The sequence below is a fragment of the Ensifer sp. Root558 genome, assembly GCF_001427045.1.
GTDB classification, from domain to species: Bacteria; Pseudomonadota; Alphaproteobacteria; order Rhizobiales; family Rhizobiaceae; genus Ensifer; species Ensifer adhaerens.
On the sequence record NZ_LMGC01000007.1, the window covers coordinates 1 to 57671 of the forward strand.

The following is a 57671-nucleotide window of genomic DNA, read 5'->3' on the forward strand; positions in this document are numbered from 1 at the left end:
ATGCCTGTCCGCGACTTAGTGAAATCGCTGTCCCGTACTTACTGAAATCGGTGTCCGCGACTTACTGAAATCCTTGTCCCGTACTTTGTGAAACCCGCAACACTCCGCTCTCCCGAAATCGATGCTGACGCGCCCGTCAGTACATCGGCATTTGTTTCGTACTTCAAGTCAGCGGATGGACTGCGGGTGAGAAGAAATGCGTTGCCGCAGCCGTCCGCTGCTGGATGAGGACGATGACCCGGCGGTGAGGTGCCTTCCGGCATGCCGGCCTGGAAGTTCGAGCAGCTGGTTTTGCCGGCTGGGCTGCGAGGTTCTGTCGCAAGCGCCGACGACACGAGGCGTGATGCGCAGCGGACGTGGGCATTCAGCGAGCCCATTGGGTTCAACACGGAACGCTTCGGAGGAGACGGTTGATCCGCGGCAACAATCGCTCGGTCATAAAGATCGAACCTGTTCATGAATGGCTCCGGTGTCGGGCGGATCATTGCCTATAAGCCTTCGCTGCCTCTCCGGCAGGCTAAGGAATCTCCTTCCTGCGACAAAGAGATCGTAAATTCGGTTCTATGGTTCAAAGCGGATCGCGCGATTGTGTCCCACTGAGCGAGTATGTTCTCGGCTGAATATTTTCTTGCACTGGCTTCCGCATTCGCGCCAAGTCGAGCCCTGAGAGCGTCGTTCTCGAGAACATTGGACAGCGCTTCGGCAAGTGCATCGACGTCGCCATTGGAAACGAGGATCCCGTTTTCCCCGTCGCGCACCATGTCCGTCGGCCCCCATTCGCATGCGAAGGAAACCACGGGTACGCCGGAGGCCATAGCTTCAAGCAACGCTATGCCCCATCCTTCGTAGCGTGATGATAGGACGAAGACGTCGGCAGTCTCCACCCAGAGCCCTGGGCGCGCTGTGACGCCGGGCAACTCCACTCTCTCAGTCAATCCAAGTTGATCGCGCAAGTCTTCCAGCTCTTTTCTGGCTTCGCCCTCCCCCCAAATGACTAGCTTCCAGTCAGGGTGTTTAGGGGCGACTTTTGCGAAGGCTTGCAACAACAAATCGAAACCTTTTTGCCACGTCAAGCGTCCGACCGCGGTCAAAGTATTATTGCCACGCCGTTTTTTCCACCCGCTGGGTAGATTGACGGCATTGGCGATCACCCAACCCTTCCGACGAACCTCCCATGGGAAGTAGTCGAGGGCGCCACTTGTCATCGTGACGAGCCCGAACGCACGCGGATACAATCGCGCCTGAAGCCACTTCCAAAGCGGGCCGAACGGCTGCAACTCCGGATTATTGCGCTCGGATACGACAACGGGATATGGCAGGCCGGTGGTGGCCAACAATGCCAACACGTTCGTCCGGGTAAGAAAGCTAAGCACAAAGTCGGGACGTGAGCGCCTTATGGCGGCGCGCAACCGCTGGATTCTCCTCGTCACCAACCACGCGGCCTGCAGCTTCGATGCCTTTTGCGGCGGCAAACCGATTCGCTCGATGGAGACGCTGGGATCAAACTCGTAATAGGGCTTGGCTGCCGGCGCTTCCTGGGTAATTAGTGTTACGACACAGCCAATGCGAACCCAATGGTTTGCAACAAGGCTTACCACATGTTCGGTTCCACCTGCACCGAGTGCTGGAACGATAATAGATATCCTTGCACCGGACACGGGCAGGCCACTAACAGCCTCGACATTCGCCCCGGAACTCAATTTTTACAGCCCTCCATCATCTCAACGTACTCAACATTATCGAACCCGGAAACGCAATATAGCATCCGATATAGATCGCTACGCACCTATCGGGTCACTTGGTTGGTAATCCCCCGCCGAATAACGGACTTCAAAAGTAGAATTTTCTCGGGCTTTATGATCGAGGAGATTTTGATGAAGACGAGCAGATTCAGCGAACCGCAAATCCTTGCAATCCTGCGCCAGGCGGAGGGCGGCGTTGCCGTTCCTGATCTATGCCGGGAGCACGGGATGAGCACGGCGTCGTTTTACAAATGGCGAGCCAAATACGGCGACATGGACGCGTCGATGATCAGCCAGATGAAGGCTCTTGAAGACGAAAACCGTCGGCTGAAGAAGATGTATGCGGAGATGAGCATGCAGGCGGAACTGCTCAAAGAGGCGCTTGGAAAAAAGTGACGCGGCCATCTCAACGCCGGGAGCCTTTCGGCAAATGCGAGCATTTGCCTGTCGGCCAAGGGATGGCCGGGAAAGCGGTGGCGTTGCGCGGGGTGAGCATCGCACTCGCCTGCCGCACCTTTGGTGTCAGCGAGACCTGCTATCGTTACAGCGCCAAGCTGAACGACGAGAACGAGCAGATCGCCGATCTCCTGATCGGGTTGACGCGGGCGAAGAAGAGCTGGGGCTTCGGCCTGTGCTTTCTCTACCTGCGCAATGTCCGGGGGCATCGCTGGAACCATAAGCGGGTATACCGCATCTATCGCGAGCTGGAACTGAACCTCAGGATCAAACCACGCAAGCGGTTGAGGCGCGAGAAGCCGGATGCTCTGGCCGTACCGGAGAAACCGAACCTGGTCTGGTCTATGGACTTCATGGCGGATCGTCTTGAGGATGGCAGGCAATTCCGCCTGTTGAACGTTCTGGACGACTTCAACCGCGAGGTGCTGGGCATCGAGGTGGATTTCTCGCTACCTGCCGAGCGTGTCATCCGCAGCCTGAACCAGATCATCGAATGGCGCGGCAAGCCGATGGCAATACGGGTCGACAACGGACCTGAATACGTCAGCGGCAAGCTGATGGAATGGGCAGAGAAACAGGGCATCGCCTTGAGCCACATCCAGCCGGGAAAGCCGCAGCAGAATGCTTATGTCGAACGCTATAACCGGACCGTCCGACATGAATGGCTCGACCAGCACATCATCGAAAGCATTGAGGAGGCACAGGAATTTGCCACGCAGTGGCTATGGACCTACAACAACGAACGTCCCAATATGGGCATCGGCGGCATCACGCCCGCACAGAAACTGAAAATGGCCGCGTGAATTCTACCGCGGAGCCCCGTTGAAAACGGGGGAATTACCGGTTGATAGTTCCAAGCATGATGATGTGTTCATGCTTTGGTGACGATTTTTCAACTGCGATGAGCGTTGCTTTGCGATTTCTATCGGCCATCAATCAGAGCGAGCGGTTGAAGGCAAGGCGGAGTTTCGCGTGGCAGGTTGAGGAAAAGGATGATCCGTCTCGATCTAAGAAAGCCGCAAAAGACTTAGAAAGACTTAAGTCAGCATGAAGCCGCCACCTTACTTTTGGGCTGAAGATGAGCGCGCTCTGACATTGGGCGCCGGGCGGGTTTGGAGACGTCCACCGGAAGCGGGAAAGAAACATCCCGTTGACAATTGAACAGATACTTGTGAGAATTCGCATATACTTAAATAAATTTCGAAGCCCGGGTGCAGCCGCGGGACGGAGTTGCTTATGTCGAGCCTGGATTGCGGTCGCAAGGCGGAAATTGAGCCCACCGCCCTGCCAAACAATATAATCAGGAACCTGGTCCGCTCGCTCGGGGACTGGTTGCTCGGCGCGGAGCCCGAACGCTTGATTAACATTGGCAGGCTGGTGACTGCGGTTTTCGCAATCTTCGCCATCTACCTTGATCCCACCCAGCCGACATCCCTGCTCTATGAATCGAGGGTTCTGCTGGGCTTCTACATTCTCCTCTCAGTTCTGTTGGTCCTGCGCCCGTTGCGCAAGCCGCTCGACAGCGTGGTTCATCTCCTATTCCACGTCGTCGACGTCGTGGTCCTTGCCTGGTTGACGCTGCTGACGAATGAGCTCACCAGTCCGTTCTTCGCCGTCTTGCCTTTCGTTCTTCTGGCAATGACGATGCGGTGGGGTCTGAAAGGGGCAGCATTCGGCGCATTTGTTTTGTTGTTGGTCCAGTTGGTTGTTGGTTTACCGGACCTGAGCGATGGCGACTCGGAGCTCAACCTGTTCATTATGCGGTCCACCTATTTCGTCCTTTCCGCCGTGATCCTTGGCTATTTCGGCGCTTACCGTGAGCGCAGCCGCCAGCACTTGGCTCAGCTCGCCGAGTGGCCATTTGAAGCCGTTGCCAATGACCGTACGTCTTGGCTGGGGCTGCTGTTTAGGCATGGATCCCGTGTCCTCGGGGGGTCTCGGTTGTTCGTCGTTTGGCGCGACCAGGAAGACGAAACTGGTTGCGTCGCCTACTGGGCGAACGACCATTTGAAGCTGGTAGATGTCGGGCGTTCGGATTTCTGGCGGCGCCACGATCTTCAACCCCCGCGACGAGGGGATGGTCTGGCCGCGCTATCGAGAACCGAGGCGGATTTGCTCCTTCTCATCGCGGATTTGCCAGAATTTTCGGCAGTCGCAGGCGAGCGTATCAGACGCATCTCAGCGGCATATTTTTCCAGCGTGCGTTATCGCGGACGCGTATTCGTTATCAATTCGCCTCGCCGCCCGGACGAGGGAAGTGCGATGACGGAGATCATCGCGACCCGCCTTGGCTCGGAGCTCGAGCGGCTCGCGTTGACACAGCGGTTAACGGAAGCCGCCTGCTCCGAGGAACGCGTGCGGCTGGCCTGTGACTTGCACGACAGTGTCTTGCAGAATCTCTCAGCCGCACGATTGAAACTGAAGCTCGTCGGCGAGGCTGCCGGTAGCTACTCGAAGCTCCCGCTCGAAGAAGTGGGGTCGCTCATCCTGGAACAACAGCAACGTATCCGCCACTTTGTGGAGGACAATCGCACCGCCGAAGTACCTGTCACAAACCTGCTCGAGCAAAGCCTATCGGGCTTCGCGAACTTGCTGGCAGACCAATGGAACTGCCAAATCGCCATCGCCATTACCCCACCCGGACTGACCCTACAGTATTGGATGGTGCACGAGATCAAGCAACTGATCTCGGAAACGGTCGCAAACGCCGTGCGTCACGGGCGCGCCACGCTATTGCGAATCTCAATTCGTCAAAGCGACTGCGGTCTGCAAATCGAGTTGAACGACAACGGGACGGGAATGCAGGCCCCGGCGAAATCGCCGAGGCCCTCATCGCTTTCGGCACGGGTGGACAAGCTCGGAGGCGCGCTCACGGTTTTCCGAACCGCGCCTGGCTTCGGCATCAGTATCAGTCTACCGAGGTTGGCGGGGAGGCTCTAATGCATTCAGTGGTTCTCGCTGACGACCATCCTCTGCTGCTCAGCGGTCTTCAACAAAATCTGATGGCCGCACCTGATTTTGATGTGGTGGGAGTTGCCGCCAACGGAAAAGACGCGCTCTACCTCGTTCGTGACCTTATGCCCGATATCGCCGTCCTCGACGTGACGATGCCGAGGATGACCGGGCTCGAAGTGCTGCATGCGCTGAACGACGAACAACTGTGTCTGAAGGTGGTCTTCCTCACCGCAACGATAAGTGGTGCGCAGATTGCTAATGCGATATCCAGCGGGGCGCGGGGAATATTGCTGAAGGAATATGCGCCAGAGGCGCTGCTCGATTGCCTCCGTCATGTTGCTAAGGGCGAGAAATGGCTGCCGGCCGAGATCGCGGCCAAGGCAAGTGAACCGGCTCATGCAGCCTCGAAGAAGATCGAACTGCTTACTGCCCGCGAACGGGAGATAACCGCGCTCATATGTGGCGGCTTGTCGAACCGGACGATCGCCCAGAAATTGGGCGCCTCGGAAGGAACGATTGGGATCCATCTCCACAACATTTACCGCAAACTGGAGATTACCAATCGAACGAGCTTAGCGGCACTGCACGTGCAATATATGGCAGCGCGCAATGGATGAGGCCAGTCAATGTTCCAAGAGCCGATTCGGAGCGATCATCCGCGCTTGCCCTAGTCTTGCCGCGAGTTTCGCATTCATCGTTCACGTCGCGACGTTGATTTCGGGGAAGCCTACGCCTATTGCAGAATGTGGCCGTTGCTCCCCAGGTGGTCGCCACCCTCACCTTTCGCAGATTTCCTCCTACGAGCTGTACGGCGCGACCTGACGCACGCTCCAACCGTGGTACCCGTTCATCGCCGGTTGATAATCGACGCTTGCTTGGCGATGGTTCTCGGGTGGTAGGGTCCAGCCGTCAGTTCCGCATCTCCCGCGGGGACGGTGATCGGGAAGGTTATCGTCGAACGCATTCTTAATCTAGTTACGTTCGTGACCGGAGAGCAATCGTTATGGTCTGCTCGACCTTTTGGCCGACCCTCACTGGTGTGGTATTTGAAGCTGGTTCTCGTCGTCGCCCTCGTCGGAGGAGTTGCGATGTTGTTCGCGAACCGGATACTTCTGGCGCTGTGGGATAAAACGGCGACTGCGTCGGCAACCAAGCAACGTCTCGGCCAATCTCCTGTGACCTTCTGCACTTTGGTGTCGATCCCACTGCGACGAACCCGCACGAGCGGGTCGCGCGCACGGTTGCCCGCCTCCGGTATTCTCCAACAGGCGGGATGTCAGAGCGCCCTCCCAAAATCAGAGCTAGCATCGGTGCTGCTGATAGAGCCACCCGTCCCGAAAATGAGGCTCGAAATCCTTGATCTGGTGGACAAGATCGACTTTGGCCGGGTCGTTCACCTCGTCTTCAATCTCCTGGGACCACCTTCAGCATCGGGGTAAGCGAAGGGAGTTGCTAATGTCAATTCTCAAGCCGCTGCACCGCAAAAAGCGCGGGCGTCTGAACGGCGTCGCACGCAAAGACCTTATCGGTGGTGTCTCAATCGGCTGGGCCACGCCGTCCGGCGAGTTTTTTCTACCAGTCGCGATTTATTGGCACTTCGCGGGAGACGGCGAACTGTCGTATCGCGACCAGCCTCCCGCCTGCGTCGAGACAGCGCCGCACGAAGGTCTTCGACATGGACTACTTTCAACCGCCGCGGCAGGCATCGACGCTTCGGACCTAAATATTCGAACCTGCACAATTTTCTCGCAGGCAGCAGTTCGTCGAGCGAAAGATGACGCGTATCAAACTCGTCGCGCCAATTATCAAGGACGTAGGAGGAAGTGCGGTTGTAAAGCCCGCGCTTGATTTCAGATCCCCGACGCAGCGTCCTATCCGGATAGGCCATGAGTGTCGCGTCCAAGGCGACGTTAACGCAGGCGTTTCGATATTTGTGAAGAACTTCTCGCGGGAGAAATGCGCAGGCCGGTGCAGATACAAGTTCGGTCCTGTTTCCACCAAGAGAACGGACTTGCCAGCTTTAGCTCAGAGCATTCCGGTTACCGCGCCTCCGGAGCCTGAGACAGTGACCGCGATCTCTGCGGCCAACTGCTACAGAACGCGGTCAGTCTTGTTTCGTTGGGATGTAATAATAAACAAGCAAAGCTCCGGACAAATGCCGTGGATTGTAAGATGAGCTCTTGCCGTGGCACAATTTGGGAACGGTTCCAGCGCTCGACCTAGGCATGAAGGGGCTTTACACGCAGGATAGGGTATTTGACCTGAGACCCTGAACTTCCTCCAAATTTTGGTAGAGTCCGTCGCATTGAGGAGACGGACGGAATGAAGCGTACACGGCTCACGGAAGAGCAGATCATCGGGATGCTGAAGGAGCAGGAGAGCGGCCAGTAGACGGCCGATATCTGCCGCAAGCATGGCATATCGGAAGCGACCTTTTACAAATACTAAGCGAAGTATGGCGGCATGGATGTCTCCGATGCCAGGAAGCTGAAGGCTTTGGAGGATGAGAACGCCAAGCTGAAGAAGCTGCTTTGCCGAGGCAATGCTGGACAACGCGATCCTGAAAAGACGTCGCGTCAAAAAATGTATGGTCCGCCCTGTCCGTGCAAGGGGTCGCGACGTCGCAAATGACGATTCCAGTTGCGTAAATGCCTCTCGCGAGTGGACTGCTGTTGCAGCCAGGCCATGATGAGATCCGCGCACGCCGTTCCCAATAATGGTTCGGGCACGAAGCCCGCTTTTTTGCACAGGGTTTACGGCATGCTGATCCACTGTTTCGTCATCACTCGTCCCGAGCCTTGCAATCGAGCTCTGAGCGTCAAGCGAAAGCAGGTCCCTGCGTTCATAGAGTGCGCCCGGTTGGCTTAGAACGGCCCAGACAATGCGTGCCATCTTGGCCGCAAGTGCAACGACGGCTTTGTTGGGATGCATCCGCGTTACAAGGCCGTTGAGCCAGTTGCCCAACCGATCGCGCGTCCGGTCGAGATGTCGGAAGCACGACCTTGCGCCATGCACCAGAAGCTTGCGGACATATCGATTGCCGCGCTTGCTGATCCCTAGCAGCGTTTGCTTTCCCCCGGTCGAATATTGTCTCGGCACCAATCCCAGCCACGCCTCCAGATCTCGGGCTTTGCGGAACTGCAGCCCATCGCCGACGGCGGCCAGCAATGCGGTTGCGCCCAACGCGCCGATCCCAGGGATTGTCATCAGGCGGCGCGTAACGTCTTCCCGATCGGCTATCGCCTCAATCTCCTTGGTGACTTGGCGGATGCGCTCTTCGAGGCGCAGGAGATCGGCGTGTAAATCACCCAGCAGCCAACGCATTGCCCGTGACATATCATTCTCTGGGTCATCCAGAGCCTGGGGCTCCCTGCCGCAAAGCGACGCCGTATTCCAGGCAGAAGGCGCGCATCTGATTGATCAAGCGCGTCCTCGAGCCGACCATCTGATCGCGGATCCGGTGCAGAGCCTGGAGGTCGACCTGATCGGTTGCCTTTGCCGTGACGAAGCGCATTGTCGGCCGCGTCGTCGCCTCGGCAATCGCTTCAGCGTCGATGATGTCGTTTTTGTTCGACTTGACGTACGGCTTGACATATTGCGCGGGGATCAGCGGAATCTTGTGCCCGAGCGCCTGTATCCTGCGGGCAAGCCACTCCGACCCCGCACAGGATACCATGCCAACAATGCTCGGGTCTGCCCGGGCAAAGAACTGGAGAAGGGTGTCGCGCCGAAAGCGCACCCTCTGAACGGGTGTACCATCGGCGCTCAGTCCAACGACGTGGAAGACATTTTTGCCGATATCAATGCCATCGACCGCGGCCGGCCGCGGCAGATTGCGATGAGCCATTGCTTCCTCTATTGGTTTGGCCGCCTCATGATGAGGCGGGAGGACGAGGCGGACCATCCCATTATTGGTGACGCCCGATGTGAAGCGAGTGCGGTGGCTCATGTCTGCAAGGAGCATGGTGTGAGCCAGCGTCGGGCGTGCGAGGTTTTGTCCGTTGATATCGGCGCATCCACGTGAGTTGGACCGGCAGGGTATCGTCATGACCGGTCGTGCATGCGATATCCCAAGTATTCGACCTGATGACGCCCATATCCGGGATGCCATGCGGAAGGTGGCGTCAGAGCGCCGCCGTTTCGGCTGAAGAAGCTCTTCCGGCTCTATCGGGAGGAGAAGCTGACGGTGCGCAAGCGTGGCGGCCTTAAGCGAGCGATCGGCACCCGAGCACCGATGCTGATCCCGATGGCAGCCAATGACCGTTGGTCGCTGGATTTCGTGTCGGATCAACTCATTGATGGCCGCAGGTTCCGGATTCTGACGGTCGTCGACGATTGCACCAGGGAATGCCTGGCTCTCGTCGCCGACACTTCGCTCTCCGGCCTGCGGGTCGCCCGTGAGCTGGATCGGATCATCGAGGAACGTGGCAAGCCCAGGATGATCGTCAGCGACAACGGCAGCGAATTCACCAGCAACGCGATTTTGCAATGGACGGATCGGAGCAAGGTGGATTGGCACTACATCGCGCCGGGCGCATCGTTCGCACGCTCATCAATGAAGTGGTTGCGGATCTCGATGATGGAACCTCGGAGATCGTCCTCGTCATTCATTGGGTTGGTGGCGTCCATACCGAGCTGCGCCTGCCGAAGCGGCGCCGCGGGCAAAGAAACGCGACGCTGCGAAGGTTTCCCGCAAGTGCGGTTGCCTGTGATGCGGACATGGGCAACGGCTGCGGCGTAACTGTCCAATGTTTGGCAATCTTGGCCTCGATCTCGCCGACGCGAGCAAGCGCCTTGTTCCAGCGCGCTTCGAGCTCCGACGTCACCAGCCCGTTCTCCGGATCAGCCGCCTCGAGGTCGCGTAGTAGGGCATCCTGAAGCTGGTCGCGTTGGCTGGCCATATCACGTTCCGCCTCGATGGCGGCGGCAATGGCTCCTGGTTCGACAACGCCGGGCAGTGCCTCTTCGATCGCGTCATCGACCCGCAGACCGCCGAAGGCATGAAGACGAGTGCAATGGCTTCCTGGATGCGTCGGTCGGGATCCTTCTCGATACTGTCACCGGCCTTTACGAAGCCGACCGGAACAGTGACGACGAGTTCACCGCGGTGAGCCTTCTCATAGCGGGCGGAAAGGGAACGCTGACGCAAGAGATCGAGCTCATACTCGTTGAGGCTGCCTCGTTTCGTGAGAGACCAATGCTGCGCCCATTACCGCTGTTTGCGATGAGGCATCGGCGTCTTCCAGTAACTTTGCCAAAGCATGCAGGGTTGCGAGATCGACGTGCGGAACTGGCAGGCTGAGCCAATATCCGCTCACGGAGCGGTCGAACATCCATGCTGGGACTTCAAGAAGTCGATCAGAAGAAGAACCAGAAAGGCTGCAGCGGAAAATATGCGTCCCTTTGGACAGCGCCTCATGGACGTGAACAAATCGCCCGGACCAGGGCTGCCACGGATACAAAAGTTCGCGAACCTCGGTCCCGTGGGTGTTCTGTCGTCGTGTTGTACAACCGAAACAGACCCCACTCATCGCTCGGAAATATCACGCCCAGCGAATTCGCAAAGAAAATGGCTATGGAAAAACAGGCCGCATGAGGCCAAGACTGCAAACCAAAGACTCTCCCGAAATCTGGAAGGAAATTGGGTCTCAGGTCATATTCCCTCGCGCTCGAAACCGGACCGCGGCATCGCCGTCGTCATCAGTCAGACGATCAACCAGCGCAACGAGGTCGTGCAGATCCTCAAGGCGAAGCTCGTGATCGCGCGCAAGCCGGGCTGAAACGGCCGGCCGTGCTTGGCGATCGTTCGGGGTAGCGACGCGCTCTGGATTTTCTGTCGTCGGGACCGTATTTTCCCGGCAGGCGCCCCGCGCAGCCAGACAGCAGCAATGGAAGGCTGTGCAAGAAAGCCTGCAAATGACAAGAATGATCAATGTTACCGAACAACCGTCCGTTTCTTGAGCGGCCCCTCTTCCTTGCTGCCCTTTGGTGTCTCCTCCTGCTTGTCGGGGCCGTGGCTCTCGGCGCTCGTGAGCGACAGTCCCTCGTTGCCGAACTGGAGCAGGAAAGTACCGTGCTCCATGGGCTGGCCTCCCAGCGCGCCGATCAGCACGATGCCCATTTGACGGCGCTTTCGGCCGTGGCGGTTGCGTCCGAAGGGCGCCGGCACGATCTCTTCCTGGATGTCGCGCGCACGATTACCCGCTTCTATCCGCGCATTGATGAAGTCCAGCTGGTCCCCATCGAGCCGGGAGCAGAGACGATTGGGACCGCGACGCTCGATGCGGCGACAGCCGAGGGAATACGCGCGGCGGCCAAAGCCTCCGATGGCCGGATCACGCTTCTGCCGCATCCGCGGCGCCCCGATCATTACATGATGGTCAAGCGCAGCCCCAACACGAACGAGGCGCGGTACGGGTTGATGCTCGCCATCGATGCCGGCAAGCTGATCGGCGATGGCGGGCCTTTCTGGTCCCGACCGAGCACGGCCGTCCGGCTTTCATTGCCCGATGGGCACAGTCTGCTTCAGCCGGCCACGCTGCCCAATGCCATCCGCTTCTCCAGGCCGCTCAGCAGCGCGTCACAACCTCTCTTGCTCGAAACCGGTATGGATATCGGTCTCTCCGATATGTTTCCGCCCCTACATACTGGCCTGACGTTCGTCGCCCTGACGCTCGCCTATCTCGCAGGCTTGGCGGCCTTGCGCCAACGGGCGCGAACCCGCGCGGCGGAACAGCAGGCACGGCTGAGCGCGCTCGATTCGCGGCTTAGCCATGCCTCACGGGTCAATGCGCTTGGAGAGATGGCAAGCGGCATGGCCCACGAGTTGACCCAACCCTTGACCGCAATCCTCGCGCAGGCTCAAGCCGGGCGCCGCCTGCTCAACCAGGGGAACCACGCTGCCCTCGCCTCCGTGCTCGACGATACCGTCAGTCAGGCGCGCCGGGCTTCCGGTATTCTGGAGCGGTTCCGCAACTGGTCGCAGCCAAATACGGTACCTGTGAGCGCCTTTGACCTCCGCCGAGCGCTCGGCAATGTCGAGGCGCTGCTGGAGCAGGACGCCCGGTCCCGCAGCATCCTGCTGGAGTTCCACCTGCCGGAAACGCCGGTGATGGTGACAGGCGACCCGGTCGAAATCGAGCAGGTAGCCTTCAATCTGGTGCGTAATGCGATGGAAGCACTTGACGGTCACGCAGGCGAAGCGCCCGGCGTGGTCGTGACCTTGAGGCAAGAAGACTCCATGGTGGTTTTCGATGTCGTCGACAATGGCCCAGGTATTCCCGAAGCCTTGCGCCCGCGCCTTTTCACCCCGTTCATGACGACGCGGGCGGGGGGCACGGGACTTGGCCTCGCCCTCAGCCAACGCCTGGTGGAACGCGTCGGCGGCGAGATTACATTGGTGGCCGGCGACGAGGGCGCCACCTTCCGGGTGACACTGCCCAAGGCGCGAGCCCGTCTGGAAGAGACACAATGACCGTTCCCGTCTATCTCGTCGACGACGACGATGCGGTCCGCCGCGCGCTCGGCCTGCTGCTCTCGACGGTCGGCATCAAGGTCATCCCCTTCGCCGATCCGCAGGCTTTTCTCGGGCAATTGTCGCGCCTTGAGCCGGGTTGCCTGATCCTCGACATCCGCATGCCGGCGATCTCCGGGCTGAAGCTGCAGGAAAAGCTCCGCGAAAATGGCGTGGACTGGCCGACAATCGTCATTTCCGGCCATGGCGATATCGAAGCTTGCCGGCGCGCCTTCCGCAACGGCGCCATCGACTTTCTCTCCAAGCCCATAGACGAAGAGGACCTGATCGACGCGATCCACAAGGGGCAGGAAATACTGGTGCGTACGATGCAGGCACGGGCGGAAAAGGCGGAAACTCTTGCTCTGTTGGCAGCGCTCACGCAGCGTGAGCGCGAGGTTCTCGATCGCATCGCTGCAGGTTTCACCACCCGCCAGATCGCCGAGGGGCTCGGCCTCTCGCCGCGAACGGTGGAAAGCCATCGCGCGGCGATCGGCGCCAAGCTCGGCAGCACCTCGCAGGCGGAGTTGACCCGCATCTGGCTCGAAGGGACGCAAACTCCGTAGAACTACGGATGGTGATGGAAGAGCTACGAATATCGATGGGCGGCGTCCCGCAATAACCTTTCCATATCAACAGGAAAGGAACCCATTGATGATCCGCAATATCGTGCTTGCAGCAGCTCTTCTCGCTCCCGTTGCCGCCACCGCCCAGGAGCTTCCGACCGCCGCCTACCTGCCGCTCGACATGGCCGTCAAGGCGGCCGACGCAGCGCTGAAGGCATGCGCCGCCGAAGGCCACAATGTCAGCGTCGCGGTCGTTGCACGGGACGGTTCGACCAAGGTGCTGCTGAAGGCCGACAATTCCGGTCCGCACACCGGAAACAGCGCCCAGGGCAAGGCCTTCACCTCGGCGGCCATGGGGCGCGACACGGCTGGCCTCGGCGAATTCATCGCTTCCAAGCCCGCTAATGAAGGTCTCCGCGACATGGACGCACGCATGGTCATCCAGGCCGGCGGCGTGCCGATCAAGTTCGGCAAGGCGCTCGTCGGCGGCATCGGTGTCGGCGGTGCGCCGTCGGGCGACGTTGACGCAAACTGCGCGACCGCAGGCCTTGCTGCAATCGGCGCGAAGTAATTCGCTCCAAGGGAGGCTCTCGCCCTTGAAAAGGCGGCGGGCCTCTCCATTTAAAGTCCACTACCCGTTTCGAGAGCTCTCAGCCGTCGGCGCCTTTGGCGTGCGATAGCGGCACTCCGGGTTAAAAACAGGGCGCTCCCCGGCACGGGTCGAGCGCCCTGTTTGCTTTAGCAGGTCATCGATCAGCCGAACGATCTCACCAGGTCTTGCTGAGCTTCAACGTGACCGTGCGCGCATCGCCATATCCGCAAACAAGCAGGCCATTGCAGCCGCTGACATAGTGCTTGTCGAACAGGTTGGTGACATTGAGGGCAGCGCCCCAGCCGTCCTTCTCGTAGCGCAGGGCTGCGTCGAAGACGGTCGACGCCGGCACCTTCGCGGTATTTTCCTTGTCCGCCCAGCTCTCGCCGCGATAGCGCACGCCGGCGCCGAGGCTGAGGCCTTCCAGCGCGCCCTGCTGCACCGTGTAGTCGAGCCATAGCGAAGCCTGCGTATCGGGGACGAGATAGGGCGATTTGCCGATCAGCGCGCGGTTTGCGTCCTCGGTCACCTCGATATCCATGAAATCGAGGCCCGCAATCAGCTTCCAGCTTTCGTCGAGATTGACCTTGCCCTCGAACTCGATGCCGCGGGAACGCACTTCGCCGGTCTGGGTCGAGATGCTGGTCAGCGGATCGGTGACGAGAGCGTTGCGCTTGGTCAGCTGGTAAATGGACGCCGTCAGCACGCCATCAAAAAAGGTCGGTTCGTACTTGATCCCGGCCTCGAACTGCTCACCCTCTTCCGGCTTGGTGTTGCCGGTCGCCGTTACCGCCACGACCGGATTGAAGAAGGTCGCGGCGCTGACGTAAGGGGTGAGGCCGTTGTCGAATTCATAGGCAAGGCCGGCGCGGCCGCTAAGCGCGCCTTCGCTGTAGTCGAAACTCGAATTCTGGGTCGGCGCCCAGAAGGTCGGCCCGTTGTCGGTCTTGGTGTCGACATAGTCGTAACGGCCGTTGAGCGTGACGAGCCAGCCGTCGCCAAGGCGGATCTGGTCCTGCGCGTAGACGCCGATCTGCTGCTGTGTGATCACCTGGTTGATGTAGATGGCGTTCGCGGGTTGCGGCGCGCCATAGACCGGATCAGTAGCGCTGATCGGCGTTCCCGCCGACGACGCCTGGACGTGGTCCAGCCGGAAGAACTTGTAGTCGAGGCCGACGAGCAGCGTATGCTCGAGCGCTCCCGTCTCGAACTCGCCTTCGAGCCGGTTGTCGGCGGCGAACGTATCGACCTTCGACGTCGCCTCGAAGCCCAGGCGATAAAGCAGGTTGTCCGGGGTCGCCGGCGTGTTCGAAACCGGAAAAGGAAGGCTCGGATCGTAGTAGCCGTAGGTGTAAGGCCCGTTCTCGTGCTTGTAGAGATGGCCGTAGTGAAGGTTCTGACTGAACTGCCAGCCGCTGTCGAACTCGTGCTTGAATTCGTAGCCGAGCTTCTGCTGCGCATAAGTTCCGGTATCGATGTCCGGCTCGCCAAAGAAGGCCTTGCGGTCGATCTTGCCGAAGGGCGCATCGACGACCGAGCCGACATAGGGCAGGAAGCCGCCACCGGTATGAACCTGGTCGAGGCCCTGCAGCAGGCCGTAGACGGTCAAGCTGGTCGCGTCGTCGGGCTGATAGGTGATCTGCGGCAGGATGAAGCCGCGCAGATCCTCCGAATGGTCCACATAGTTGTCGCCACCTGAGATCTTGCCGGTGACGCGATAGTTGATTGCGTCGTCCAGCTGCCGGTTCACGTCAATCCCAAGGAAGGCATTGCCGTTGTTGTTGATGCCGGTCTCGACATAGGCGGAGGTTTCCCCCGTCGGCCGCTTGCTGATGAGGCTGACGATCCCGCCCGGATTGGCGCCGCCATAAAGCACCGAAGCCGGACCTTTCAGCACCTCGACACGTTCCAGCATGAAGGGATCGATCTGGAACCCGCCAAAGCCGTAGGAGAAGAGGTTGAGGCCGTCGAGGAACACGCCGGTTTGCGTCGCGTCGAAGCCGCGGATGTAGAACCAGTCGGTATCCGGATCGACGCCGAAGGGCTCGGCCATCACGCCCGGCGTGTAGCGCAGCGCTTCGTCGACCTTGTTGACGACGCCGCGGTCGTCAAGCTCCTCGCGTCCGACGACGGAAACGCTCTGCGGGATCTCAGCGATCGGAGTTGCGGATTTCGAGCCGGTCGTCGTCGCCTTGGCGACATAGCCGTCGACCGGACCTGTGGCGTCGTTCTCCGTCCTCGCGCCGGTCGCCTCGATCGTTTTCAGCCTTGTCGCCGTCGCATCCTGCGCCATTGCCGCGCCGGTGGCCAGAACCGCAATGGCGGCGACCCCGCTTGCCAGCCACTCCGTCAGCCGTACTGCCTTGCCTCTTACCATCATCTGTCTGCCATCTCACCCGAACCACCGCAGTGCCTTACAGGCGGCGCGGCTTACACCCTCTAATAAGGTGAGTGTTTATATCAACTATTGCGGTGACTCTTGTCGCGATCAGCGGAAATTGAACGTTTCTGGGCTATTTGATGCGAACAACCGCCCTTCAAGATGGAACTTGCTCAGCTCAATCGGCTGCGTTTCCAAGACGCAGGCGTCGCGCCCACGACCTTGCGGAAGACCCGGGTGAAGTGCGCCTGGTCGGAGAAGCCGGTCTCGGCCGCAACCGTCGTCAGCGACGCCTCGTTCTTCAGCAACAGTTGCTTGGCTCTTTCAACCCGCGCATTGGTCTGCCACTGGTGCGGTGCCATGCCGGTCGACGCCTTGAAGGCGTGGCTGAAGTGCGACTGCGACAGTCCGGCAAGGGACGCCAGCTCCTCCAGGCGGATGTTGCGCCCCCAGTTCTCGTCGATGTATTCGACCGCCCGGCGGAGTTGCCAGGTGGCAAGCGCGCTGCGTTTGCGGGCATCGCTGCGATTAAGCTTCATCAGGTCGATGAACAATGCGACCGTCAGGCCATCGCCGTAGAGATCGTGCAAGGGCTGCGGATTGAGGCACTCGGCGGCGATCAGTTGTGCAAGCTGCAGGAAGCGTTCGTCGTAAAACATCAGCCGTGGCGTGTCGCATCGCCCCGCATCGAGCTCCTCCTCCAGCCGTCGGCCGAGAACCTCGAGATTGAAATGCAGGTCGAGGTGGCGGATACGCCTGACATCGACCATGTCCGCCCAGATTTCCATGCCCGCCGGGATATAGGAAAGCGCCTGCTGGCGCTCGTTCTCGACCGCGCCGCGCCCATCGGGCGAAAGTCTGACGTTGCAACGGCTACCGCCTTCAGCGTCGAGCACGATGAACATGCGCGGATCATCCGAGAGATAGTGGCCACCTGCCCTCGCCTCGCATTCGACGTCCCAGACGTCGGCGATGATCCCGTTCCATTCCCGCCGGTGGAGCCCGCCGATCACCTTGAACCCGGAAATTTTGTTCTGCATCCGCGGTTGAAACGACATCTAGGCGTATCCAATGCTCTAGGACGAGGCGACGCCTCCGGCTAATTCCTTCCTCTATTACTCATCTTTAATGTTTGACGGAAGCCCGTAATCTTTCCAACGCGATTTAAACGGTCAAAACGCACATGGACCGGTGCATATCCGGGAGCGGAAAGGCAGCGGTGGAGCGCCGATTCGGGCAGCCTGCCTGCCCGAACCGGTTGCGCGCGATCAGAACCGGACGCGGGCGCCGACCTTGGCACCGGCCGACTTCGAACCGTCGCCCTCGATGTTGAAGAGCAGCGAGAAGTCGAGGTCCCAGTTGTCGTTGTTGCTGAGCGCAAGCCCGGCCGACACCCGCCCGAACAGACCCTCGCCGTCAAGCGAGGCAAAGCCGACATCGGCGCCGACTGTCGGCGACAGGATCACCCCGTTTTCTAGCTCCAGGGTGCGTTCGACGTCGAAGCCGATGCTGAGACGGGCCTGTTCCTCGATGAAGCCCTTGAGATCGATCACCTCGCCGAGCGCGTTCTTGACGGTGTAGTCCTCGGTCTCTTCATTGAAGTAGACGGCTCTCAGCTTCGGCATCAGCACCGTCGCCTCATCCAGTTGCCATTCGCCGGTCAGCTTGACGTCCGCCATCCAGCGGGTGGTGTCGAACGTGCCGGTGAAGATGCCGGTGTCGATGTCGTTGGACGAACCGCCATAGAGCAGGTTGGCGTCGAGGAAGACGCCCTGGCCGATCTCGAACGAGGCATAAGGACCGGCCAGCCAGCCGTTGCCTTTAAGCTCGGCATCCGCGTCGGTCGGATCGGTCATGTAGTCGTAGTGGAACGACAGGCCGATGAGCGCCCGATCGCTTAAGAGATAATCGGCGCCGAGCGAGAACAATGCGAAATTGCCCCACTTGTCGTTTCTGTCGTCTTCATCCTTGTGGAACAGGAAACTGCCGTTCACCCAGATGTCGAACGGCCGGTCGGTCGCCACGAAGGTTTGACCGGTCGCTGCCGCATCGGCGGCATCGCGCGCCGCCTGGATCTGCGACAGGCTGGAGGAGAAGCCGAGGCGGGCACCCTTTTCCGACGGCGTCACCGCCGTCGTCACCGGATCGGTGCTCATCGCCGCCCGCCGCCGTTCGATCAGGCCGGGCACCTTGACCGTCGACGACAACAGGTTCTGGCGATTGCGCACAAAATCGCGCACCAGCCCGTCGATCTCTTCGCCGGCAGCCACCCGATCGAGCGCGATCTTGTAGGTGACGGAGCCAATATTGGACGAGCCCAGCGCGCTCCTGAGCGTATAACTGACCACCGCCGAGCCGGAATAGGACGGGTTCGGCGTGAACTTCAGATAGAAGCCGACCGGCGTGAAGCTGGTGGCAGCGGCAAGCTCGCCTTCGATGATTTCGGCCGTGCCGGCAAAGGGCGGCGAGACCGAGGCAACCGATGCGTCGGTGAACGGACCGCCGGTGGCGCCACCGTTGAGATAGACATCCTTCGGCGTCGAACCGGCCGGAACCTCGACGACGACATTGGGCACCGTCACCGCACGAGCGTTCAGTTTCAGCGTATAGGCGGCCGAACCGCTGGCGCCACGGCTGTCAGTCACAGCAATGGTGAATTGATAGCTGTCGGGCACCGCATCGGCCGCGAGCGGTCCGGTCAATTCGCCAGTGGAGATATTCAGCACCATGCCATTCGGCAGGGCGCCGCTCTTGAGGCTGTAGACCAGCGCGCCGGTGCCACCGGTCGCCGAGACGCGTTGGGAATAGGCTTCGCCGACCATCGCGTCGGGAAGCCCGCCGGCCGACGGGGTAAAGACGAAACTGGCGGAGGCAACGGCGATCTGATAGCTGGCCTGGCCTGTCGCGCCATTGGCATCGGTCGCCGTCACGGTGAAGCCGAAATCGCCGTTGGCCGAAGGTCGTCCCGAGATCGTCCCGCTTGAGGCATCGAGCGACAGACCGCCCGGCAGAGCACCCGACGAGACTGCGTAGTTGTAGGGGGCCGTGCCGGCGCTGGCTGAGACGTTCTGGCTGTAGGAAACGCCGGGCACACCGTTGGCAAGCGCCCCGCCTGCCGGCGACAACACCAGCATCGGCGGCTTGACCGTGACCGAAACGGTTGAAGGCGCCGACGTGCCGGTCGCGTTCGTTGCCGTATAGGTGAAGCTGTCAGCGCCCGAATAGCCGGCATCAGGCGTGTAGAGGATCGTTGTCCCCGCCGCCGTAGCTGTGCCATGCGCGGGCGCGGTGGCGATCGCCACAGATGTTGCCGCCCCGCCCGTCAGACTGAGGCTGATAGCATTTGGGCTGGAGTTCGCAGCAACAGTCGCTGCAACCGGACCGGCCGATGGCGCTTCGACGGCGACCGCGAGACTATAGTTCGCGGTGCCCGTCGCATTGTTCGCGTCGGTCGCCGTCACCGTGAACGTTGCCGCTCCATCGGCGGTCGGCGTTCCGGACAGGCGACCGTCGGCAGCAAGCGTCAAGCCGGCCGGCAGTGTACCACCGGTGACCGCATAGGTGTAGGGAGCCGTTCCGTTGGCGGCGATGATCGTCAGGTCATAGGCGTCTGCAACGGTTACGCCGGCAAGCGCACCCGCAGCCGGCGTGAAGGCGAATGTCGGCGGAGACACCGTCACCGTAACCGTCGCTGCAGCGGACGTTCCGGTCGTATTCGCCGCCGTGTAGGTAAAGCTGTCGGCGCCGGAGAAGCCGGCCGCTGGCGTATAGCTGAATGTGTTACCCGCGACCGTGGCCGTACCGTGCGATGGGGGCGCTGCGATAGCGACCGAAGCGGCCGTGCCGCCCGTAAGGTTCGGCGTAATCCCGTTGGCCGACGAGTTGGCGGCAACGGTTGCCGTCGTGGCGTTGGCGATCGGCGCCTGGATGCGAACCTCCAGGCTATAGCTGCCGCTGGTTGCGGTCGCGCCATGGGTATCGGTCGCCTGAACCGTAAAGGTGAAGCTGCCGTCCGCCGTTGGCGTGCCGGACAGCGTACCGCCAGCGTCGAGCGAAAGTCCGGCCGGAAACGCGCCGCTGGCCAAGGCGTAGCTGTAGGCCGCCGTGCCGCCATTGGCCGTGAAGCTCTGGCTGTAGGTCGTTGCCACGGTTGCGGTCGGCAAAGCGCCGGCCGCCGGCGTGAAGGCGAATATCGGCGCGGAGACGAGGAAGGACTGGCTCACATTGGACGCGGCCAGGTAAGCGCTGTCACCGGCTTGCGAGACTTCGATGGTGCAGGTGCCGCCATTGCGGAATGTGACATCGCCGGTTGACGTGACGACGCAGACGGGCGTCGTCAGAGACTGGAACGTGACCGGCAGAGCGGAACTGGCGCTCGCCGAAAGGGTCACCGGCGTTGCATAGTCCTGCGGGCCGGGATTGGCGAAGGTGATCGTCTGTGGCGCCTTGGGCGTCACCGTGTTCGACGCACTGGAGGCCGGTCCCGTGCCGACAGCGTTGGTCGCCGTCACCGTGAACGTGTAGCTGGTGCCGTTGCTGAGACTGCCGACCGTGACCGGGCTCGACGTGCCCGTTCCAACAAAACCACCGGGATTGGACGTGACCGTGTAGCCGGTGATCGATGCGCCGCCGGCGCTTACCGGCGCGGTAAAATTGACGGACACCTCGCCATCGCCAGCGATAGCTGTGCCCACCGTCGGGGCGTCCGGAACAACCGCGTTGACGGTAAAGCTCTGGGTGACCGTCGTCGCAGGCAGATAGGTGCCGTCACCGCCCTGGTCGGCAGCAATCGCGCAGGTCCCCACGCTGTGGAAGGTCATGCTACCACCCGGCGTGATCGTGCACACGGCTGCGGTCGAGGATGTGAAGGCAACGGGCAAACTCGCGTCCGACGATGCCGTCAATGTCGGCGTGGTCCCGAACGTCTGCGCGCCCGGATTGGCAAAGGTGATCGTCTGGGTTGCGCGCGGCGTGACGTCGTTCGAGGCCGCCGACGCAGGCCCCGTGCCGGCACTGTTGGTTGCCGTCACCGTAAATGTATAGCTGGACCCATTGCTGAGACCCGTCACCACGACCGGGCTTGACGACCCCGTCCCGGTGAAGCCACCCGGGTTCGACGTCACGGTGTAGCTAGAGATCGACGCTCCACCCGTGCTCGCCGGCGCTGTGAAGGCGACGGACGCCGAAGCGACATCGGCGGTTGCCGCTCCGATCGTCGGTGCGCCGGGCACGACGGCATCGACCATGAACGTCTGCGAGACCGTCGGTGCCGCCAGATACGTTCCGTTGCCCACCTGATCGGCTGCGATGGTGCAACTGCCGGCCTGATGGAAGTTCAGATCGCCCTCGGGCGTCACCGTGCACACGCCGGCAGTCGACGAGGTGAAGGCAACAGCCAGGCTGGAGCTTGCCGTCGCTGTCAATGTCGGCGACGTGCCGAACGCCTTCGTGCCCGGATTGGCGAACGTGATCGTCTGTGCGGATCGCGGCGTAACCGCATTGGAGGCGGCCGACGCGGTGCTTGTCCCGGCGCTGTTGGTGGCGGTCACGGTGAACGTATAGCTCGTGCCGTTGGTCAGGCCAGTCACCCTGATCGGGCTCGTCGTATCCGTGGCCGTCATGCCGCCGGGGTTCGACGTCACGGTATAGCCCGTGATCGTCGCGCCGCCGTTCGACGCCGGGGCGGTGAACGACACGTCTGCGTAGGCGTCCCCCTCCACGGCCGCACCGATGGTGGGCGCGTCGGGCACGGTCGGCGCGACGTCGACAGTGAAGACTTGGCTGCCGGTCGCGCCATAGGCATCCGTTGCCGTAACGGTAAAGGTGACGGCGCCACCGATCGATGCAGTGCCCGACAACACCCCGTTGTTCGCCAGCGTCATGCCAGCGGGCAAGGCATTCTGCGTGACGGCGAATGTGTAGGGGCTTGCGCCGCCTGATGCCGCCAGGGTTTGTGAATAGGCGGTGCCAGCGGTCGGATCAGGAAGCGTCGCCGGCGAGAGCGCGATCGTCGGCGCAGCGATGGTGATGGAGAATGCGCGCGAGGCGGTCGAGCCTTCGGGATCGGTCGCTGTCACTGTGAAATTGAACGGACCGCTTGCCGTTGGGGTGCCGGAGACGCCGCCGCCGCTCGAGATCGCCATGCCGGCGGGCAGTGCACCGGAGGTCGTTGCATAACTCAAGGTGCCCGATCCGCCGGTGGCACTTAGCGTTTGCGCCGCATAGGCCTGGTTGTAGACCGGGTTCGGCAGCGTTGTAGTCGAAAACGCGATCGGTGCGTAGGCAACCGAATTGTCGGTGCTGGTGGATAGGTCGTTGGTAAAGCCGGCCGCGCTCGTGGCCTTGCCGGCGGGTATGGACGCCACGACCGTGCCTGCCTGCGTCATTCCGCTGACCGAAACGGTGTAATTGGCGCCCGATCCCGAAACACTCGCCGTCGTCGCGCCGGCCGTGCCTGAAATCTGGACGTCGCCAGCGGAAAAGCCGGTGACGGACTTGCTGAACACCACATCGAACGCAACGGATGTCTTGGCGCTGGGATCGGATTGCGAGCCTGCCTGGTTGATCGCGACCGTCGGTTTGGTGTCGACCCAGTGGCTGGCGCCGGTCGCAGTGCCGGTGCTGCAGCCGCTGCCGCCACCGTAGCTGGCGGAAACCGCGTGCTGTCCGAGCGGCAGCGTCGATGTCTGGAAGGTCGCAGACGATGCCGTGCTGACGGGCCCGGTCGGCGTCAACCCAAGGGTCGTCGACTGCGATCCGATCGTGATCGTCACGTTTCCAGGCGGAGACTGTCCGGCGTTACAGCCCATCGACGATACCGTTGCCGTCACCGAAACCTGTTCGCCCGGCAGCGACGGTCTCGGGGAAGATACGACATCAACGACAACCGGTCCCCCTGTGGCCGCCTTGACGACGATGTTGTTGCTGTTGGCGGTGTAGTTGCCGCCCGTGCGCGTGCCCGTGAATGTGACCCAATCGGAAAACTGGCCGGACATCGCATCGAGGGAATCGACCTGATAGGAGCCTGTGCAGGTCACGGAAGACGTCGTGCCGCCGCCCGGGATTGCCGGGCATGAAACGACGACGCCCTTGTTCGCGGTGGTCGCAGGCGCGATGCTGAGAATATTGTAGGATCCGGGGTTCAGCACATAGCTGAAATTGATCGTGTCGCCAGCCGCATTGAAGGTCGCCGGGTTCGCCGAAATCGTCACAACCTGCGCCGAGGCACCAATGGCAGAAGCCAGAAGAATGCCAATCGCTGCGAAAAATGTCCTGAAATACAAACCCTGGAATGCAGACGAAAAAATCTTCCCGCCCGCGACGCTTCCGCACCGCAGCCCCATAAATACCCCCAATATATGCCGGGAAAATTAGCCCCATCTCCCAGTCGAGCAGCTAATAAAGTGGAAGGTACTGAGTCAATCGCACAACTCACCATTGCCGGAGAAAATGCGGTCGGCCGTTGCCATGTGGCTTATCGATCACACTTTTTGGCGCCGCCGCCGACTGAACTTCAGCTGCGCCGAGTGACGGCCCCAAGGTCAGCAACTTCAGGAGGAGTGCACGAAAATGGCGGCCAGCCGTCGCGAAGAGAATCGTTATTCCGCGCCTGGCCTCTTCCGGCTTCGAAAGACGAGGTATGCGCCCCCCACACTCATGGCCGCCAGCGCAAACCAGGTCAGCGCGTAGACAAGATGGCTGTTGCGGAAGCTGACGACTGTGAGACCGCCGATCGGTAGGCCGCCTGGGTTTGGCGTCGCGTCCGCGTCGATGAAATAGGGCGCGACATCCGTCAGCTGTTGTGCTGCCGCGATTGCCGCGACATCGCGGGAAAACCAGCGATCGCCAGCCGGATCGTTGGAGCGAAGAAAGGCGCCGCCGGGTTCGCTGATGCGCAAGAGCCCGGTGATCCCGGTGGTCCCGGGCGTTTCGCCTGCGGCGCGGGCAGTCCGATCGCGCCGGTCGGCGGTCACGAAGCCGCGATTGACGAGAACCGTCGTGCCGTCTTCGCGGCGCATCGGCGTCAACACCCAGAACCCGGCGCCCCGCTCGGTTACGGCCTGCACCAGAACCGACTTGTCGTGGCTAAAGGTACCCGTTGCCGTGACGCGAAGGTATTCGTCGTTCTCTCGGGTGATGCCACCCCAGTCCGGCCGCGACGGGGCCGGGACGGCGTCAGCGTGCACACGCGCATCGACGCGAGCGATCAGGTCGAGCTTCCAGAAGAGCCGCTGGATCTGCCAGGTCCCGAGCGCCACGAAGATGGCGCAAAGAAACAGGAGCGCGCCGGTCAGAAGGAACCTGGCGCGAGAGGATGCTTTCGCACCCTCCCCTTTCACGTCGCGGCCGCCGGTCATGTTCGCGTCTGCCCGCCCCTGATCAGGGCATGTTCTTCATCATCTCGTGGGTCATCGGCATCATGTTCGTATTGAGGTGATGCATGACCCAGAGCGAGCCGGCGAGCGCAATACCGACGATGATGATCGTGAAGATCAGCGCCATCAGCGTCCAGCCACCTTCCGAACGGGCGTTCATGTGCAGGAAGTAGATGACGTGCACGACGATCTGGACGACGCCGATACCCATGACGAGCACGGCGGTCAGCAACTTGCTGTCGAGCGCGCCGCTCATGACCAACCAGAACGGGATCGCCGTCAGGATGACCGACAGCATGAAGCCCGTCATGTAGCTCTTGAGCGAACCATGCCCGGCAGCGTCGCCCGGATGGCTGTGCGCGTGGTGAGGCTCGAACGCGCTTTCGTGGCCAGGATGCTGCGAACTCATCCGAGTACTCCCAACAGATAGACGAAGGAGAAGACGCCGATCCAAATGACGTCGAGGAAGTGCCAGAACATGGAGAGGCACATCAGGCGGCGGCGGTTTTCCGGGTTCAATCCATGTTTGCTAACCTGCACCATCAGCGTGATCAGCCAGATGATGCCGAAAGTGACGTGCAGCCCGTGCGTGCCGACCAGCGTGAAGAACGAGGACAGGAAGGCCGAACGCGTCGGACCGGCACCCTCGTGGATCAGGTGGTAGAACTCATAGAGCTCGAGCGCGAGGAAGATCGCTCCGAACACGCCGGTGACGCCGAGCCAGAACAGCGTCTCCATCTTGGCGTTGCGCTCCATCTGAAGCATGGCAAAGCCGTAGGTGATCGACGAGAACAGCAGCATCGCCGTGTTGATGGCGATCAGGTTGAGGTCGAACAGGTCGGCTGGTGCGGGACCTGCCGCGTAGTTGCGCCCGACCACACCGTGCGTGGCGAAGAGAACGGCGAAGATCAGGCAGTCGCTCATCAGGTAGAGCCAGAAGCCCAGCATAGTGCTGTGCTCCGGGTGGTGCTCTTCCTTGAGGTAGAACTGCGGCTTTTCTGTTTCTTGGACTTGGGTTTGGCTCATCGTTTCAGATCCGTTCCGCAAGCAGTTTCGAGCGTGCGTCTTCGGTCGCCGCGACGGTTTCCGCGGGAATGAAGAAATCACGGTTGTAGTTGAAGGTATGGCCGATGGAGACCGCAATCAGGGCGATGAAGGATACCGCCGCCAGCCACCAGATGTACCAGATCAACGCGAAGGCGAGCACGACGCTGATGCCGGAGAGAATAATGCCAGCGCCGGTGTTCTTCGGCATGTGGATCGGCTTGAAGCCTTCGAGCGGACGCTCGTAACCGCGGTTCTTCATATCGTACCAGCTGTCATGGTCGTGAACGACGGGCGTGAAGGCGAAGTTGTAGTCCGGCGGCGGCGACGAGGTCGACCACTCGAGCGTGCGGCCGTCCCAGGCATCGCCGGAGGTTTCACGCAGTTGGTCGCGACGCAGGAAGCTGACGACAAGCTGGATGATGAAGGACGCGATGCCGATGGCGATCAGGACCGCACCGAAGGCGGCGATGATGAACCAGATCTGCAGCGAGGGATCCTCGAACTGGCTGACACGCCGGGTGACGCCCATCAGGCCGAGCACGTAGAGCGGCATGAAGGCGAAGAAGAAGCCGATCTGCCAGAACCAGAAGCTCATCTTGCCCCAGAAGGGATCGAGCTTGTAGCCGAAGGCCTTCGGCCACCAGTAGACAAGGCCGGCCATCAGCCCGAACAGCACACCGCCGATGATGACGTTGTGGAAGTGGGCAATCAGGAACAGCGAGTTGTGCAGCACGAAGTCGGCCGGCGGGATCGCCAGCATGACGCCGGTCATGCCGCCGATGACGAAGGTAACCATGAAACCGATCGTCCACAGCATCGGCAGTTCGTAGCGGATACGGCCGCGATACATGGTGAAGAGCCAATTGAACATCTTCGCCCCGGTCGGGATCGAGATGATCATCGTGGTGATGCCAAAGAAGGCGTTCACCGAAGCACCCGAACCCATGGTGAAGAAGTGATGCAGCCACACCAGGTAGGAGAGGATCATGATCACGCAGGTGGCGTAGACCATCGACGTATAACCGAACAGGCGCTTGCCGCAGAAGGTCGCGACGACTTCGGAGAAGATGCCGAAGGCCGGCAGTACGAGAATGTAGACTTCCGGGTGGCCCCAGATCCAGATGAGGTTGATGTACATCATCGGATTGCCACCAAGGTCATTGGTGAAGAAGTTGAAGCCGAGGTAGCGGTCGAGCGACAACAGCGCAAGCGTCGCCGTCAGGATCGGGAAGGTCGCGACGATGAGGATGTTGGTGCACAGCGACGTCCAGGTGAAGACCGGCATCTTCATGAAGGTCATGCCCGGAGCGCGCATCTTCACGATCGTGGCGATCAGGTTGATGCCGGATAAGGTCGTCCCGACGCCCGCCACCTGTAGGCCCCATATGTAATAGTCGACGCCGACGCCGGGACTGTAGTCGGCACCCGAGAGCGGCGGATAGGCGAGCCAGCCGGTGCGCGCGAATTCACCGACGAACAGCGACATCATGATGATGACCGCACCGCCCGTCGTCATCCAGAACGAGAAATTGTTGAGGAAGGGGAACGAGACGTCGCGCGCGCCGATCTGCAGCGGCACGACATAGTTCATGAAACCGGTGACGAAGGGCATCGCCACGAAGAAGATCATGATCACGCCGTGGGCAGTGAAGATCTGGTCGTAGTGGTGCGGGTTGAGATAGCCTTCGTTGCCGTTGAAGGCGATCGCCTGCTGTATGCGCATCATGATCGCGTCGGCAAATCCGCGCAAAAGCATCACGATCGCCAGGATGATGTACATGATGCCGATCTTCTTGTGATCGACCGACGTGAACCACTCGTTCCAGAGATAGCCCCAGAGCTTGTACTTCGTGATCAGCGCGAGGATCGCCAGGCCGCCCACGGCCACGGCTGCGAAGGTCACGACAAGGATCGGCTCGTGGTATGGGATCGCTTCCCAGGTAAGCCGCCCGAAGATGAATTGCGTGAGGCTGGTGTCACCAAACATGGGTCTTCCAATATGTCTCGAATTGCGGCCCGAAGGGCCCTGGCGCTCGCTGGATCAAGGCCGGCGAGCGCGCGAAAGTCCTAGTGCGTCTTGTGCATGTCGTGGTTCATGGGCTCAGCCGCGGGCCGCTCTTCCTTGACGCCCTCGGCCGGTTCCTCGCTCTTGGCGGGGTTACCGGTTTCGGGGAAGGTCGCGGCCGGTGCGGCCGCTTCGGTCACTCCGCCCGTATGGCGGTTGTCATGCTCGAGTTTGGCGCGGTTCTCATGGCTTTCGACGCCGGCTCCGCCCATCATGTCGATGTGCATCATATCCTTCATGCACATCTGGCCTTCGCGCACGCACATGTTGAGAACGGCTTCATAGAGGCCGTTTTCGACGGAAGCGTAGTAGCGCACCGGCTCCTTCACGCTCGGCTTTTCTAGCTTCAGGTAGGCGTCGCGATTGAGCATCGTGCCGTTCTGCTTGACGCGGGCAACCCAGGCGTCAAAGCCCGCCTGGTCCACGCCGTGGAACTTGAAGCGCATGTGCGAGAAGCCGTCGCCGCTGTAGTTGGACGAAAGGCCCTCGTATTCGCCTGCCTTGTTGATAACGGCGTGCAGCTTGGTCTGCATGCCGGGCATGGCGTAGATCATGCCGGCGAGCGCCGGAACGTAGAACGAGTTCATCACCGACGAGGCAGTGATCTTGAAGTTGATCGGCACGTCGACCGGCGCCGCCATCTCGTTGACCGTGGCAATACCGTATTCCGGATAGAAGAACAGCCATTTCCAGTCGAGCGCGACGACTTCGACGGTGATCGGCTTCGTCTCTTCGGTCACCGGGCGCGCCGCATCGATCCGATCGAGCGGTCGATAGGGGTCGAGCTTGTGGGTGCTGACCCAGGTGATCGCGCCGAGCGCGATGATGATCGCGAGCGGAGCCGACCAGATGATGACTTCGAGGCCGGTGGAATGGTGCCATTCCGGATCATACTTGGCGGCCGTGTTCGACTGGCGATAGCGCCAGGCAAAGAACAGCGTCAGGAAAAGGACGGGAACGATGATCAACAGCATCAGGACCGTCGAAATAACGATCAGATCCCGCTGCTGCGCGGCGATATCACCGGAAGGCGACATGACCACCATGTTGCATCCCGAGAGAACGGAGAGCAACAGGACGGCAATCGTCGATCGTCCGGCTAAACTGTATGGCTTCGGCATTGCGGCCTCAACTTGCGTTTTGTCTAGTCGGCATTACTCGGGCATGATCGGGCATGGAAGTGAGGTCCATCGTCGCAGCGCAACATTTTGCCGCAGTGCAGTGACGACCGTATCGCTCTATGCGCGTTTGTACGGGCGCAAAGGCATATTGTCGGTTCGATGCCGGCTGTTCCAGCGAACGTTAGGCACGAACTAGAATGAGGCATGTGCGCAGGTACGTGCACGGCATTCTTGATATCAGACGCCAATTGGTCAACACTCTAACGACAAGACGTTCGATCGTCGGAGAAATTCATGGTTTCGGTCGCTAACCCAACATCGTCTGGTCTCGAGCGGGATGCACGTCGCATTCACGAGGACGACAAGCCTCTGTCCCCGGGCAGCATCGCCATCGGCGTGGTCATTGGACGAACCTCGGAATTCTTCGACTTCTTCGTCTACGGCCTCGGCTCGATCCTCGTTTTTCCGAAGCTGATTTTCCCGTTCGCGCCCAATGCGGTCACCGCGACGCTCATGTCCTTCGCGCTGTTCCCGCTCGCTTTCCTCGCCCGCCCGGTCGGCTCCTTCGTCTTCATGTGGGTCGACCGCAACTACGGGCGCGGCACGAAGCTGACGATCGCGCTCGTCATTCTCGGTGGCTCGACGGCGTCAATCGCCTTCCTGCCCGGCTATGACACGATCGGATATTGGGCGGTGGCGCTATTGGCGCTGTTCCGGCTGGGCCAGGGCTTTGCGCTCGGCGGCGCCTGGGACGGCCTCGCATCGCTGCTGAACCTTAATGCGCCGCAGAATCACCGCGGCTGGTACGCGATGATCCCGCAGCTCGGCGCGCCGATCGGCTTTGCGCTTGCGAGCATCCTCTTCGGTTATTTCGTCAGCAACCTTTCGCAGGAAGATTTCCTCGCCTGGGGCTGGCGCTATCCGTTCTTCGTCGCCTTTGCGATCAACGTCGTGGCGCTTTTCGCGCGCCTGCGCATCGTCGCCAGCAAGGAATTCGGCGCCGCCATGGAAGCCAAGGAGCTTGAGGCGCGGCCGGTCTTCGAGATGCTGAGCAAGCACAGCATCGACGTCGTGCTCGGCGCCTTCGTGCCGCTCGCAAGCTTCGCGATGTTCCACCTCGTCACCATCTTCCCATTGAGTTGGGTGACGCTCAATGGCGGCCAGTCGGCGGCTGAATTCCTGTGGGTTCAGGTGGCAGGTGCCGTCGTCGGCGCCATCGGCATCGTGCTTTCGGGAGTGATTGCCGACCGGGTCGGCCGCCGCAACCAGCTGATGATCGGCGCGATCCTGATCGCGATCTTCAGCTTCTCGGCCCCCTTCCTGCTCGATGCCGGCGGCAAGGGCCAGGACGCTTACATCCTGATCGGCTTCGCCATCCTTGGCCTTTCCTTCGGCCAGTCCTCGGGCGCCGTCTCCTCGCGCTTCACCCAGTACTATCGCTACACGGGTGCCGCCCTGACGTCGGACCTCGCCTGGCTCGTCGGCGCCGCTTTTGCGCCGCTCGTGGCACTCGGGCTTGCCAGCAGCTTTGGCATCATCTTTATCGGCGGGTACCTGATTTCGGGTGCGATCTGCACGATCGCGGCGCTGAGCCTCACCCGCGCGCTCGACCAGCAGTAAGATCCAGAGGCAGGCGGGCCGCGGTTACGGGCGTCCCGCTTGTTCGTCCTTTCCTCGTGTGACCTTGATTGCGAGGAACGGAAACGCGATCGGATTAACCGGTCCTGCAGCCGTCAAAGGCGGACTTCGACCTCAAACCCCTGCGTCTTGCCGCGCGCCGGCGAAGCGATGAGCAATTGGCCCTGCATCTGCGCGACCAGCCGCTCAACGATGGCAAGTCCGAGCCCGGAACCGAAGGCCTCGGTCGGCCCGCGGACGAAGCGCTTGGTCAGGTTGGCGCGGGCGTCCTCGGCGACAACAGCGCTTTCGTTCGTGACGCGGATACCAATTGGGTCGACATGGAGATCGACCCGGCTGCCCGGGGGACTGTGGATCAGGGCGTTTTCAAGAAGATTGCGCAAGACGATCGCAAAGGCGTCCACGCGGATCGGCCGTTCAAGTACGGTGTCCTTGGCGACCTGAACGTTCAGGCGGTTGGCGCCGAGTGCCGATCGCTCCAGATCCTGCATCACGACCATCAACACCGGCAGCAGATCTTGCTGCTCGTCCGAAATCGCAATCTCCGCTTCGGCGCGCGACATCTGCAGTAACTTCTCGGCAAGCCGGCTCAGATGCACGAGCGCACGTTCGATCTGGGCGGTTCGCGGTTGGTATGCCGGGGGCACCTCGCGCGCCAGCCGTTGGGTCTGCGCAAGCGCACCGGCAATCGGGGTCCGCAACTCATGGGCGCTGTTCGAGGTGAACTCTCTCTCCGCCTCTAGACCCGCCTTCAGCCGCGCCAGAAGCAGGTTCACGGAACGCGCGATCGCCCGCAGTTCGCGCGGCAGCGTCGCCTCGTCGATCGGCGCCAGCTTGCCGCTGTCCTTGGTCAGGATATCGTCGCGCAGCTGCGACACGGGCGACAGCGTGCTGCGAACGACGAAGACGATCGCAAGGATGCTGCCCGGTATCAGCACGAGCAGCGGCAAAAGCAGCGCCGGGATGGCCGTCAAGTCCTTGAGCGCCCAAGCGGCGAAATGCGGTGAGGCTGCCCGCCTCGGCCGCCGCCTACGGGGCCGGAGGATTTCAGGAGGCGACGGGATCGCGAAAGGCCCCGCGCCTCTTCTTGTAGCTGATCACCGCCGTCGCGATCCCGACCAGAGCCATCGCGCCGCCAAGAACGGCCAGCACGCCAACATTCCGGCCTCATGGCTCGTAGGTCGCGAATTTGTACATCTCCGTCGCGAGCACCGCGATCATGGCCGCCGAGAAGGTCGAATAGTCCTTGCCGACGATACGTCTGATGTTGGACGCCATTCCTTCCGTGGAGTGGCTGAAGTTTGAAAGGCGCAGCGCCCAGCGCGGCACGTCACGGCAATATGCCTGATAGGCTTCGCTGGAGGTGCGAAGCAGAAAAGCTTCCTCCGCATAGACGATGCATTGGTACATGAAGGCAAAGAGCCCGATGCCGATCACGATGAGCAGCGGGTTGCCGTGCAGCAGGAAAACGCCGGAGTAGAGCAGCATGTCATAGAGCGGGTTCCGGCAAACGCCGAACATGCCCTCGGTTACCAGGTCCTTGGCGTAGACCCTAGGCCACCACGCTGGATATACTTATAGCCGACGACCGTCGCGCGAAGCGCCAGGCCGGCCAGAATGACGAGGATCGCGACCGCATCCTTGGCCAGCGTCAGCAGCGGGTTGTCCAACACCAATGCCGGCGGCGGCATCGGCAGGAACAACACCGCGATGATCGCGGGAAAAAGCTGGTTGCGGAAGCGGAAGAGAAAATTGCCGATCGCGATCATGGTCGGTCCGTCCTACTTGATCGCGACAATGCCGCAGAAATTATACCAGCGGAAAAAGACCTCGACGCTGCGGAAACCCAATACAGCAGCTGGAAATATTCCTTCAGACGGTACGGAATGAGACGTTGTCAAGCGCCTCGCGCTTCCTGGCGATCTCGATCTCGGAAAAGCCGTTGCGGCGCTTATAGTCGCAGTAGTGCTCGTTGAGAGTCGCATCCTCGCTGGTCAGCTTCTCAACGAGCAGCAGAGCGTCGCGCTCGTTGTGGCCGTCGTAGATCGAGCGCACGAACTGCAAGGTCAGAAGCATCAGGACGACGCTGGCATTGTGGATCTCGATGCCGTGGTGCAGGTCGCCGCCCCTCAGATCAATCGCCCGGTTGGAATTTACCTGGACGATCTTTTCCTTCGCCTTCTCGATCATGTCGGGAGCGTTGTCGATGCCGACGAAGCGCACGGCGGGATCAACCATGGCGTCGAGCCCGGACAGCGTCGTCGCGGTCGAGCAGCCGATGTCGTAGAGGTTGGTATCGGCTTCGGCAAAGTCGCTAGCGAGTTCGCAAACCATCCGCTGGATTTCGCCGTAGTAGGAAACCGATCGGCTGACCATGTCCTCGAAGACGGCGGCCACGGTTGCATTGAAGGCGAAGTCGCCGACATTCTCGTCCGGTGCGGCAAAAACCTCGTCCCGGCGGTGGCTGTTGTCGTGCACGTGTAGATGCGGGGCCTTGCCAACCATTCGCACTGCCTTTCTTTTCCGGAGCACGCCAAAGGAGAGGGCAGTCGCCTCTGTCCCCGGAGCGATCGATGCCCCACACAAGCCACCCTAACCTCACACGAACCTGAAAGGTTTGGCCGCGTGGGGTCGGCAGATCGTTGTGCCGGGGCGGGGATCACGGCGTGATCACGCGATTTTGCCGGCAGGTGTGCGCGCTTTTGTCGATAATCGGCGGCGTGAAACCGGAGCAACGACCATGCGGCCGAGACTAAGTTGTACGGCGTTGATCGCCAGCCTCGTCATGTCTATGGCCGCTGTGGCGTGGGCCGCGGAGCTGCCACGCTCCGGCGAGCCGACGTTCGACCGGGTGATCGAACTCGTGAACGCGAACTTCTATGACGGCAAGGCCCTCGACCGTTTCAATGCCGCCGCCCAGGCGGAAATCACGGATTCCGCGGCGACACTATTCAGGACGAGCCCGGCTTCCCGCGTCGATGCGGCGATCACGTCCGTTCTTGCAAGTCTCGGGGTTTCGCACACCGGGCGCTTCAAAGCCGACACGATCGACTACTTTGAGCTCGCCGACATTTTCCGCTTCGCCATCCGTGACGATATGCGGCGTCTCTTTCCGCCGGATGGCGCCGCGCGCTATCCCGGCATCGGCATGGTGACGACGGTTAAGAATGGGCAGCGGTTCGCCAGCGATGTTTATGACGGATCGGCCGCCAAGAGGGCGGGCCTCCTCGTCGGCGACGAGATCCTTTCGGTCGACGGGCGGGCTTATCATGAGATCGGATCCTTCGAAGACAAGGTCGGCCGCACGGTCGAACTTCGGCTCCGCCGCCACCGCGATGCGGAGCCATTGCCGCTGCAGGTTGCGGTCGAAAGCTTACGACCACTTCCGATGTTCGAGCGCGCGATCGAAGAAAGTGTCGCGCTCATCGAGACTGGCGGCCGGAAGATCGGCTATGTGCGGCTCTGGACCCTTTCCACGCGAAACGGGCTCGATCTCGTCGCCGAGGCGCTTTCGAGCGACCCGCTGAAGGATGCAGAAGGCCTCGTCGTGGATCTGCGCGGCCGTTGGGGCGGCGGGCCCGCAGACGCAGCCGAGTTTCTGGTCGGTGGTACGCCGACGTTCCGGCTGATTCCGCGCCGGGGCGAAGCCACGCTAGCCAATTTCCGCTGGCAAAAGGCTGTGGTCGCGCTGATCGACAACGGAACCCGCAGCGGTCTCGAACTCTTTGCCTACACACTGCGGCAACACGGGATCCCGCTCGTCGGCGAGCGGACGGCTGGTGCTCTGCTTGCCGGCCGTGCCTATGTGCTACCGGACGACAGCCTCTTGGAAGTGGCGGTGTCGGATGCGGTCATCGGCGACCAGCTAAGGCTTGAGGGGGTGGGCATCGCGCCGGATGTGCAAGTGGCGTTTCCGCTTGCCTATGCGGCCGGCAAGGATCCGCAGCGGGAAGCCGCGATCACTGAGATGCTGCGCATACTCCAAGCCACGCCGGCGCCGGAAACCCTGCCGGCGCAAGAACCGGCCGCAAGCAGGTGACGCTTGGCGCCTCGCAGAACTATGTGTCAGCTGATGCCGCCGGCTGCGACAACCTCCCGTCCGAGTCTCACAACTTCGCTGACGAACAGGTCCAGGTCCTCCCGTCGCGTCCGGTGATTGTTGACTGCCACGCGCAGGCAATGCTCGCCGTGTACCGTCGTGTCGGAGATGACGGCGGTCCCCTCGTCCTGAAGCCGCAGCATGATTTCCGTGTTCACTGCCTTCAATCGCTCAGCCGTCATGTTCTCCGGATGGTCACGGAAGCAGACGATGTTGATGTTGGTCGGCGCCACGAGTTCGAGCTGCGGCTCTGCCTCGACGAGGCCGCTCAGATAATGGCCTTGAGCAACATTCTGGTTGACGAGGTGGCCAAACTTCTCGATGCCGTGCTCCATCAGCGACACTGCTCGATCGCGCGGCGCAAGGCGCCGATATCGATGCGCGGTTCCGCATCCGTCGCGATGCCTGCATCCTTAATGCTCTCAATCTGATCTATGCGAATCTACTTCACAACTCACGTGGGCTTCCTCGGCCCGATCGTACCCGTTCGCAAATAAAATCAGCAATTGCGGGAACCGCTCCAGTGAAATCGATTTCGCTCTTGATTTCCGGGATGTTGGTCTCTTTAGGCTCCTCCACTACCACCGTGCCGCCAGCCTCCTTAATCGCCTTCAGTCCCAACCATCCATCCTTCAACAGTCCTGTAAGGGTTACACCAATTACGCGTCTTCCGACGCTATGGGCGAGTGACCTAAAGAGCGCATCTATTGTGAACCCTCGATAATATCCGTCAGCGAGGAGGCGCATCCGGGGTCCAGGCCCGACTGTCAGGAGCTTGTCCGGCGGTCCGACGAAGCAAGCCCCTGTCTCGAGGGGATCTCCCTCTATTGGAACAACAACACGCAAGTGGGCCACCCGCCTCAAAGTCTCTGGCAGATAGCTATGGGGGAATGGAGACCGGTGAAGAACCACTAGGACGGCCGCCGACAGGTTTTCCGGCAGTCGCCCAACGAGATCAGTGACGCCTTCTACCCCGCCAGCAGGCGCACCAATTGCCACAATGTCAGGTCTCATGGATCAAACTGATACCAGCGCTACGATATATTAGGTCTATCTCATTTTACCGCGCTGCGCGACATCATTTCAACACACGTGAAGGGTTTGTAAAAAGGCGACGCGCGAGGCGTCGCCATGCGCGAACGCTCAGTCTAGCGACGTTTGGTGGGACCACTTATCGACTGCATCCACCGTCGAACCCCGCTACGAAGACAGCTCTGGTCGCAGACTTCCTATGTCCAAGGCGCGCGCCAGATTGTGGTAACGGAGCAGGGCTGCCGGACAGTTACGCGCGCGAAGATCTGCCCGCCGACCAAAGATCGCGATCTCTCGTACTTCTCCGTAATCCGGCGAAGCACATCTTGAAGGTTTCTCCGGACAGCTCAAGTCCGGCTCATCGACAGAGCAGACCTCCTTCGCCCGCAGAAAGCGAGAATTCGGCTTTCTACAAACGGCTTGATTTCGCGGACAAGCGGCAGTCGACAACCGTATGGACTTGCATGATAATACCCACATGGCGCGAGAAAATGGCACGGTCTCACCTAGAGGGGCAGAGTATACCGCAAGCCTGCGACGGGCAACGCTCTTCCTTGGGTTCCTTTACCAGTTGATGCAGTTCGTCATCAGCAACACGCTGTGGGCTTCACTCGGATACGACCCGATAGCGATCTTGCCGATGACGCTCATCCTAATGCTGAGCGGAACACTCATGTCCTACGCGATGGCGGCGGTGCTCTTTCTCTTCCGTGACCAGTCCATCGTCTTCAAGCTTTTGCTCGGCTCCGCCCTGTCGCTCGGGGCCGGAGCGATCAACGCGGGCGTCGATTTCCTCAGTCATGGCCTGATTGAGCATGGCGACCAGATCGGGACTGTCTGGACCAATGTTAGGTACGACGTCATCTACTGCACAGCGCTGTTTCACGGATGGGCTTTTCTCTACATCGCGCTTCTGGCGAATTTCGAACTACGCGGGCGGCGCTGACTGTGCAATAGCGGGCGCTGTGCTACCAGGTCAATCCGCTCTTTCTGTTCAACAGGCCGGCGATTTTGGGCGTTACGACAACCAGAGCTTCTACCCTAGCTGCGGTAGAATCAGCCTGCATGCCTCGAAAGAGCGGATTGCGCCGACTTTAAGGAACCGGTAATATAACTCGATGAGCTGAGAGCAGCGAAAGTGCAAGGAATCGGAGTGGCCGACCTCGCCAACGCGCGCATAACTATCATTGTTTCTGCACTCGGCGCCGGCGGCACCGAGCACGTCGTCAGTCTCGTTGCCAGCCACTGGGCCCGCCTCGGCTGCACCGTCACGGTGATTACGCTCGAAGCGCCGACCTCCGAACCCTATTACAGGCTCGATCCGCGCGTCGCCATCGAGCGGCTCGACGTGCCGGTTCAGAAGGCCGGCAAGCTGCGGGCCGCCTGGCTGGTGGCAAGGCGGCTCTACCGACTGCGCTCGACGATCAGCCGCACCCGTCCCGACTTCGTCCTGAGCTTCCTGACGCGCACGAATGTGTTGACGCTGCTCGCAACACGCGGCCTCAGGCTTCCGGTGATCGTGTCCGAGCGCAACAACCCGGCGGTGCAGCCCTTCGGCCCCTTCTGGAAATGGCTGCAGCTTCGTCTCTACCCGCGCGCCTTTGCGCTNATCGTGTCCGAGCGCAACAACCCGGCGGTGCAGCCCTTCGGCCCCTTCTGGAAATGGCTGCAGCTTCGTCTCTACCCGCGCGCCTTTGCGCTGGTGACCATGACCAAGGGCGCGCTGGACTATTTCCGGCCGAATGTGCGCCGCTCCGGCCGGGTGATCGCCAATGCGATCAATCTGCCCGACGGCTGGCAAAAGAAGCGCGGTAACAATGTGCTCACCGCCGTCGGGCGCCTGACTGAGCAAAAGGGCTTCGATCTGCTGCTCGAAGCCTTTGCCAAGGTGGCCAGCGACCACCCCGAATGGAAGCTCGTCATCTGGGGCGAAGGCAAGGCGAGAAAGGCGCTGGAAGCCCAGCGCAACGCGCTCGGATTGGCCGACCGGGTGGAAATGCCCGGCCTCACCGCAAAACCCGGTCTCTGGGTCGAAACCGCCGACCTCTTCGTCCTGTCATCCCGCTACGAGGGCTGGGGCATCGCCCTGCTTGAAGCGATGGCCGCAGGCCTCCCCGTCGTCTCTTTCGCCTGCGAATGGGGCCCGACCGACATGATTGCCAACGGCGACGACGGCATCCTCGTCGAAAACGGCGACATCAACGCCCTGGCCGAAGCCCTCTCNCTTCGCCTGCGAATGGGGCCCGACCGACATGATTGCCAACGGCGACGACGGCATCCTCGTCGAAAACGGCGACATCAACGCCCTGGCCGAAGCCCTCTCCAACCTGATGGGCGACGAGACCCTGCGCGCCCGTCTCGCGGCCAACGCCGAAGCCAATGTCAGGCGCTACGACGCCGAGCATATCCTCTCCCAATGGGACGCCGTGGCGATGGCGGCGCGAGAACACACGGCCGGACGCAAAACCGAAATCCTGCGCCGTCCCCGTCTTCGGCTAGACGCTTGATCGCGCTTGCTGGGAGCGGTGTGTTGAAGGCCGTGCGGAGTGCACATGCGAGACATCGCCAACAGGTAGGCTTGTCCCTGTTGGGAGCCCAGACACGAACTCGGTGCCTCAATTGCGGAAGAGTCGCGGTTCGGTCGATCTCCGGAGGGCCTGTCGCTGATGGTCAGCGCCGTCGGCTTCTTTACGTCGTAGCCGCCAAAGGCACTACACGATGGATGTCCGACCAAGCCGACCAATCTCGATAAGCGCAATCCCCAGCGGGCTGCACCGACGGCTTCAGCCTGACGTGGTCCGTGCGTCCCGACGACGGGACCCTGCCACCGGGCGTGGTGGGGGTTACCTGCCCGAGCTTCGGTATCGGTACTTGACGTCGCCGTTTCGCCAGCCCTCAATCAATAAGTGTGTCGGAGGCTTTCTCGCGATCCGCCCTCAGCGACCAGTGATGATAACCGTCCTTGATGGCCGCCTGCCGAACCATCGCCTCACCGAACGGCGCGAGCCATCCGAGCACCAGTGCGTCCCACTTCTTCTAGCCGGGGGTCCCGGGTCTCTCTTTGCTGGTCGCGGATTTGATCGAGATGCGCCGACATGCCGGTTCCTCCCTCAGTGCCGTGTTTCGACCTCGCTCACGAAACTATGAACCCTCTGGGAGGGGTGCAATTCAACTTTCCCGCCGCAATTCGGGCAGCATGCCGCATTGACACGGATTTAACGATCCGCGCTGTGACCGCGGTTACACGTGGGCGCAGCCAATCCGCGCTAGGGAGAGAGGGTAAGGCAGGCTATATTCTACTTGAGGAGACCGGGAAGGAGAGATTCGCACCGATGTCGAACCGGACGAACGGCGAAAATAGCGGCCGGATAGAACCAAGCGACGAACAATCCCTCGGTGATCAATTGCGGATGATGCATCGGGCCTTCATGGCCTCGCCACTGCGCAACAAGATCATTGGGCTGAGCATCAGCATCACCGTTGTCATTGTTGTGACGGCTTTTGGTCAGATCATCCTCAACCGATGGTACAAGCCGTTCTACGACACGCTCGAGCGACGCGACCTTCCGGCCTTTCTCCATCAACTCGTCGTCTTCGCCCAGATCGCCGGCGTGCTTCTCGTTCTCAATGTTCTGCAAACCTGGCTCGGCCAGGTCATCAAGCTGCGCTTGCGCGAAGGCCTGACCCAGGACCTGATCACTGAATGGATGCGCCCAACGCGTGCGTTCCGGCTGGCGAATGCCGGCGCCATCGGCATCAACCCGGACCAGCGCATCCATGAGGACGCGCGCCACCTGACCGATCTCTCGGCCGGACTTTCGATCGGCCTCTTCCAATCCGGCATTCTGCTGGTGAGCTTCATCGGCGTGCTGTGGTCGCTGTCCGACGGTTTCGTCTTCCATGTCGCGAGCTATTCCTTCGACATTCCCGGCTACATGGTCTGGGCCGCGATCCTCTATGCGGGCACCGCCTCCTGGCTGAGCTGGCTCGTCGGCCGGCCTCTGGTGGCGCTCAATGGCGAACACTATGCCCGGGAGGCGGCGCTGCGTTTCTCGCTGATGCGCGTCAACGAACATATCGAAGCCGTGTCGCTTTCGTCAGGCGAAGCCAACGAGAAAAAGCGGCTGCAGCGCGACCTCGCCTCGGTGCTCGAGATCAGCTACGGCTTGCTGCGCGCCGTGACGCGGCTCACCTGGGTGACCGGCGGCTATGGCTGGATTACCGTCGTTGCGCCGATCGTCATTGCCGCACCGGTCTATTTCGCTGGCGACCTCAGTTTCGGGGGGTTGATGATGGCCGTCGGCGCCTTCACTCAGGTGCATGCGTCGCTGCGCTGGTTCGTCGACAATATCGGCGCGATCGCCGACTGGCGCGCCACATTGCTGCGCGTCGCCGCCTTCCGCTCGGCGCTCTTGATGACCGACGAACGGCACGAGGGCGACAAGCGCATCGACTTCAAGACCTCCGCTACGCCGCAGATGAGCTTCGACAACATAGAAATCGTCTCGCCGACTGGCTGCATCCAGCTTCGCGAGCCGAGAGTCACCATCAATCCGGGCGAGCGCGTGCTCGTCACCGGCGGGCCTGAGGTGGAAAAGGCGCCGTTCTTTCGCGCGATCGCTGGGCTCTGGCCTTGGGGGCACGGGCGCATCGCACTGCCGGTGGACGACGGCCTCGCCTTTGTGCCGAAATCTCCCTATTTCCCGCCGGGCACGCTTGAAGAAGTGCTCGCCTATCCGAGCCCGCCCGATACCTACAGCAAGGGCGAACTCGCCGCCGTTCTCTCCAAGGTCGGCCTTGGCCGCCTGAGCAGCCGGCTCGACCAGGATGCGCGAAAGCAGATGAACCTCAGCGAGGCCGAGCAGCGTCTTCTCGCCATCGCTAGGCTCAGCCTGCACAAGCCGCGCTGGCTGATCATCGATGAAGCGCTCGACACCCTTGAGGACGACGCCTATCAGCGCGTGCTCAAATTCATGGACGCCGAGCTTCAAGGTGTTGCGATCGTCAACATCGGACGCACCGAACGCGGCAGCGACTTCTTTACCCGCGTGCTCCACCTCGACAAGAATCCGACCGGCAACACCTTCAGGCGTCTCCAGCCGCGCAGCCTTCAGCCGGCCGATCCGCAACTGGTGGACTGAGAAGGTGAACGTGCCCTCGTTCAGCCGTTGAACAAAGGGATGCGGGTGCCGCCATAGTCATCTGATTACAAAGAAAAAACGCGCGGTCGGTTGAACGCGCGGTTTTGTCTATCCTAGCGTGGGCTCGCTTAACGCGAGCGCAGCTTCATGTGGCGGTTCACGTCCTTGTAGAGCAGGTAACGGAACTTACCCGGGCCGCCGGCATAGCAGGCCTGCGGGCAGAAGGCGCGCAGCCACATGTAATCGCCGGCCTCGACCTCGACCCAGTCCTGATTGAGCCGGTAGACGGCCTTGCCTTCGAGCACATAAAGGCCGTGCTCCATCACGTGCGTCTCGGCAAAGGGAATGATCGCGCCGGGCTCGAAGGTGACGATCGTCATGTGCATGTCGTGGCGCAAGTCCGTCGGGTCGACGAAGCGGGTCGTTGCCCACTTGCCTTCCGTGCCCGGCATCGGCGACGGGGTGATTTCGGCCTCGTTGATGAAGAAGGCTTCCGGCGCGGGCAGGCCATCGACGTACTCGTAAGCCTTGCGAACCCAGTGGAAACGAACGATCGCTTCACTTCCGTTGCGAACCGTCCAGTTGCTCGCCGGCGGGATGAAGGCGAAGCCGCCCGGCTGCATCTTATGCGCCTTACCGTCGAGCGTAATGGTCAGTTCGCCCTCGACGACGAAGATCGCGCCCTCGGCGCCTTCGTCGAGTTCCGGCCGGTCGCTGCCGCCGCCCGGGGCGATTTCCATGATATATTGTGAAAATGTTTCAGCAAAACCGGAGAGCGGGCGCGACAATATCCACAGACGGGTCTTGTCCCAGAATGGCAAATAGCTGGTGACGATGTCCATCATCGTCCCCTTCGGAATCACCGCATAGGCTTCGGTGAAGACCGCGCGATCCGAAAGGAGTTGGGTTTGGGGCGGGTTGCCGCCATGCGGCGCATAGTAGCTACGGTTGGTCATATCTTCCTTCAGTTTGCTTGCAGGCACCGCCTCCTCTAAAGAGCGGTGCAATGGGTCGCGCACGCAGCATCAAAGCAATGCGGTGCGAAGATCGCGGGGCTGGTCTTTCTCCTCGTCCAGATCCAGTTCCGCTTCGACGTGGTTCAGGTGCTCGGCCATTTCCTTGATCGCGCTCGCGACGTCGCGTGACGCGATGTACTCGACCACGGCCAGATGTTCGTCCGGTCCGCAATTGTGCAGGTGGTTCGACCGGTACATTGCGGTGATCAGGGATGTCCGGGACACGAGGTCGCGCAGGATACCGAAGAGGAAGGCAGACCCCGAAAGCTCCGCGAGCAACAGGTGGAAACCACCGGAAAGCCGAACGATATCAGAGAGATTGCCGGATCGGCCGGCAATGCGCTCCTCTTCGATATGGGCGCGCAACCGGACGATATCCTTGGGATTGGCGCGCTCGCAAAGCCGCTCGACGACCCGCTGTTCGATCGCCCTGCGGGCAACGAAGACATCGCGTGCCTCGTCTACCGAAGGCTCGGAGACGAAGGCGCCCCGGTTCGGCATGATCGTCACCAGGCCATCGCGCTCGAGCGCGGTCAGTGCCTGGCGGATGCGAGCCCTGCTGACGGAGAATATTTCGGCAAGTTGTTCTTCTTTCAATCGCGTTCCCGGCCGTAGCCGACGCTCTGCAATCGCAAGCCAGATCTTCTCGCAAATGATCGCCGTCGGAGCACCGGCGACTTCGTCCGCGTTATACATGAAATCTCCCTTAGCCGTTCGCTTACTCTCGCCGTGCGGCGCTCAAAGTCAATTCCATCCGCTGCAGTTAGATATTGACTACAAAATTGTAGACAATATTGTGTACCGCAACTTGATGTGCAATGGCAACCGCTTAAACACGACCGTGCGACCGGCAAACAGACCGGGGCCGCGGCGCCAATTGAGAGCTCCGATGGACTTCGATTTCACAGAACTGCCGGCCCAGGACCGTTACCGCCTGCTGACGAACTTCATCGGTCCGCGACCGATCGCGCTGGTCTCGACGCTCTCGCCGAGCGGACAGGACAATGCCGCGCCGATGAGCTTTTTCAATGTCTTCTCGCACGACCCGCCGATCGTCATTCTCGGTATCCAGACCCGCCCGAACGGGGAAGAGAAGGACACGGTCGCCAATATCCGGCGCACCAACGAGTTCGTCGTCAACATGGTGGACATGGCGATCGCCGACCAGATGCTGGTCTGCGGCCTGTCCTTCGAGCCGGATGTCGACGAAGTGGCAATCGCCGGACTGACGGCGGCTGACGGCCTCAAGGTCGGCGCCCGCCGCATCGTCGAGTCACCCTGCTCGATGGAATGCCGCGTTGAGCGGCTGATCGAATATGACCGCCGCGTCATCGTTCTTGGCGAGGTCGTGCATATGCACGTGCGTAAGGACTGCCTCGACGAGGAAGGCCGCTACGTCGACCCGTCCCAATACCAGCCGATCGCACGGCTGCACGCCAACAACTACATCACATCGGATCGTCAGTTCGTCATGCCGACGCCCGACATTACCGCCTATGCCCCCCCTGCAAACGCCATGCGGAAGACGAGCTGATCCATGCGTATCCTGCTGATCAATCCGAACTCCACCCGCTCGATGACCGAACAGGCGCATCGCAGCGCCGAGCGCGTCGCTGCATCCGACACCCAGCTCGAATCGATCAACCCGACATCGAGCCCAGCCAGCATCGAAGGCCATGCCGACGAAGCGATGGCTGTGCCAGCGATGCTTGCGGAAATCCGCAAAGGCGAAGCGCGCGGCATCGATGCCTATGTAATCGCCTGCTTCGACGATCCCGGACTTGGCGCTGCACGCGAGATCGCTCGCGGTCCGGTCATCGGCATCTGTCAGGCGGCCGTGCAGGTGGCGATGAACATTGCGACCCGCTTTACGATCATCACCACCCTGCCCCGCTCCGTGCCGATCATCGAGGACCTCGCCGAGGCCTACGGTGCCGGCCATCGCTGCCGCAAGGTGCGCTCGGTCGACATGCCCGTGCTGGCGCTGGAGGAGGATCTGGCCCACACCGAGGAGATGCTGGTTCAGGAGATCCTGAAAGCACGCCAGGAGGATGCCGCCGAAGCGATCATCCTCGGCTGTGCCGGTATGTCTGAGCTCTGCGACCGCCTGAAGGCGCGTACCGGCATGCCTGTGATCGACGGCGTGACGGCAGCCGTGAAGCTTGCCGAGGCGCTCGTCGGGGGCGGTTATGCCACCTCGAAGGTCGGTGCGTACGACTATCCGCGCGCCAAGGAAGCGCCGGCCTGCCGGCTGGTCGACGCCAGCTGAGCGCATCCGAATATGTCACCGGGCGCACATGGCGCCCGGGACATTTTGTTTCCGACGCCGCGCTGTCAGCGCGTCAGGGCGTCAAGCTGCTCCTCCAGCGTCGCCACCTTCCGCTCAAGCGCTTCCAGTCGTTCTTCGAGAGCTGATAGGGCCGAACCGCTCGGCGCCGACGACACGGCCGCCCTTTCGGCAGGCTGCTCGACTTCACCACACAAGAGATGCGCGAAGCGGTCTTCTCGCTGGCCGGCACCCCGGTTCAGTTGAACGATGAGCGGCGGCCGGCGGCCCATCATCAGATCCAGATTGTCCTTCAGCTCCTCGATCGACGAGAACCGCGCCATGCGCTCGCTGCGCGCCCAAAGCTCGTAGGCCGTCTGCGGGCCGCGCAGAAGAAGCAGGCCGAGCACGACGATCTGCGGCGACGTCAGCGAGAAGCGGTTGGCTGCGAGGTGCTCGTAGCGCTCGACCCGCGAGGCAAATGCTTGCCGGACCAACCCTTTCTGCCCCAGAGACGAGAGAGCGCGGTGGATCTCGACCTGCTCGAGCGCCATGACGGGATCGCGCGCCGTTTTCTGGTTGGCAGCCGAATGCGCCGAATTGAGCGTCAGCGGATAGACGTCGGGCGTCGTTTCCTTCTTCTCGATCAGGCATCCGAGAACGCGGGCTTCAACGGCATTGAGGACGGGGAAATCGGTGTCGGAGGTCGTGTTCATAAGCCAACTCTTCAAATCAACGCATTTCGATCCCGGCCGGATGTCCCGAGCGGGAAGCGGTCCGACCATTGGCCCCTACCCTAACGAGAGTGCTGGAGCCCGGGAATGGTCATCGGTCTATTTCGTTGAATTCCGGTTAGCAGTCTAGCATTTGCCTTCCGACAGCGATGCGAAAGGGGCATGCGAACTGCTTGGCGCAAATACTGAAATTGCCGGCGGCAAAAAAGAGGCTCCGCGACTGGTACGACACGGAGCCCAAGTCTTCAGGGAAAGAGGTTGGCGTTACGCTGCGTTGATCGCCTTCACAGTTTCTTCGATGCGGTGGCAGGCGGCACGCGAGCCGTCAGCGAAGCTGCGCATCTCCGGCCGCTCGCTCTTGCAGCGCTGGTCTGCAAACGGGCAACGCGGATGGAAGGTACAGCCGGACGGCGGGTTCAGCGGGCTCGGCACTTCGCTCGCCGCAATGCTGCGCCCGCGCTTTGGATGGGTAATATCCGGGATCGTCTCCAGCAGCAGCTGGGTATAGGGATGCCTCGGATTGGCAAAGAGTGTCTCGGTGTCTGCCTCCTCGACGATGCGTCCGAGATACATCACGGCGATCCGGTCCGACATGTGGCGAACCACGCTCATGTCGTGGCTGATGAACAGATAGGTCAGCCCCATCTCGTCCTGCAGCTTGCGCATGAGGTTGAGGATCTGCGCCTGGACCGACACGTCGAGCGCCGAGGTCGGCTCGTCGCAGACGAGGAACTCCGGCTCGCCGGCAAGCGCGCGGGCAATCGAGATACGCTGGCGCTGGCCTCCCGAAAACTCGTGCGGGAACTTGGCACCGTCCGAGGGCGCAAGGCCGACGATCGTCAGCAGTTCGCCGACCCGGTCCATGATCTCGGCTTCGGAGTTGCGCAGCTTCAACTCGCGCAGCGGTTCGGCGATGATGTTGCGCACCCGCCAGCGCGGATTGAGGCTTGCATAGGGATCCTGGAAGATCATTTGGGCCGAGAGCGGCTCGCCGTTCTTGCTCGGTGCAAACCGCACCTCGCCTTCGCTGGCGCGATAAAGACCTGTGACCAGCCGCGCCACCGTCGACTTGCCGCAGCCAGATTCGCCGACGAGGCTCAGACAGCCGCCCATGGGCACGCTGAAGCTGATATCGTCCACGGCGCGCACGAACTGCCGCGGTTTGCGCTCGATGACCCGGTTCAGCCAGGGTGCCGAAACGTCGAAGTTACAGGTCAGGTCGTTGACCGTCAGGGCATCACTCATAGCACTCCTCCTGCATTGAGCCAGCATGCGGCGACGCCGGTCCCGACTGGCGCCGGTTCGGGCCGGTCCTTGCGGCAACGCGGCCCGGCATCCGGGCAGCGCGGGTTGAAGGCGCAGCCGGCGGGGATCGCGTTCAGCCGCGGCATGGAACCGTCGATCTGGTTCAGCCGCTCGACGCGGCGGCCAAGCGCCGGGATCGAGCCCATCAGGCCCCGCGTATAGGGATGACGGGCGTTTTTCAGCACCTCGGCGACCGGGCCGATTTCGACGAGCCGCCCGGCATACATGACCGCGACGCGATCGGCCGTCTCGGCAATCACGCCCATGTCGTGGGTGACGAGCATGACCGCCGTTCCGTGATCGTCGCAAAGACGGCGAAGCAGCGAGGTGATCTGCGCCTGGATCGAAACGTCGAGCGCCGTCGTCGGTTCGTCGGCGATGATCAGCTTCGGTTCCGCAGCAAGTGCCAGGGCGATGACGACGCGCTGGCGCATGCCACCCGAGAACTGATGCGGATAGTGGTCATAGCGTGCCTCGGGCGCCGGAATGCCAACTTCCTTCAGGAGCTGGATCGCCCGCGCCTTGGCATCGGCCTTGGAAAGCTTCAGGTGAAGGCGGATGGTCTCAACAAGCTGCGCCCCGACGGTGAAGAGCGGGTTCAGCGAGGTCAACGGATCCTGGAAGATCGCACCGATCTGACGGCCGCGCACCTGCTGCATCTGCTTGTCGTCGAGCTGGTCGATGCGGCGGCCGCCGACCCAGACCTCGCCGCCGGAAATGCGGCCAGGCGGCTCGAGAAGACCCTGGACGGCAAGACCGGTCATCGACTTCCCGGCGCCGGACTCACCAACGACGCCAAGAATTTCGCCGGGGCGAATGCTGAGCGAAACGTCGGATAGCGCCTGCACCGTTCCATGGCGGCCAGGGAATTCGACGCAGAGACCGCGCACGTCGAGCACGGCCGATGAGGTATGTTCAGTCATCGCTGCACCTCCAATGGGTAGCTCGGCGGGAAGATCTCGCTGACAGGCGGGTGACCGAAGCTCCGCTCCGGATACTTGGCAATCAGGCCATCGAACTGGACCTGTGCCTGCGCGCGTGCCGCGTTCATGTCGAAGCCTGCCACCTCGCCATATCGCATCGACAGACGGCCATCGACGAAGACCGCCTTGGTGACGCGTCCGGAACCACCGACGACGAGCGTCGTGATCGGATCGATCGCAGGCGCCATGTGATGGTCCATAAGATCGAACACGGCAATATCGGCACGGGCGCCCGCTTCCAGGCGACCGAGATCCGAGCGACCGAGGGCCTTGGCGCCGCCAAGTGTCGCAGCATCAAAGAGATCGGCGCAGCTGACGGCTGACGGGTCGCCTTCGACGACGCGGGCAGCGATCAGGCCGACGAGTAGGTTCATCAGCATGTCCGGCGGCGTCGTATCGGTGCCCATGGCAATATTGACGCCGCGGGCCTTGACCGAGCGGAACGAGTTGAGCGTGCTGCCGCCGCGGGCCGAAACCAGCGGGCAGTGCACGATACTCACGCCGTTTTCGGCATAGAGACGCAGATCGTTGTCGGTCGCCTGGGTCGCATGCGGCGCAATCAGCCGGTCGCTCAAGAAACCGAAGCTCGCCAGCCATTCCGGCGCCGTCTTGCCATGCAGGCGGCGGACGGTGTCGACCTCCATCGTGCCCTGCGCAGCATGAAGCCGGATCGGGCAATTGAGGTCGCGCGCCGCATCGGCGGTGCGCACCAGCAGTTTCTCGGTGCAGGTTTCCACCCGGTCGGGAGCCAGCAGGCCCTTCACCAAGCCACCATGGCGACCTTCATGGTCACGGATGAAGCCAATCGCGTCGTCAAGGCCCTTCAGACCCCTTGCCTCGTCGAAGATCGCTTCGAGTTGACCCGGCGCCGTCACCATCATGCCGCCGGCGCGATAGGCCGGGCTCAGATAAACGCGAAGACCCAGGTCACCTGCGGCGTCGGATGCGGCGGCGAATTCAGCAACGGTCTCGCCCCATTCGCGATAGAAAAGCGAGGCGATCGGCGCTGCGGTGGTGATGCCATTCAAGAGAAGCTGCGCGAAGGCGAAGCGCTTCTGGAACGCCAGCTCCTCCTGCGTGTACATCTCATAGGGGCCGCGCTCGATGTAGCTCAGCGGCCAGACGCGACCCTTGGCCCAACCAGGCTGATGGTCGATCGCTAAGATCGTCGTGTCGAGATCAGACAGCGCATCGAGGTCGATGAGCCCGGGGCTGATCATGGCTGCGCCGAGATCGATGCGGCGTGCCACCTCTCCTTCGAAACGTGGGCCGACATAGAGCAGCGTGCCGCCCTCGATGACGACTTCGCCGTTCGGGATCAGCCGGTGCGAACCGTCGCGGTGCCCGAGCACCCATTGTGCTGTCAGAAGCGTGCGTCCTTCGGCGCGCTCACCGAGCGTCAAATCCTTGATGTTGGTCATGGGATCGCCACCTCCGCCACGCCGTTGCGGGCGACGACGCGGCCACGCTTGACGACCAGCGGCCGCGGCGCGACGTCGACGACGGCATGCGCCAGCGTCTCGCCGGTGAGCAGGGTGAAATCGGCATCGCAGCCAACATCGAGGCCATATCCCTTGATATCCATGACGTCGGCGCCGCCCTTGGAGCAGACGTAAAGCGCATGGTCGAGATCGACGTCGCGGCGCAGGCCGTTCTTCATGCCGAGGATGCGGGCACGATCCATCATGTCGGGTTGGCCCCACGGACCCCAGGTGTCGCGGATACCGTCGCAGCCGGCAGCAACCTTCACGCCGGCATCCTTCAGACGCATGATCGAAGGCACGGTCGAAGACGGAGAGCCTGTCGTGACGATACGGATATCGAGTTCGGCGATCTGTTCGATGAGACCGCCGACGCGCAGATAATCCGGTGCGCCGAGCGCAAAGGCGTGGCTGATTGCGACCTTGCCCTGCATGCCGAGCGCGCGGATGCGCTCGAACATCATCTCCATGCTGAAGGCGCCGAGTTCGCCCTGCTCATGCAGGTGAATGTCGATCGGCTTTCCATGTTTTTCGGCAAGGCCGAAGATCGCGTCGAGATGGCCCTTTGGGTCGCGATCGATGCCACAGGGGTCAATGCCGCCAAGGACTTCCGCGCCATTGCTCAGAGCCTTGTCGAGCAACTCGACAGTGCCGGGCCGCGTGACGAGGCCCGACTGCGGGAATGCGACGATCTCGATATCGATGACATCTTTCAGCACCTGGCGGGTCTCGATGATGCCTTCCATCAGCCGAAGGCCGTGGGTGGTGTCGATGTCGACATGGCTGCGGATGTGGCTTGCGCCATTGGCAGCGAGCATGATCGCCTGGCGCATGGACTGACGGTGCGGGTCGATGCCGATTTCCAGCCGCTTTTCGCGTTCGAAATCGATGCGTTCGCGCAGCGTTGCGGTCTTGGCGTTGACGTGCCAGGGCATGCCCCAGACCGACTTGTCGAGATGGGTATGCGCCTCGATCAGACCGGAGATCACGATATGACCGTTGCCGTCTTCCACGGCCACGCCATCGGCGGCGAGGCCCTTGCCGAAGGCGGCGATCTTGCCGTCGCGCACGAGGATGTCGGTCGCTTCGCCGGCGTTGGGCCTGACGTTACGGATCAGGAGATTGGACATCATTCACCTCAATTTCGGATTGAGCGCATCGCGCAGCCAGTCACCGAGAAGGTTGACCGAAACCACGAGAAGGCAAAGCTGGACGACGGGGAAGAGCACCACCCACCATACGCCCGAAAACAGGAACTGGTTGCCGAGACGGATCAGCGTTCCAAGGCTCGGCTGGCTCGGCGGCATGCCGATACCCAGGAACGAAAGCGTCGCTTCGGTCAGGATCGCCATGCCGAAGTTGAGGGTCGCAGCAACCATGATCGGCGTCAGCGTGTTCGGCAGGATGTGCTTCAGCATGATGCGCCGCGCTGGCGTTTTCAGAAGACGCGCCGCCTGAACGTATTCCTTGCCGCGCTCGACGATCGTCTGGGCCCGCACGGTACGGGCATATTGCACCCAGGCGCTGAGCGTGATCGCCAGCACCAGGACGGCGGCAGAGCCGACGTCCCGCAGTTCCGGCGGCAGCATCTGGCGCGCGACGGCACTGACGAGAATGGCGATCAGGATCGTCGGGATCGACAGAAGCACGTCGCCGATGCGCATCAGGAAGTTGTCGATGAAGCGGCCGAAATAGCCGGCAACGAGGCCGAGGCTAAGGCCGACGGCGAGCGAAAGCACAACCGAGGCGACGCCGATCAGGATCGAGATGCGCGAGCCATAGAGAATGGCCGAGAGCATGTCGCGCCCTTGCGTGTCGGTGCCGAGCACGTAAGGCCATTGGCCGTCGGCCTCCCAGATCGGCGGCAGCTCGGAGTTCCAGAGCTCGAGCTGAGCCGGATCGAAGGGGTTCTGCGGCGCAATCAAAGGTGCTGCAAAGGCGGTCGCGATCAGGAACGTAAGGATGATCGCGCCGATGATTGCCGAAGGCTTGTGGGTGAAGGACCACCAGAGATCGCTCTGGCGCCAGCGGGCAAGCCGCGAAGGCTTGCGCGCCGGTGTGGTTTGCTGGACGTGATCTGTCATGGCAACGACCTCAGCGGGTTGCATCGCGCAACCGCGGATCGATGACCGCATAGGCGATATCGACGAGCGTATTGAGCGTGACGAAGATGAAGGAGACGATGCAGAGATAGCCCGCCATGACCGGCATATCGAGGAAGGTGACCGCCTGGATGAAGAGCATGCCCATGCCCGGCCACTGGAACACCGTTTCGGTGATCAGCGCGAAGGCGATCAGCGAGCCGAAGTTCATCGCCGTCATGGTGACAACCGGCATCAGACAGTTCCTGAGCGCATGTCGGAAATAGATCCGCCACCGCGGCACGCCACGGGCGCGTGCGAACTTGATGAAGTCCGAGCGCAGCACTTCCATCATTTCTGCGCGCACCAGACGCATGACCAGAGTGATCTGGTAGAGCGCGAGTGCGAGCGACGGCAGAAGCAGCGATGCGCGGCCCGACGACGTCAACAGGCCGGTGCTCCACCAGCCGAGCTGCACCACATCGCCGCGCCCGAAAGCAGGTACGAGGCCGAGCGTTACGGCGAAGACGAGGATCAGAAGGATACCGACGACGAAGCTCGGCAAGGAGACGCCGATGATACTGACGAACTGCAACCCCTCGGAATACCATCGCCCTCGGTGGATAGCGGTCAGGACACCAAGTGGAAGACCGATCAGGAGCGACAGGACGGTTGCGACCAGCGCCAGTTCCATCGTTGCCGGGAAGCGCTCGGCAATGAGCTTCATCACGTCCTGGCCGTTGCGGTAGCTGATGCCGAAATCGCCCTGGGCGGCATTGCCGACGAAGCGGCCGAACTGGGTGAGGAACGAATCGTTGAGCCCGAGCTTTTCGCGCAGCTCGATACGGTCGGCCTGCGACATCTGCTCGTTGGCCATCAACTCGACCGGATCGCCGGCGAAGCGGAAGATCAGGAAGGCGAGCAGCGCGACGGCGAGCATGACCAGCACGGCATTGGCCAGCCGCTTGATGAGAAAGACAATCATTGGGTTTCTCGCTGAATGAGGAGCCCCGGCAAAGCACGCTCTGCCGGGGCAAGAAAACTCAATCGCCGATACGGGTCAGCCAGTGACGCGGCTTGTTGTCGGCCCGAATGGTCACATCCGTGACGTTCTTCGACATTGCCCAGGCCATCGGCTGCTGATGCAACGGGATCATGATGACCTCATCCTTGGCGAACTTCAGCGCCTCGGTTTCGATCGCCAGACGCTTGTCGTGATCCATCTCGAGCGCGGCCTTCTTCACCATCGCGTCGAGTTCCGGATAGGACCAGCCGCCATAGTTGGCGACGCCGGCCGCGCCTTCACGGGTCGAGAGAACCTGAACCAGGATCGAATAGGCATCGAGCGTCGGCTCGTTGGCCCAGCCGATCATGTAGGCGTCGGACTTGCCGCCGGCGCGCTTGGGCGCCTGCACGGCGCGCGGACCGATGTCGAGGGTTGGCTTCAGGCCGACGCGCGACAGCATAGAGACCAGTGCGCTGCAGACGTCTTCCTCGTTGACGCTTTCGTCGTTCATGCAGACGAGCGTGAACTCCTTGCCGACGGCGCCTGCCTCTTCGAGCAGCTTCTTGGAGAGTTCCGGATCATAGGCGGTCGGCACATCGAGTTCGGCGCTGTAGCCCGGGATTTCCGGAGCAACCATGGTGCCGGCGACATGCGACTTGCCGCGCATCACGCGCTTGAAGATCAGTTGGCGGTCGATGGCATGGTCAATCGCCTGGCGCACCTTGATGTTGTTGAAGAAGTTTTCACGACCGTCGGCGAAGGTCTCGTGACGGTTGAAGACCATGTGCACGGTGCGCAGGTCAGTGCGCTCGATGACCTTGATGTCCGGCGAGCTCTTTAGGCGCTCAAGATCCTGCACCGGCGCACCATCGGTTAGGTCGATTTCGCCCGAAAGCAGCGCTGCAACGCGGGTTGCGGCCGAGGTAATCGGCATGAATTCGATGCGGTCGAGATTGTGCTTCGGCGTATCCCACCAGCCGTCGTTCTTGATGAGAACGGTCTTGCTGTCGGGCACGCGCGATTCGACCTTGAACGGGCCGGTGCCGTTGGTGTTGTAGGTGGCGTAGCCTTCGACCTTGGCGCCGACATCGGTCGGCAGCTCGGACTTGTTGTCGACCAGCCAGTCCTTGTCGAACATGAAGATGTTGGTCATGTCGTTGAGGAAGAGCGGGTTCGGCGAATTGACTTCGATGTCGACCGTGTAATCGTCGACCTTGGTGGTCGAGACATAGGCCGGAATGTTGCCGCGCAGCGGCGAGGTCGGATGGCTGACGCGGGCCATGGAGGCGACGACGTCGTCAGCGCTGAACTCGGCGCCGTTTTGGAACTTTACGCCCTTGCGCAGATGGAAGCGCCAGACCTTGTCCTTGACCATCTCCCAGCTCGTGGCGAGCGCCGGCTCGACCTTGAACTCCGGCGTATAGCGGGTCAGGCCTTCGTACACGTGGTTGAGGAAGGCAAGGTTCGAGGTGCTGCCATAGGAATAGGGGTCGAGCGAGAAGATGTCCCGCGGGCTACCCCAACGCAGCGTTTCGGCGGAGGCCGAGGATGCGAGAAAGGCAAATGCCAACCCCGCGAGGAGATGCTTTCTCAGTTTCATGTCGTTCCCTCTGTTTTCTCATCAGTCGCCATATGCAGGCGCCCTCACCCACTCGTGAGCAAGTTGCCCTAGATTTGAAGCTGTCGGCGACAATGTCAACTATTTTGTCGACAATTTTGTATGCATGATTGTTTAAAGTCGCATACGGCGGTGAAAACGACGGCCCACCAGCGGACGAGGGCAAGGGAAAAATAAGGGGGAAGCGGCAACCATGGGCAAACCGGCGGCGGGCATCCTGGCATATCTGCGTGCAAACAGGATTCGTTAGGAAACACCCGTATTTATGAGTGTTTCCGCATGTGAACGTGGCGGAGACCTTGCCACCAACGACCCGCGAGCCTTCCCGTGGGATGGTGCGCGCGCCGGTGGCGGCGGTTGCGATCGCAGCCCCCGCTGACATCGGCTGCAGATTTTGACACGTCCGCATGTCCAGCTCGCCCGCGTGGCATGCGCAAATCTCCGGAATTGGCCGAAGGTGGCACATGGCGGGCCACGGGCGTCTCCACCGGTGGGGCAATGCGCTCAGCCAGCATACCTGCTTCCCACGCTCCAAAAAACCGTGGGCAAGCTGAAGTCCATGGCTAGGCTCGGCGCTGCAGCTCTCCTAGATTGGCCGCTCGAAAATGTGAGGAGAAATGCGCGTGAAAGTCTATCTCGCTGGCCCGGAAGTGTTTCTGCCCAATGCGGCGGAGATTCAGAAATTGAAGGCAGAGTTGGCGCGTGCAGCCGGGTTCACACCGCTCGTGCCCGGCGATCTTGAGATTCCGCCGGCTCCGACCAAGCATCAGCGCGGCCTTGCGATCTACGCCGTCGACGAAGGCATGATGCTTGCCGCCGACATGATCATCGCCAACCTGACACCGTTTCGCGGCATCAGCGCCGATGTCGGCACGGTCTTCGAACTCGGCTTCATGTGCGGTCACAGCAAGCACGTCTATGCCTATACGAACACCTCCCGCAGCTACTACGAGCGCATCTTGCACGACCACTACGGCGGCAAGGCCGGCTTGCGCCTCGACGGCCGCATGGCCGGTCCGGACGGGCTCAGCATCGAAGACTTCGACATGGCCGACAACCTGATGCTCGATGGCGGCGTTCTGCGAAGGGAAGGCAGGCTCGTCCAGCGCGAAGTGCCTGAGGCCGATCGCCTGACCGACCTGCAAGCCTTCAGGGAATGCCTTGCGATTGCCGCAAAGCGGCATTTGGCATAACGACCGATTGGGCCGCGGCTTTGTGACGGCGATCAGTCGCTGGCGCAGGGCCAGCCCGCCGGCGTGCTCATGCCGGCGGGAAGCTTGGTCGAGCTGTCACCGCAAGTCATGTCGACCTGCTCCTGTTCAAGTCCGGTTGCCTCGGACAGGTCGACGCCCTCGATACGTGTCAGGAACATGAACGCCCCCTGGAAATCGATCGGGCCGGAAAAACTCGTGCTGGTCAGGTCCGCGCGCGAAAGGTTGGCATGGGTAAACCGGGTTCCGGTGAGCTCCGCCTTGTCGAAATTCGCCCGGCCGAGTTCGGCCTTTTCAAAGCTTGCCCCCGTCAGGCGGGCACCGCTGAAATTGGCCCGCTGCAGCTCGGAATTGACGAACGATGCCTTCTCGGCGGAGACGCCTGCGAAATTGCACCGATAGGCTTCGATTTTGGAGAAGTTCGCGCCATTCGCGGTAGCCCCCGCAATCGAGGATCGAACCAGAGTTGCCTTTTCCAGATTGGCTTCTGTCAGGTTCGCACCGCGCAGATCCGTCAAGGTGAAGTCGGTGTTGACGAGATTGGCACCCTGAAGGTCGCTGCCGCCGAGCATAAGCGCTTTCTTGTTGCAGTCGGTCCAATCGGCTCCAGGCGATGCGGAATCCTTGCAACTGGCGGCATGCGCCATCGACGGCGCTGCGAACGCCACTAGGCCTATAGCCGCCGCCGGAACGACCAGTGCCTTCATGACGTCGGCCACGATCCTCGATGCCTTTGCGCTAGCCGGGCGCAGCGTACCGCGCTCCTGGCCGAGATTGATTTTGAGGATGTTCATGGCGCCGCTCCAGGACCCGAGGGTCGAATCGATTGCATATCAGGTGCTTCGCGCGCCTTTCCGCCGACTGGCATCGCCGGTCATGCGCGCGTGTTCGTTAAACGTATGACGTTGCTCGCCTTTATGCAAATGACAGAAATGAAAACGGTCCGTTTCAGATCGATACGGCCAGCAGCCAGTCACGCAACGCCGCGCTTGGTCCATGGTCGCCGATCGCTGACGGCGACAGCAGATGATAGGCCGTACCGTCTTCGATAAATCCGCATGGCGCGGCCAGGATGCCATTGTCGATATCGTCGCGGACGAGTTGCCAAGGCCCGATCGCCACGCCGATCCCGGCGATGGCCGCCTGAAGGCTGATATAGAAATGCTCGAAGACTTGGCCGCGCTGTTCGGGTGCGGCGCGGTCTGCCGTCGTCCCCCAGGTCTCCCACGCATTTGGCCGCGTTCGCGTATGCAAGGGGATCGCGTCCTTGCGCAATTGAGGCAAAGAGCCGGCCTCAGCCTCGTTAAAAAACAGGGCGATTTTGTCCGTTCGGCAGACCGGACCTATTCGCTCCGGAAAGAGCGGCACGGCATGCGTGCCGCCCGCTCGAGGAAAATCATCGCGTCGGATCGCCAGATCGATGCCACGGCCCAAGGACACCGGCCCACCTCCGGCAACGAGATGGATAGACACCTCCGGATGCCGCGCCTGGAAATCAGGAAGGCGCGGTATCAGCCAGCGCATCAGAAGGGTCGGCTCGCAGGACACCACCAGCGCCGGCGTTCGCGCCACGTCCCTGATCTCCCGGACGGCACTCTCCACCAGACCGAAACCTTCGCGCACGGCCGCCGCCAACTTTCGCCCGGCTTCTGTCAGGAAGACACGCCGGCTGCGGCGTTCGAACAGCGCCACGCCGAGTTCATCTTCGATAAGCCGGACCGCGCGACTGATCGCGCCGTGCGTCAGATGGAGCGCGTCCGCGGCGCGACTGAAGCTCTCGAGTCTGGCCGCCGCCTCGAAACAGCGCAGCGCCGCCAGCGGCGGAAGCCGCGTCGCCGACATCTGTGAGTGCAGCTCACCAAAATGGTCAGAACTCATCGTTAGTCGCTTCTCACCGATCAAGTTATTTAGACATTAATGAAAGAGACGAACGGGAAAGACAATGACTGAACTGTTAGCTGTAGTAACCATTACAATCTTTGCCGTCATCAGTCCGGGACCGGATTTCGCGATGGTGACACGCAACAGCCTGCTTTTGTCGCGGCGGGCCGGCGTCCTGAGTGCGCTCGGTATCGCCGCCGGCGTCTGGGTCCATGTCGCCTACACTTTGCTCGGCGTCGGCCTCTTGATTCGCCAGTCGCTATTTCTCTTCACAGTCCTGAAGTTCGTCGGCGCCGCCTATCTGATCTGGCTTGGCATCAGGATGCTACGCACCAAGCCAGCCGAAACGACGGGCTTGGCCGCACATCCCGCCCTCTCCGACATCGGTGCGCTGCGTGTGGGGTTTCTCACCAACGCGCTCAACCCCAAAACGACGATCTTTGTCGTCAGCCTGTTCATGCAAGTCGTCGGGCCGACCACGGCTCTGCCCGTCCAGATGGGTTACGGCGCGTTCATCTCTGCCGCACATCTGATCTGGTTCGCGATCGTTGCCCTGTTCTTTTCCTCCGGCACGGTACGGCTTCGTCTTATCGCGCTTCGCCATTGGATCGATCGCACCTTCGGCGCCTTGCTCGTCGGCTTCGGCGCGTTGCTGGCAACGGCAAGCGTGACACGCTAGGCGACGCTTGGTCGCGGGCGCGCCGCTGCATTCCCGCTGTTAACACTTGCCCTCAATCGGATAACCATGCAATATCCATACAATTAGCATGAGGTAATCGCGATGGCGGACGTGCGCTTGGGAATTTCGTGGCAACCGGTAATCCGTAAATCGGATGGACCGCTTTATCTCGCGATCGCCGACGCCATCGCTGCCGATATCAGCGAAGGGCGCCTGTCCGAGGGGATGCGTCTGCCGCCGCAGCGCACGCTTGCCGAGGCGCTGGGGATCGACTTCACCACCGTCAGTCGCGCCTATAACGAAGCCCGGCATCGCGGCCTCGTCGAGGGCCGGGTCGGCCAGGGCACCTACGTGAAAACGCGACGCATCCGAAACGGCCGTACGCCGGCAGGCGGCCTCATCGACATGAGCATGAACCTGCCGCCGTTGTTCGACGACCCGATGCTCGCCGCTCGGCTCTGGGACGACATGGCGGCGCTGCAGCCCGATCATGGGCTCGAACTCCTGATGCGATACCAGCCGCCGGGCGGCACCCTGCACAACCGTGCTGCAGGCGCCGCATGGCTGAAACCCAGGCTGGGCGAGGTTCCGGCTGAGCGCGTTCTGATTGCCGCTGGCGCGCAAGGAGCTCTGCTTGCCACGCTTGGCAGCCTGACCAAGGCCGGTGACATGATTTGCGCCGAGGCAA

The 57671-nt window shown here is 61.5% G+C and carries 47 protein-coding genes and 6 pseudogenes (1 of these 53 running past the window's edge); 23 read left to right on the top strand and 30 right to left on the bottom strand.

Annotated features, from left to right (window positions below):
* Nucleotides 1–488: 488 nt before the first annotated feature.
* Entirely contained in the window at nt 489–1700 is a 1212-nt protein-coding gene (locus tag ASD63_RS10035; RefSeq protein ID WP_060529176.1) for a glycosyltransferase family 4 protein, read from the bottom strand.
* Nucleotides 1701–1874: 174 nt separating this feature from the next.
* Between ASD63_RS10035 and ASD63_RS10045 the strand changes: the two genes are divergently transcribed.
* The 6 genes and pseudogenes from ASD63_RS10045 to ASD63_RS34010 form a co-directional block, all read left to right on the top strand.
* Nucleotides 1875–3001 (top strand): IS3 family transposase gene (locus ASD63_RS10045; protein WP_156623686.1). Its coding sequence is split into 2 segments (ribosomal slippage): nt 1875–2136 and nt 2136–3001, totalling 1128 coding nucleotides; the frame shifts between segments, so codons are not numbered across the junction.
* Nucleotides 3002–3434: 433 nt separating this feature from the next.
* Entirely contained in the window at nt 3435–5138 is a 1704-nt protein-coding gene (locus ASD63_RS10050; RefSeq protein WP_156623676.1) for a histidine kinase, read from the top strand.
* Nucleotides 5138–5770 carry a response regulator transcription factor gene (locus ASD63_RS10055; RefSeq protein ID WP_060529178.1) on the top strand — a complete coding sequence of 211 codons (633 nt, stop codon included), beginning with the start codon at nt 5138–5140 and terminating at the stop codon, nt 5768–5770. The genes ASD63_RS10050 and ASD63_RS10055 overlap by 1 nt, the downstream gene beginning before the upstream one ends.
* A gap of 429 nt (nt 5771–6199) precedes the next feature.
* Complete coding sequence (locus ASD63_RS10060; RefSeq protein WP_156623677.1) at nt 6200–6592, top strand: hypothetical protein; 393 nt, start codon at nt 6200–6202, stop codon at nt 6590–6592.
* A gap of 16 nt (nt 6593–6608) precedes the next feature.
* Nucleotides 6609–7001, top strand: coding sequence for a hypothetical protein (locus ASD63_RS34970; RefSeq protein ID WP_156623678.1), 393 nt, complete (start codon nt 6609–6611; stop codon nt 6999–7001).
* A 474-nt stretch (nt 7002–7475) separates the two neighbouring features.
* A pseudogene (locus ASD63_RS34010) lies at nt 7476–7719 on the top strand (transposase); the annotation flags it as partial.
* A gap of 275 nt (nt 7720–7994) precedes the next feature.
* Here the strand turns inward: ASD63_RS34010 and ASD63_RS10065 are convergent.
* Nucleotides 7995–9000, bottom strand: a pseudogene (locus tag ASD63_RS10065) (IS110 family transposase); the annotation flags it as partial.
* A 226-nt stretch (nt 9001–9226) separates the two neighbouring features.
* Between ASD63_RS10065 and ASD63_RS10070 the strand changes: the two are divergent.
* Nucleotides 9227–9687: pseudogene (locus ASD63_RS10070) on the top strand (DDE-type integrase/transposase/recombinase); the annotation flags it as partial.
* A gap of 145 nt (nt 9688–9832) precedes the next feature.
* Here the strand turns inward: ASD63_RS10070 and ASD63_RS36715 are convergent.
* Nucleotides 9833–10335 (bottom strand): annotated as a pseudogene (locus ASD63_RS36715) (recombinase family protein); the annotation flags it as partial.
* Nucleotides 10336–10570: 235 nt separating this feature from the next.
* Here ASD63_RS36715 and ASD63_RS35640 point away from each other — a divergent pair.
* The gene (locus tag ASD63_RS35640) at nt 10571–10933 is read left to right on the top strand and encodes a hypothetical protein (protein WP_200953469.1); all 363 of its coding nucleotides are present in this window, start codon (nt 10571–10573) and stop codon (nt 10931–10933) included.
* Between the two features lie 155 nt (nt 10934–11088).
* On the opposite strand, the gene ASD63_RS36010 is transcribed toward ASD63_RS35640, so the two are convergent.
* A complete protein-coding gene (locus ASD63_RS36010; RefSeq protein ID WP_244495275.1) occupies nt 11089–11274 on the bottom strand; it encodes a hypothetical protein in 186 nt (61 codons plus the stop codon).
* On the opposite strand from ASD63_RS36010, the gene ASD63_RS10080 reads away from it, so the two are divergent.
* The 3 genes from ASD63_RS10080 to ASD63_RS10090 all read left to right on the top strand — a co-directional run bounded on the left by ASD63_RS10080 (nt 11275) and on the right by ASD63_RS10090 (nt 13803).
* Nucleotides 11275–12627: an ATP-binding protein gene (locus ASD63_RS10080; protein WP_244495276.1), complete on the top strand. Its 1353-nt coding sequence runs from the start codon at nt 11275–11277 to the stop codon at nt 12625–12627. It begins immediately after the preceding gene.
* Complete coding sequence (locus ASD63_RS10085; RefSeq protein WP_060529182.1) at nt 12624–13232, top strand: response regulator; 609 nt, start codon at nt 12624–12626, stop codon at nt 13230–13232. The genes ASD63_RS10080 and ASD63_RS10085 overlap by 4 nt, the downstream gene beginning before the upstream one ends.
* An 88-nt stretch (nt 13233–13320) precedes the next feature.
* Nucleotides 13321–13803, top strand: coding sequence for a heme-binding protein (locus ASD63_RS10090; RefSeq protein WP_060521119.1), 483 nt, complete (start codon nt 13321–13323; stop codon nt 13801–13803).
* 196 nt (nt 13804–13999) lie between these two features.
* Here ASD63_RS10090 and ASD63_RS10095 read toward each other — a convergent pair whose 3' ends face one another.
* From ASD63_RS10095 to cyoA, 8 genes are all read right to left on the bottom strand, one after another.
* Complete coding sequence (locus tag ASD63_RS10095) at nt 14000–16204, bottom strand: TonB-dependent siderophore receptor (protein ID WP_060529183.1); 2205 nt, start codon at nt 16202–16204, stop codon at nt 14000–14002.
* A gap of 173 nt (nt 16205–16377) precedes the next feature.
* Nucleotides 16378–17262: an AraC family transcriptional regulator gene (locus ASD63_RS10100; protein WP_034790688.1), complete on the bottom strand. Its 885-nt coding sequence runs from the start codon at nt 17260–17262 to the stop codon at nt 16378–16380.
* A gap of 210 nt (nt 17263–17472) precedes the next feature.
* A complete protein-coding gene (locus ASD63_RS10105) occupies nt 17473–23415 on the bottom strand; it encodes a putative Ig domain-containing protein (protein ID WP_162251022.1) in 5943 nt (1980 codons plus the stop codon).
* Between the two features lie 387 nt (nt 23416–23802).
* Nucleotides 23803–24561, bottom strand: a complete 759-nt coding sequence (locus ASD63_RS10110) for an SURF1 family protein (protein WP_060529185.1) — start codon at nt 24559–24561, stop codon at nt 23803–23805.
* Between the two features lie 22 nt (nt 24562–24583).
* Complete coding sequence (gene cyoD, locus ASD63_RS10115) at nt 24584–24988, bottom strand: cytochrome o ubiquinol oxidase subunit IV (protein WP_060529186.1); 405 nt, start codon at nt 24986–24988, stop codon at nt 24584–24586.
* Nucleotides 24985–25605, bottom strand: a complete 621-nt coding sequence (gene cyoC, locus ASD63_RS10120; RefSeq protein WP_060529187.1) for a cytochrome o ubiquinol oxidase subunit III — start codon at nt 25603–25605, stop codon at nt 24985–24987. The genes cyoD and cyoC overlap by 4 nt, the downstream gene beginning before the upstream one ends.
* Nucleotides 25606–25609: 4 nt before the next feature.
* Nucleotides 25610–27613, bottom strand: coding sequence for a cytochrome o ubiquinol oxidase subunit I (gene cyoB / locus ASD63_RS10125; RefSeq protein ID WP_060529188.1), 2004 nt, complete (start codon nt 27611–27613; stop codon nt 25610–25612).
* An 80-nt stretch (nt 27614–27693) separates the two neighbouring features.
* Nucleotides 27694–28812, bottom strand: a complete 1119-nt coding sequence (gene cyoA / locus ASD63_RS10130; protein WP_060529189.1) for a ubiquinol oxidase subunit II — start codon at nt 28810–28812, stop codon at nt 27694–27696.
* A gap of 294 nt (nt 28813–29106) precedes the next feature.
* Here cyoA and ASD63_RS10135 point away from each other — a divergent pair, with 294 nt between their 5' ends.
* Nucleotides 29107–30432: an MFS transporter gene (locus tag ASD63_RS10135; protein WP_060529190.1), complete on the top strand. Its 1326-nt coding sequence runs from the start codon at nt 29107–29109 to the stop codon at nt 30430–30432.
* A 113-nt stretch (nt 30433–30545) separates the two neighbouring features.
* Here ASD63_RS10135 and ASD63_RS10140 read toward each other — a convergent pair whose 3' ends face one another.
* The 4 genes from ASD63_RS10140 to ASD63_RS10150 all read right to left on the bottom strand — a co-directional run bounded on the left by ASD63_RS10140 (nt 30546) and on the right by ASD63_RS10150 (nt 32955).
* Nucleotides 30546–31424: an ATP-binding protein gene (locus ASD63_RS10140; protein WP_060529191.1), complete on the bottom strand. Its 879-nt coding sequence runs from the start codon at nt 31422–31424 to the stop codon at nt 30546–30548.
* Between the two features lie 193 nt (nt 31425–31617).
* Nucleotides 31618–31971, bottom strand: coding sequence for a hypothetical protein (locus ASD63_RS36015; protein ID WP_244495277.1), 354 nt, complete (start codon nt 31969–31971; stop codon nt 31618–31620).
* An 8-nt stretch (nt 31972–31979) separates the two neighbouring features.
* Nucleotides 31980–32219 (bottom strand): hypothetical protein, encoded by a 240-nt coding sequence (locus ASD63_RS36020; protein ID WP_244495278.1) that lies wholly within the window; start codon nt 32217–32219, stop codon nt 31980–31982.
* A 103-nt stretch (nt 32220–32322) separates the two neighbouring features.
* Nucleotides 32323–32955 carry a methyltransferase domain-containing protein gene (locus ASD63_RS10150; RefSeq protein WP_244495279.1) on the bottom strand — a complete coding sequence of 211 codons (633 nt, stop codon included), beginning with the start codon at nt 32953–32955 and terminating at the stop codon, nt 32323–32325.
* Nucleotides 32956–33235: 280 nt separating this feature from the next.
* Here ASD63_RS10150 and ASD63_RS10155 point away from each other — a divergent pair, with 280 nt between their 5' ends.
* Nucleotides 33236–34489, top strand: a complete 1254-nt coding sequence (locus ASD63_RS10155) for a S41 family peptidase (protein ID WP_244495286.1) — start codon at nt 33236–33238, stop codon at nt 34487–34489.
* Nucleotides 34490–34515: 26 nt separating this feature from the next.
* Here the strand turns inward: ASD63_RS10155 and ASD63_RS10160 are convergent, their stop codons facing one another.
* Nucleotides 34516–34884, bottom strand: coding sequence for a hypothetical protein (locus ASD63_RS10160; RefSeq protein WP_060529193.1), 369 nt, complete (start codon nt 34882–34884; stop codon nt 34516–34518).
* Nucleotides 34885–34996: 112 nt separating this feature from the next.
* A complete protein-coding gene (locus ASD63_RS34035; RefSeq protein WP_082572837.1) occupies nt 34997–35563 on the bottom strand; it encodes a chemotaxis protein CheB in 567 nt (188 codons plus the stop codon).
* A gap of 496 nt (nt 35564–36059) precedes the next feature.
* Between ASD63_RS34035 and ASD63_RS10165 the strand changes: the two genes are divergently transcribed.
* The 5 genes and pseudogenes from ASD63_RS10165 to ASD63_RS10175 all read left to right on the top strand — a co-directional run bounded on the left by ASD63_RS10165 (nt 36060) and on the right by ASD63_RS10175 (nt 40722).
* On the top strand, nt 36060–36527 hold the full coding sequence (locus ASD63_RS10165; RefSeq protein ID WP_156623679.1) for a hypothetical protein: 468 nt from the start codon (nt 36060–36062) through the stop codon (nt 36525–36527).
* Between the two features lie 177 nt (nt 36528–36704).
* Nucleotides 36705–37189 (top strand): glycosyltransferase (locus ASD63_RS36025; protein WP_244495287.1); only part of this gene is annotated, 485 nt, incomplete at its 3' end.
* Between the two features lies 1 nt (nt 37190).
* Nucleotides 37191–37804, top strand: a pseudogene (locus ASD63_RS36030) (glycosyltransferase); the annotation flags it as partial.
* A 68-nt stretch (nt 37805–37872) separates the two neighbouring features.
* Nucleotides 37873–38088: pseudogene (locus ASD63_RS36035) on the top strand (hypothetical protein); the annotation flags it as partial.
* An 825-nt stretch (nt 38089–38913) separates the two neighbouring features.
* Nucleotides 38914–40722, top strand: coding sequence for an ABC transporter ATP-binding protein/permease (locus tag ASD63_RS10175; protein ID WP_060529195.1), 1809 nt, complete (start codon nt 38914–38916; stop codon nt 40720–40722).
* Between the two features lie 128 nt (nt 40723–40850).
* On the opposite strand, the gene ASD63_RS10180 is transcribed toward ASD63_RS10175, so the two are convergent.
* Together ASD63_RS10180 and ASD63_RS10185 are read right to left on the bottom strand one after the other, a co-directional pair.
* Entirely contained in the window at nt 40851–41678 is an 828-nt protein-coding gene (locus tag ASD63_RS10180; RefSeq protein ID WP_060529196.1) for a bifunctional allantoicase/(S)-ureidoglycine aminohydrolase, read from the bottom strand.
* A 69-nt stretch (nt 41679–41747) separates the two neighbouring features.
* Entirely contained in the window at nt 41748–42434 is a 687-nt protein-coding gene (locus ASD63_RS10185) for a GntR family transcriptional regulator (protein ID WP_060521105.1), read from the bottom strand.
* A gap of 193 nt (nt 42435–42627) precedes the next feature.
* On the opposite strand from ASD63_RS10185, the gene ASD63_RS10190 reads away from it, so the two are divergent.
* A complete protein-coding gene (locus ASD63_RS10190) occupies nt 42628–43272 on the top strand; it encodes a flavin reductase family protein (protein WP_034797914.1) in 645 nt (214 codons plus the stop codon).
* Between the two features lie 3 nt (nt 43273–43275).
* Nucleotides 43276–44007, top strand: a complete 732-nt coding sequence (locus tag ASD63_RS10195; RefSeq protein WP_060529197.1) for an aspartate/glutamate racemase family protein — start codon at nt 43276–43278, stop codon at nt 44005–44007.
* A gap of 65 nt (nt 44008–44072) precedes the next feature.
* Here ASD63_RS10195 and ASD63_RS10200 read toward each other — a convergent pair whose 3' ends face one another.
* From ASD63_RS10200 to ASD63_RS10235, 8 genes are all read right to left on the bottom strand, one after another.
* The gene (locus ASD63_RS10200) at nt 44073–44720 is read right to left on the bottom strand and encodes a DUF480 domain-containing protein (protein ID WP_060529198.1); all 648 of its coding nucleotides are present in this window, start codon (nt 44718–44720) and stop codon (nt 44073–44075) included.
* 282 nt (nt 44721–45002) lie between these two features.
* Nucleotides 45003–45983, bottom strand: coding sequence for an ABC transporter ATP-binding protein (locus ASD63_RS10205; RefSeq protein WP_234798773.1), 981 nt, complete (start codon nt 45981–45983; stop codon nt 45003–45005).
* Nucleotides 45980–46966: an ABC transporter ATP-binding protein gene (locus ASD63_RS10210; protein ID WP_034797922.1), complete on the bottom strand. Its 987-nt coding sequence runs from the start codon at nt 46964–46966 to the stop codon at nt 45980–45982. Before ASD63_RS10210 ends, ASD63_RS10205 begins: the two co-directional genes overlap by 4 nt.
* Nucleotides 46963–48447 (bottom strand): amidohydrolase family protein, encoded by a 1485-nt coding sequence (locus ASD63_RS10215; RefSeq protein WP_060529199.1) that lies wholly within the window; start codon nt 48445–48447, stop codon nt 46963–46965. Before ASD63_RS10215 ends, ASD63_RS10210 begins: the two co-directional genes overlap by 4 nt.
* Nucleotides 48444–49637 carry an amidohydrolase family protein gene (locus ASD63_RS10220; RefSeq protein WP_060529242.1) on the bottom strand — a complete coding sequence of 398 codons (1194 nt, stop codon included), beginning with the start codon at nt 49635–49637 and terminating at the stop codon, nt 48444–48446. Before ASD63_RS10220 ends, ASD63_RS10215 begins: the two co-directional genes overlap by 4 nt.
* Nucleotides 49638–49640: 3 nt before the next feature.
* A complete protein-coding gene (locus ASD63_RS10225; RefSeq protein ID WP_060529200.1) occupies nt 49641–50591 on the bottom strand; it encodes an ABC transporter permease in 951 nt (316 codons plus the stop codon).
* Between the two features lie 10 nt (nt 50592–50601).
* Nucleotides 50602–51573, bottom strand: coding sequence for an ABC transporter permease (locus ASD63_RS10230; RefSeq protein WP_034797927.1), 972 nt, complete (start codon nt 51571–51573; stop codon nt 50602–50604).
* Between the two features lie 58 nt (nt 51574–51631).
* On the bottom strand, nt 51632–53194 hold the full coding sequence (locus ASD63_RS10235; RefSeq protein ID WP_060529201.1) for an ABC transporter substrate-binding protein: 1563 nt from the start codon (nt 53192–53194) through the stop codon (nt 51632–51634).
* A gap of 635 nt (nt 53195–53829) precedes the next feature.
* Between ASD63_RS10235 and ASD63_RS10240 the strand changes: the two genes are divergently transcribed.
* Nucleotides 53830–54405, top strand: a complete 576-nt coding sequence (locus ASD63_RS10240) for a nucleoside 2-deoxyribosyltransferase (protein ID WP_060529202.1) — start codon at nt 53830–53832, stop codon at nt 54403–54405.
* 32 nt (nt 54406–54437) lie between these two features.
* Here ASD63_RS10240 and ASD63_RS10245 read toward each other — a convergent pair whose 3' ends face one another.
* Both ASD63_RS10245 and ASD63_RS10250 read right to left on the bottom strand, forming a co-directional pair.
* Nucleotides 54438–55130, bottom strand: coding sequence for a pentapeptide repeat-containing protein (locus ASD63_RS10245; RefSeq protein ID WP_034798066.1), 693 nt, complete (start codon nt 55128–55130; stop codon nt 54438–54440).
* A 241-nt stretch (nt 55131–55371) separates the two neighbouring features.
* Entirely contained in the window at nt 55372–56325 is a 954-nt protein-coding gene (locus ASD63_RS10250) for a LysR substrate-binding domain-containing protein (RefSeq protein WP_234824567.1), read from the bottom strand.
* 40 nt (nt 56326–56365) lie between these two features.
* Here ASD63_RS10250 and ASD63_RS10255 point away from each other — a divergent pair, with 40 nt between their 5' ends.
* Nucleotides 56366–56983, top strand: a complete 618-nt coding sequence (locus ASD63_RS10255; protein WP_060529204.1) for a LysE family transporter — start codon at nt 56366–56368, stop codon at nt 56981–56983.
* A 102-nt stretch (nt 56984–57085) separates the two neighbouring features.
* A protein-coding gene (locus tag ASD63_RS10260; protein WP_060529205.1) for a PLP-dependent aminotransferase family protein crosses the window boundary here: on the top strand, nt 57086–57671 show its beginning. 812 nt of this gene lie beyond the right edge of the window; 586 of the gene's 1398 nt are visible here — the first part of the coding sequence; the start codon lies at nt 57086–57088; the stop codon falls past the right edge of the window.

Bases quoted from the DNA above. Each gene is read 5' to 3' on its own strand.
- ASD63_RS36020 (WP_244495278.1), bottom strand. From the start codon at position 32,219: ATGATCGCGATCGGCAATTTTCTCTTCCGCTTCCGCAACCAGCTTTTT.
- ASD63_RS10165 (WP_156623679.1), top strand. From the start codon at position 36,060: ATGGCGCGAGAAAATGGCACGGTCTCACCTAGAGGGGCAGAGTATACC.
- cyoC (WP_060529187.1), bottom strand. From the start codon at position 25,605: ATGAGCCAAACCCAAGTCCAAGAAACAGAAAAGCCGCAGTTCTACCTC.
- ASD63_RS10055 (WP_060529178.1), top strand. From the start codon at position 5,138: ATGCATTCAGTGGTTCTCGCTGACGACCATCCTCTGCTGCTCAGCGGT.
- ASD63_RS34970 (WP_156623678.1), top strand. From the start codon at position 6,609: ATGTCAATTCTCAAGCCGCTGCACCGCAAAAAGCGCGGGCGTCTGAAC.
- ASD63_RS10085 (WP_060529182.1), top strand. From the start codon at position 12,624: ATGACCGTTCCCGTCTATCTCGTCGACGACGACGATGCGGTCCGCCGC.
- ASD63_RS10230 (WP_034797927.1), bottom strand. From the start codon at position 51,573: ATGATTGTCTTTCTCATCAAGCGGCTGGCCAATGCCGTGCTGGTCATG.
- ASD63_RS10245 (WP_034798066.1), bottom strand. From the start codon at position 55,130: ATGAAGGCACTGGTCGTTCCGGCGGCGGCTATAGGCCTAGTGGCGTTC.
- ASD63_RS10225 (WP_060529200.1), bottom strand. From the start codon at position 50,591: ATGACAGATCACGTCCAGCAAACCACACCGGCGCGCAAGCCTTCGCGG.
- ASD63_RS10235 (WP_060529201.1), bottom strand. From the start codon at position 53,194: ATGAAACTGAGAAAGCATCTCCTCGCGGGGTTGGCATTTGCCTTTCTC.
- ASD63_RS10110 (WP_060529185.1), bottom strand. From the start codon at position 24,561: ATGACCGGCGGCCGCGACGTGAAAGGGGAGGGTGCGAAAGCATCCTCT.
- ASD63_RS10160 (WP_060529193.1), bottom strand. From the start codon at position 34,884: ATGGAGCACGGCATCGAGAAGTTTGGCCACCTCGTCAACCAGAATGTT.
- ASD63_RS10255 (WP_060529204.1), top strand. From the start codon at position 56,366: ATGACTGAACTGTTAGCTGTAGTAACCATTACAATCTTTGCCGTCATC.
- ASD63_RS10095 (WP_060529183.1), bottom strand. From the start codon at position 16,204: ATGATGGTAAGAGGCAAGGCAGTACGGCTGACGGAGTGGCTGGCAAGC.
- ASD63_RS10210 (WP_034797922.1), bottom strand. From the start codon at position 46,966: ATGACTGAACATACCTCATCGGCCGTGCTCGACGTGCGCGGTCTCTGC.
- cyoA (WP_060529189.1), bottom strand. From the start codon at position 28,812: ATGCCGAAGCCATACAGTTTAGCCGGACGATCGACGATTGCCGTCCTG.
- ASD63_RS10195 (WP_060529197.1), top strand. From the start codon at position 43,276: ATGCGTATCCTGCTGATCAATCCGAACTCCACCCGCTCGATGACCGAA.
- ASD63_RS10175 (WP_060529195.1), top strand. From the start codon at position 38,914: ATGTCGAACCGGACGAACGGCGAAAATAGCGGCCGGATAGAACCAAGC.
- cyoB (WP_060529188.1), bottom strand. From the start codon at position 27,613: ATGTTTGGTGACACCAGCCTCACGCAATTCATCTTCGGGCGGCTTACC.
- ASD63_RS10135 (WP_060529190.1), top strand. From the start codon at position 29,107: ATGGTTTCGGTCGCTAACCCAACATCGTCTGGTCTCGAGCGGGATGCA.
- ASD63_RS36010 (WP_244495275.1), bottom strand. From the start codon at position 11,274: ATGGGCATCGTGCTGATCGGCGCGCTGGGAGGCCAGCCCATGGAGCAC.
- ASD63_RS10150 (WP_244495279.1), bottom strand. From the start codon at position 32,955: ATGGTTGGCAAGGCCCCGCATCTACACGTGCACGACAACAGCCACCGC.
- ASD63_RS10190 (WP_034797914.1), top strand. From the start codon at position 42,628: ATGGACTTCGATTTCACAGAACTGCCGGCCCAGGACCGTTACCGCCTG.
- ASD63_RS10240 (WP_060529202.1), top strand. From the start codon at position 53,830: ATGCGCGTGAAAGTCTATCTCGCTGGCCCGGAAGTGTTTCTGCCCAAT.
- ASD63_RS10200 (WP_060529198.1), bottom strand. From the start codon at position 44,720: ATGAACACGACCTCCGACACCGATTTCCCCGTCCTCAATGCCGTTGAA.
- ASD63_RS35640 (WP_200953469.1), top strand. From the start codon at position 10,571: ATGGACGTGAACAAATCGCCCGGACCAGGGCTGCCACGGATACAAAAG.
- ASD63_RS36015 (WP_244495277.1), bottom strand. From the start codon at position 31,971: ATGTTCGGCGTTTGCCGGAACCCGCTCTATGACATGCTGCTCTACTCC.
- ASD63_RS10100 (WP_034790688.1), bottom strand. From the start codon at position 17,262: ATGTCGTTTCAACCGCGGATGCAGAACAAAATTTCCGGGTTCAAGGTG.
- ASD63_RS10180 (WP_060529196.1), bottom strand. From the start codon at position 41,678: ATGACCAACCGTAGCTACTATGCGCCGCATGGCGGCAACCCGCCCCAA.
- ASD63_RS10090 (WP_060521119.1), top strand. From the start codon at position 13,321: ATGATCCGCAATATCGTGCTTGCAGCAGCTCTTCTCGCTCCCGTTGCC.
- ASD63_RS10185 (WP_060521105.1), bottom strand. From the start codon at position 42,434: ATGTATAACGCGGACGAAGTCGCCGGTGCTCCGACGGCGATCATTTGC.
- cyoD (WP_060529186.1), bottom strand. From the start codon at position 24,988: ATGAGTTCGCAGCATCCTGGCCACGAAAGCGCGTTCGAGCCTCACCAC.
- ASD63_RS10155 (WP_244495286.1), top strand. From the start codon at position 33,236: ATGTCTATGGCCGCTGTGGCGTGGGCCGCGGAGCTGCCACGCTCCGGC.
- ASD63_RS10215 (WP_060529199.1), bottom strand. From the start codon at position 48,447: ATGACCAACATCAAGGATTTGACGCTCGGTGAGCGCGCCGAAGGACGC.
- ASD63_RS34035 (WP_082572837.1), bottom strand. From the start codon at position 35,563: ATGAGACCTGACATTGTGGCAATTGGTGCGCCTGCTGGCGGGGTAGAA.
- ASD63_RS10220 (WP_060529242.1), bottom strand. From the start codon at position 49,637: ATGTCCAATCTCCTGATCCGTAACGTCAGGCCCAACGCCGGCGAAGCG.
- ASD63_RS10205 (WP_234798773.1), bottom strand. From the start codon at position 45,983: ATGAGTGATGCCCTGACGGTCAACGACCTGACCTGTAACTTCGACGTT.
- ASD63_RS10050 (WP_156623676.1), top strand. From the start codon at position 3,435: ATGTCGAGCCTGGATTGCGGTCGCAAGGCGGAAATTGAGCCCACCGCC.